Below are 57,671 nucleotides of genomic sequence, written 5' to 3'. Positions count from 1 at the left end.
GGTTCAAAAATTGGTGCTGCAACTGGAAGTTTTCCATTTGGAAGTACATCTAGTGTTTTCCCATTTTCTAATAATGGTTGTAATTTCCCATCTTTGTTTATATAGCCGATGGTTAAATATTCTTCTATATGAACATCAATTTTGTTTGGGAAACGCTTTTTTACATTTACCGCTTTAATTTCTTTTCGTTTCGTTAAGTTTTCTTCTGCTTTATGTGCCGTTACTCGGAAATAACTCGTGTCATATGTCACACCTGATTCCTTCATAACTTGTTCATCTGTCATATAATGATTTCCAAACACACTTATCTTTTTTATATTACTAAGTGGAGACCGAAAGTAAATTAAAAAGAGTACTAATAAAAATAAAATCGATATGTATAAGATTAACCGATGATTAACAGGTTTTTTATTCTTTTTCTTTTGATTCTTTAGCTTTGGTACACGATCTTGTAGTTTAATCACTTTACTATTTTTCATGTACGATCCCCCTATGTAACATAAAAAACGGCATGTTCCTCATGCCGTTCTTATCTTCTTATTATAACACAAATGATAATGAGCGGAACGAATAACCGTTATCTTCCAATTATTTCTACTTCGGTATGCATATCAACACCAAATTTATCCTTAATTGTACGCTTTATCAATGTAATCAAGTCTAATACATCTTGCGCTGAGGCCACACCAGTATTAACAATAAAATTCCCATGCATTTCAGAAATTTGAGCTCCACCAATTGTATAACCACGAAGCCCTGCTTTTTCTATTAAATCTCCTGCAAAATATGGGACTGGATTTCGAAATATACTTCCTGCACAAGGATGATTCCAAGGCTGTGTTTCACGGCGATAATCTTTATTCTTTTGCATGCTTCTTACAATTTCCTTGCGTTCGCCTACCTCCAATTGGAATTCAGCTTCCAAAACAATACCAGGGCGTTTCGTTTGCAATACAGATGTACGATAAGAAAACCCCATTTCGGTATTCGTCAACCAATTAATTGTTCCATTTTCAAACAAAATACGAGCTTTCGTTAGTACACTCGATATGTCGGACTTATGAGCGCCTGCATTCATATACACTGCACCACCGACACTTCCTGGAATACCACTTGCAAATTCCAAGCCAGCTAATCCCTGTCGACTAAGTAAAGTTGACAATTTAATAAGGGGATATCCAGCACCAACTCTTACTTTATGTTTTTCGACTTCTAAGTGGTCTAATCCTTCTCCTAAACGAATAACCACACCTTCTATACCTTGATCAGATACAAGAAGATTTGAACCACGACCAATTACAGTCCACCCTGCCTTGTACTTCTTTACTAACTTTAGCGTTTTCTCAATATCAGCAACATGCTTTGGCACAATTAAAATATCAGCTGGTCCACCTATTTTCATAGTCGTGTAACGCGCTAACGGTTCATTAGCTAACACGCGACCAACATTTGCTTCTAAAAGCTCTTTTACTAATTGTTCCATAGACAATCTCCCCCATATTAAGTCTCCTTATTACAGTAATATGCAGGGCGTTCACCTAATGTTATTTTTTAATAAGCTTGTTCATTACCTCATATAGCTTATTTGCTGCATCTGGAATACCAAGTTGCTTAGCAGCCAGTTTCATATTTTGTAATGTTTGTGTATCCAATAAAATTTCATCAATATCACGAATAAGCGTTTCAGATGTTAAATCTTTTTCAAGTAGCATTTTAGCTGCTCCTTTATCAACAACTGATCGTGCATTTTTTTCTTGATGATTATTTGTTACATACGGACTCGGAATTAATACACTTGGCTTTCCTAATGCCGTTAATTCTGCAAGCGTTGTAGCCCCTGCTCTTGAAACAACAAGATCTACACCAGTCAGTACCTCTGGCATATTATGAATAAAAGGTTTAATAATAACATTATTCGGATTCCCTTTTTGTTTCACAGCTTCCATAACTTTATCATAATGTACTTCGCCTGTTACATATAATACTTCGTAACTTTTATTCCCAAATTGTTCAATCGCTTCTACAAAAGCATCGTTAATTGGTCTAGCCCCACGACTCCCACCAAAAATAAGCACGGATTTTTTAGAAAGGGATAGTCCTACCGAACGTTTTCCTTTCATTCCATTTTGATCCAATACTTCTGATGCACGTGGATTACCTGTCATAACCACTTTTGACTGTGGAAAATGTTCTGCAGCTGCTTCAAAGCAAACTGCAACTTTATCGACATAACGACTTAAAAATTTATTCGTTACACCAGGTACACTATTTTGTTCATGTACAATAGTCGGAATACCTAATTTAGCCGCAGCATATACAACTGGCCCACATACGTATCCACCCGTACCGATAACAATATCAGGATTAAAACGACGAATATATCGTTTACTATCTTGAACACCTTTTAGGAAACGCATCACCGTTTTTACATTATCAAGAGATATTTTCCGTTTAAATCCACTTATAACAATAGATTGGAACGGAATACCCGCTTTTGGTACGATGGTACTTTCTAATCCATTCTCTGTACCAATGTATAAAAACCTTGCTTCCGGATTTAATTTTTTTATTTCTCTAATTAAAGCAAGAGCTGGATAAATATGTCCTCCAGTACCCCCACCACTTACTAATACTCGCACTACTAATTCCTCCACTTCCCTGTTCTTATTCAATCGTATTTATTTCTATATACATATTGTATTTTCCACACATACGAAAAACCCTGTCTTTTAAACAGGGTTTAATAGCGAGAATGGCGACTTATATTCAATAATACACCTACTGCCATTAACATTAAGGTCAAACTTGATCCACCATAACTTAAAAATGGCAAAGTAATACCCGTAACAGGCATCAGTCCTGTTACAACACCAACATTAATCATTACTTGAATCGCAATCATCGCCACAATACCTACTGCTAAAAACGTACCATATAAATCTGGCGCTCCTAATGCTATACGAATCCCGCGCCATAGTAATAGACTAAATAATAATAACACAAATGAACCGCCAATAAAACCTAATTCCTCGGATAAGATTGCAAATATAAAGTCTGTTTGTGGTTCAGGTAAATAAAGAAACTTTTGTCTACTTTGTCCAAGTCCAAGCCCAAATAAACCACCAGGTCCAATTGCGAGTAACGATTGAATAATTTGAAATCCACTTCCGAGCGGATCCGACCACGGATCTAAATATGATGTGATGCGTTTCATTCGATATGGTGCTGATGCAATTAATCCTACAAATCCCGCTGCACCAAGCAAACCAAACATTGCAAAGTGAAAGACCCTTGCTCCCGAGATAAATATCATAATAATACATGTCCCAACCATTACCGTTCCCGTACCAAGATCTGGCTGTAACATAATCATCCCAAAAGCAAGAAATACAAAACTTAGAGCAGGTAGTAATCCACGTTTAAAAGATGTAATTAATTTTTGTCGTTCCGCTAAAAATTTTGCTAAGAAAATAATCATCGCGAATTTCATAAACTCTGACGGTTGAATGGAAAATGCCCCGATTCCAATCCAGCTTCGTGCTCCCCCGCGAACGAGACCCACTCCTGGAATTAAAACGAGAATAAGAAGAACGAAACAAACTAGCAAAATTATTTTTGAATACGTGCGCCACACCCAATAATCAATTTTCATTATAAAAAACATAGCCACTACACCAATACTCGCAAACAACAACTGTCTTTTTGCAAAAAAGAATGAATCCCCCATTTTATAAGAGGCCCAAACTGCACTCGCACTATAAACCATAATCATTCCGATTGTTAACAACGCAAGTGTAACGATGATGAGAATAAAATCAGGCGTTTTCTTCATTATCCATGAACACCACCTCTTTAGGCAGAACCTTTTGCCCTATGTAACAAAACATCAGTAGGTGTTAGCCTACTGATGTTTTGATTTACTTTATATAAGTTTATGCACAGCTTGTATAAAAATGTCTCCTCTTTCTTCAAATGTTTTAAATTGATCCCAGCTTGCACATGCTGGTGAAAGAAGAATTACATCGCCATCCGTAGAATGAGCGTAAGCTTTCACTACTGCCTCACCTAAAGTATCGACACTTTCAATTACATCTAATCCTGCTTTTTCAGCCGCTCTTACTAATTTTGGCGCAGTTTGTCCAAATGTTACAATCGCTTTGACATGTTTAAAGTATGGGATTAAATCGTCAAATTCATTTCCACGATCAAGTCCGCCAGCTAATAAAACAATCGGTTGTGTAAATGCAGACAATGCTTTTTCTGTTGCTAGCATATTCGTCGCTTTTGAATCATTATAAAACTTACGATTATTAATCGTTGTTACATATTCTAAGCGATGCTTTACACCTGTAAAACTTTTTAACACAGCAGTAATTGCTTCATTAGAAACACCTAGTAGCTTCGCAATACTCATCGCTGCTAAAATATTTTCTAAATTGTGCTTACCAGGTAAAACAATATCGCTTACTTCAACCACTTTTTCGCCTTTAAAATAAAGAGCGTTTTCTTTTATATATGCACCATCTTCAATTTCTTTCGTAGTCGAAAATAGTACTTTTTGTCCTTTACTTTGTGCCGATAACGTCATTACATCTGCATCATCCGCATTAATTACACTATAATCTGTTTCAGTTTGGTTTTTGAAAATATTCGCTTTTGCCAAACCATACTCTTCCTTCGTTCCATGGTAATCTAAATGCGCTTCAAATAAATTTAAAAATGCAGCAATTTTAGGTTGGAACGTCTCTACTCCCATCAACTGGAATGATGAAAGTTCTGTAACTACAACTTCATTTTCTTTTGCAGATTGTGCAACTTCACAAGCTACTGTTCCGATATTTCCCGCAATAACAGGGTGCTTTTTGCCTTCTTTTAACATTTCAAACGCAAGCATTGTCGTTGTTGTTTTACCGTTAGATCCCGTAATCCCAACAAATGGAGCTTCTGAAATACGATATGCTAATTCAACTTCAGTGACAATCGGAATTTGCTTTTCTTTCGCCGCCACTAGTAGTGGATTAGAATATGGAATCCCTGGATTTTTTACGATAAGTGAAATGTTTCTTTCCAACAATTCTAACGGATGTCCACCACAAACAACATCCATACCCTTCGCTTGCAATTCAGCTGCAGGCACGTTACCCGCTAATGGTTTCCCATCATTTACAATAACGTTTGCACCTAATTCGTTTAATAAAGCAGCTGCTGCATAACCACTTTTAGCAATACCTAATACAAGAACATTTTTATTTTCAAATTCAGTTATAGTTTTCAATTACATCCACACCCCGATATAAATTCCTAACACAGCTAGTAAAAATCCTACAGACCAAAACGTTACAACAACGCGCCATTCTGACCAACCACATAATTCGTAATGATGATGTAATGGACTCATTTTAAAGACACGCTTTCCTGTTGTTTTGAACGAAATAACTTGGATAATAACAGATAAAGTTTCTGCTACGAATACACCGCCAATAATAACGAGTAACAATTCTTGTTTTAACAAAATCGCTACAGCTGCAATTGCTCCCCCTAAAGCTAGAGATCCTGTATCGCCCATAAATACTTTCGCTGGATTCGCATTGAATACTAAAAAGCCAAGTACAGCTCCTACAACTGCCATACAGAAAATCGCTACACCAAATTGTTCTTGAGCCACAGCAATAATACTAAATGCCCCGAATGCAATAGCAGCTGTTCCTGATAATAAACCATCTAAACCATCTGTTAAGTTAACCGCATTCGATCCACCAATAAGCATAAATAATACAAGAACAAAGTATGCCCAGCCTAATTCGAATTCAACATCCGTTCCTGGAATCATAATATAAGTGTGAAATGCTTGCCCTTTTCCAATTAAAAAGAACGCAATAGCAATTACAAGCTGACCAATCAATTTTTGTTTTGATGTTAAACCAAGATTTCTTTTCTTAACTACTTTTATATAGTCATCTAAAAATCCGATTAATCCATATCCAAATGTAACTAATAATAATAATGATACTTCTGCACCTAAGTTGTTAAATTTAATCGCCATAATGAGCGTAGTTACCATCATGGATACATATATGACAATACCACCCATCGTTGGTGTCCCTGATTTCTTTTGGTGTGACTTCGGTCCTTCGTCACGAATACTCTGTCCGAACTTTAACTTTCTTAAAAATGGAATAAATAATGGCGAAAGGGCAACAGAAATTAAAAATGCTACCCCGGCCGTTACTAATAAACCTTGTTCAAGCACATGTAGTCCTCCTCTCATGCTGTTACTCTTCGTTGTTTAAACGCTCCGTGATTGCTTCTTTAGCGACTTCACGATCGTCAAAATGATGAACTTCCTTACCAATAATTTGATATGTTTCATGCCCTTTACCAGCAATAATAATGATGTCCGCATCTTTTGCTTTAGCAATTGCACAATGTATCGCTTCTTTTCTATCAATAATTACCTCGTAATTATTCCCATTTGCACCATTTACCATATCATCTAAAATAGCCTTCGGATCTTCACTTCTTGGATTATCTGATGTGTAAATTGCATGCGTTGCATATTCTGTTGCGACACTTGCCATTATCGGTCTTTTCGTTCTATCTCTATCACCACCGCAACCAACGATACAATATACATTCCCTTTTGCAAATTGTTTTGCTGTTTTAAGTACGTTCTCTAAGCTATCAGGTGTATGTGCATAGTCAACAATAACTGTGTAATTTTGTCCACCATCAACAACTTCAAAACGTCCAGGAACACCAGCAAGCTCTTTAATTACATCAATAATTGTTTGTAAGCTCACTCCTGAAACCAGACCTGCTGCTGTAGCAGCTAACACGTTGTATACATTAAACTTACCAATTAATTTCATCGTAACATTGACAGTTTCATAAGGTGTTACAAGTGTAAATGTTGTACCGCCACTCGTCATTACGATATCTCGTGCCATAATGTCGCTTGCAACATCTATACCGTATGTTACAACAGTAGCTGCTGTACTTCTCATATACTCCTCTGCTACTGGATCATCACTGTTTAATATAGCGTATTTTTCACGATTATGATGATAACTATTGCCAAGCTGTGCAAAAAGCAACCCTTTCGCATGTTTATATTCTTCCATCGTTTTATGATAGTCTAAATGATCTTGTGTTAAATTCGTAAATACTGCAACATCATAATCACATCCGTGTACACGGCCAAGATCTAAAGCATGAGACGAAACTTCCATTACTGTGCTATCCACACCTTGTTCAACCATTTTTGAAAACGTCTGTTGAAGTGTTAGTGCATCTGGTGTTGTATTTTTCACCTCAAATGTTTCATCACCGATTTTCATATTAATCGTTCCAATTAGCCCTGTTTTATGACCATGTGCGCGCATAATTTCATCCATAATATGCGATGTTGTTGTCTTTCCATTTGTACCTGTAATACCGATTAAATGTAACTTGTGTGTTGGTTGGCCATAAAAATAATCAGCTAAAACCGCTAGCGAACGAAAAGTATTTTTCACAAGTACAACTGGAACGTCAACATCAATTGGTCTTTCCGCAACAATAGCAGCCGCTCCTTGTGCGGCTGCTTGCTTAGCAAAGTCATGGCTATCAACCGTATATCCTTTCATACATATAAATAAGCTTCCCTCTTTCACTTTACGTGAATCCGCTTCAATAGATGTTATTTCTGGATTTTCTTTTGGAACAACTGGAAAATCATGCAAACATGATAAAAGTGTATGCAACTTCATTTCACTAAACCCTCTCTACATTGTTTATTTATCTCTTATTTTAGCAAGTAACACGTTACCTCCTAGTTATATAAAAATAGGAGGTAAGTGCTACTATAGTCTAATCAATAGATTTATTTATTAATGAGACACTTATCGTCTCAAATAAAGCAATTTCCCTATAAAAAACTCACTTCCACCAATTGTACCATAAAACACAATCAGTTACCTTTAATTCCCGAAGTAAATTCTAACTTTTGAACCCTCTTTTACTTTAGCTCCTGCTTCTGGTGATTGTTTAATTACTTTCCCACCATCACCACTTATATCAAGCTTCAAGTCTACAAGTTGCGTTTGTAAATCTTTCTTTTTCATACCAATTAAATTCGGAACTTCCACAGTTGGTGTATCGCCCCATTTATATTCTTTCTCAACTTGCTCTTTTCTCGGTTCCACTCCCATTACAGGAAGTGCGTCACGAAGAATATTCCCAACAATAGGTGCTGCTACAACTCCACCAAATTGAGTGACTCCTTTTGGGTTATCCACAGCTACATAAACAACAATTTGCGGATCGTCGGCTGGAGCAAAACCGATAAATGATACAATATAGTTATTATCTAAATATTTTCCGTCTTTTACCTTTTGAGCAGTTCCAGTTTTTCCACCTACACGATATCCATCAATATAAGCTCCTTTACCAGAACCTTTCGCTACAACATTCTCTAATGCGTAACGAACTTTCTCTGAAGTTTCCTTGGAAATAACTTCCCTTTTCGCAACAGGTGTCTTTTTGCTGACAACTTGATTATTCTTCGGATCAATAAATTCTTTCGCTATATATGGCTGATACAAAGTTCCACCATTTACAGCGGCCGCTACAGCTGCTACTTGTTGAATCGGTGTAACAGAAACACCTTGCCCAAATGAAGTCGTCGCTTGCTCGACTGGACCAACCTTATCTAAATTAAATAAAATCCCGCTACCTTCACCTTGTAAATCAATTCCGGTCTTCTGTCCAAACCCAAAATTGCGAATGTATTTAAACAATCGATCTTTACCAAGACGATCACCGAGTTCAATAAATCCTGGGTTACAAGAGTTTTGAACTACCTCTAAAAACGTTTGGCTACCATGGCCTCCAGCTTTCCAACATCGCAATCTAGCTCCACCAACTTCAGCTGCCCCATCATCATAAAACGTATCTTTCTCTAAGTCTACTAAATTTTCATTCAAGGCTGCAGCTAATGTAATAATCTTAAATGTTGACCCTGGCTCATACGTACTCCATACAGGTAAGTTTCTGTTATATACTTCCGGGGAAACACTTTGAAAATCTGCTGGATCAAAACTTGGCCGACTTGACATACCTAAAATTTCACCATTTTTCGGATTCATTGCAATTGCTATCATACCGTCGGGATTATACGTCGATTCCGCAATATTCATTTCTCTTTCCATAATCCTCGTAATGCGGGCATCAATTGTTAACCCTAAATTCAAGCCGGCTTCTGGTTTTTTGAAATCATCTCCAACGTTAGGCATTCTCTGTCCTTTCGCATCTGCAAAAAATCGCACATGACCTTTATCGCCATTTAACTCTTTATCATAATATTTCTCTAGTCCCATAAGCCCTTGATTATCACTGCCCGCAAATCCTAATACGTGTGATAAAAAATTACCGAATGGATAGTACCGGATAGAATCCTCAGCGATATACACACCCTTTAAACTTAATCCGCGTACTTCTTTCGCTTTGTCATGCGATATTTTCCTTCCGCCTTTATCAAGCCTTACAATCGACTCTTTTTTTGTAATCCGCGTATAAATATCATCTTTTTCCACACCTAATACTGCAGCTAACTTCTCTGCAGTCTCTGCTGGTTTTTCAATTTGCCTCGGCACAACAAAGACGGTCGGTGCACTTTTATTCGTAGCAAGCTCCACACCATTTCGATCTAAAATCTTCCCTCGCTCTGGTTCAAAAGTAATATTACGACTCCATGAATCCTTCGCACGATCTGTTAACATATTTCCAAGAAAAAATTGCACATATCCAAGACGAATATCGATGATGGTGAAAATGAGTATACCCGATATAAGTATAAAAATAAGTCGTTTCCTAACTGTTACATTTGATACACGCATATTGGAACAAGCCTCCCTTACGCCTAGCTTGTTCCAATATATGCTTGTACTTATTTAATTAGAACTTCTTCCCTATTACCATTATGGCTTTTCCGCTTCTTGCTGTGGCTCAAGTGGTGGTACGAGTGTTACACCTAGTTCTGTACCAGGTTGCAACAATGTTCCTTCCGCCACACTTTGTTCCGTTACATATCCTGTACCAGAAGGTTTTAAGTTAAGCTTTAATGTTTTCGCTAAATTCATAACATCACGCAGTGCCCATCCCTGTATATTTGGCATTGTAGGCTTATCTCCTACTAAGAAGACTCGATCACCTTTTAATGTTTGTTCAGTTGCTTTTGGCACTTGCTGCTGTACTTTCCCTTCACCTAATACAATTGGACGAAGTTTTGCTTTATCAATTGCTTTTTTCGCTTCATCCATCGTTTTTCCTGTTACATCCGGAACGACAGTTTGTTGCTCTTTCACATATTTCTTCGGATCCTTTACTTCATTTGGCTTAATCTTTAAATACTCTAAACTATTTTTCGTTACATATTTAAAGATATCAGCTAAAGGTTTAGCCCCGTTTTCATCATCTTTTAATTTCGGCTGTTTAACGGCCACATACACAACAAGTTGTGGATCGTCCATCGGTGCCATACCTAAGAATGAGAATATATAATTCTCTCTTCCTGTCATATAGCCACCTTTCCCGTCAGGAATTTGTGCTGTACCTGTTTTACCACCGACTGAATAGCCATCAATTTTATATGCAGTCCCTGTTCCTTTCGGTGATGTAACAACACGTTCTAGTAATTGTCTTACTTGCGCGGCTGTCTCTTTGGTAACAGGTTTTCCTACTTCTTCTGGTTTATGCTCTAGCTGTACTTTACCTGTTATTGGATCCACAATTTTATCAATCGTATAAGGTTTCATCATTTTACCATCATTTGCAATCGCTGTTGCAGCTTGTACAAGTTGAATTGGTGTAACTGTAGAACCTTGTCCAAATGCCGTTGTTACTTGTTGTATTTGTTGATCAAATAAAATTGTATTTGACCCTTCACCAGGTAAATCAATGTTTGTTTTTTCATCTAATCCAAAACTGTGAATATATTTTCGGAAACGCTCTGGACCAAGTTTTTGATCCCCTAAAATCGCAAACGCTACATTTGAAGATCGCTCTACCCCTTCATCAAAAGTAATAGAACCCCATCCAGCGCCGCCGTTATGATCTTTTATTTTGCGATTACCAACTTGATATGTACCAGACTGATAAAAGTCTTGCCCATTGTATACACCTTCATTAATGGCCGCCGCTAATGTGAAAATCTTCATTGTTGATCCCGGTTCAAACGCATTTGCAATGGCGTCATTGAAGAAATATTTAATTTGACGATCATTAGGGTCATAACTAGGTTTACTAGACATCGCTAATATTTTCCCTGTCTTCGGATCCGCAACAATCCCTATTAAATTTTCTGGTTCATAATGTTTAGTCGCTTCTTTCATTGCGTCTTCTAAATAACTTTGAATACGTTGATCAAGCGTTAAATACACATTATCTCCATTTTTAGGTGCCTTTACATTCACTTTCCCACCGTCAAGAGATACTCCTTTACGGTCACCTGTATAAGCTACCTCACCATTAGAGGCACCTAAATATTTATCCAAACTCTTTTCTAAGCCAAATTGACCGACTGAGATTCCATTTTCATCAGGTTTCGCATGACCTATGACGTAAGATGCGAAATCACCGTTTGGATAAACTCTCGCATTTTCAGTAATAAAAGATATTCCCGGCAATTTCAATGCTTCTATTTGTTCTTTCTTTTCTTTCGTCAAGTCCTTACCCAATGTTCCAAATTCCACTTGACTTTTGCCTTCTTTATTTAAAGTAGCTAAAATTTTATCTTCATCTTTTCCGAGTACTCCTGCAATTTTCTTTGCAGTATCCTCTTTATCCTTAACGGCGTTAGCTCCTTTTAACTCGGCTACAAGTTTATAAGAATTTGCATCTTGCGCTAGGACATGACCATTTTGATCATAAATTGTTCCTCGATTCGCTTCGAGAACTCCCTTTTTACTATGTTTCTGCTCAGCAAGTTTCTTTAAATCATGATTGTCCACTGTTCCTGTTACTTGTATGTAAAAAAATCGGGCTAATAACAGCAAAAAGAGCAGGAGGAAAAATATCATAAAATAACCTGCTCCCTTATTGGTATGAAATTTGGTCATATTTCTCTTCATCTTCTCTTCACACCTATTTGCCTTACTTTAGGCCTTTCACGTTATTCGCATTAATTTCTAGCCCATGTTTTTTTGCAACTTCAGCGATACGTTCATAACGACTTAATTTCTCTACTTCAGCCTGCAATTCTTGATTTTCCTTTTGTTTTTTCACAATTTGTTCTTCTATTGTCGCTGCTTCTACATTCACTTGATAAAGACCCGCTTTATTCCCAATAAAAGCTACACAAGCATATAATAAAAACCCAATAAACGTTACATACAATAGCTTTTCAATTCTTGTAATTTTCGCTTTAACTTTTGGCTTAACCATCTGCTGTGGCGGCGTTTGAATTTTTACCTCTTCTTGCGCCTGTTGTTTATACTTTACAGCTAAATTAGTCATACCTCTCTCTCCTTTTTATCGTTTTTCAGCGATTCTCAACTTCGCAGAACGCGCTCGATTATTTTCTTCTAATTCAATGTCAGAAGGTAAAATCGGTTTTCTTGTAATAAGCTTTAATTTCGGTTTAAATTCATCCGGAATAATAGGTAGCCCCGGTGGTAATTGTGGCGTTGTGCTATTTCGCTTAAACGTCGTTTTACAAATACGATCTTCTAAGGAATGGAACGTTATAACACTAACTCTTCCACCAGGCTTGACCATATCAATTGCAGACTCCAATGCCTCTTCAAATACTTTTAATTCATCATTTACAGCAATACGAATCGCCTGGAATACTCGCTTCGCAGGATGTCCACCTGTTCTACGTGCCGGAGCTGGAATACCTTCTTTAATTAATTCTACTAATTCTCCTGTCGTTTCAATAGCCTTATTCTCGCGATACGCTTCAATTTTCCTTACTATTTGCTTTGAAAATTTTTCTTCGCCGTATTGGAAGAAAATTCTTACGAGTTGTTCATATGACCAGCTGTTTACAACATCATATGCTGTTAATGGGGCATCTTGATCCATCCGCATATCTAACGGTGCATCATGATGATAACTAAAGCCACGCTCTGGTGTATCTAATTGTGGGGATGAAACACCTAAATCGAATAAAATCCCGTCTACTTCTGTGATACCTAATTCATGTAGTTTTTCAGATAAATAACGGAAGTTGCTCTTCACTGTTATAAATTGTTCACCATAAGAAGAAAATTTTTCCTTTGCATTTTGAATCGCTATTTCATCTTGATCAAATGCTATTAATTTTCCACCATCTGTTAGCTGGGATAATAAATAAGAACTATGTCCTCCTCCACCCAGTGTACAATCTACATATGTACCACTCGGCTTTATATCTAAGCCATCTACTGTTTCTTTCAAAAGTACTGTTACGTGTTTGAACATTGCTGCACCTACTCTTTTTCCAATTAATTATGTTAAATACATTTCTCACTCTACAAACATTATTTACTACTAGAGGATGAAATGCTAATAAAGAACGACTCATTTAACTTCCAACAAGGTAGCCTGCTATACAAATCGCTATTTTATTTTATTATATACTAAATTTTATCATTTTTTGCGGGAATTTAAACAAAAACCTGTCGAAAAAGATATTAATCCGTTTACATTTTGTGCTATTTTGTCATATATATATACCTGGTACATAGCGATTCATTACACCAATATAAGATAGATAATTCAGAAATATTTCACTTCACAGTTAATTCAACAGAATAAAAATAAAATCCTGCTCAAAAGAGCAAGATTCTATAGTTTTATTACATGATGTTTTCCATCCCACGAAAATGATTGTTCCATTACCTGGTCCACAAAATCAAGACCGAATTGATTTAAATAATAACAGACATTCCACACACGTTCTTGCGGTGCTCCTAATGGACGAAGCGCAAATTGCACCCGTCGGAATTTATTTAGTTGAACCTCATGCTTCTTCTCAACATTTCTTTTCAACATTTTTTCTAACAGTTCAATTTGTTCATTAATTTTCAGTTCATTTTTCCCTGCAAACTCATTTAATCCTGGATCTATTTTTTTCACGAATAGTTGTAATGATGTATGAATATCCATTATTTCTTTTTTCGCTTCTAGAAATCGTTCGTCTATCGGTTCCTCTATTTGATTAGAAAGCCAATTGTCACGCAAATTATCTACTTTATTTAGAAATGGATCAATTTCTTGCAAATCTAAATCGTATAAATCTGTCGCTATATCTCGCTCCATATAAGTAATCGTAAGCCGAGGAACGACAGGTGGCATTTGGAAACCGACAGTATGAAACACTTGTTGCAATTCACTCCAATAAGCTAACTCCCCCGGACCACCAATAAACGCTAACGTAGGAAACACATACTCTTGCATAAGAGGACGCGTTACAACATTATTACTAAAACGTTCTGGACTTCTTTCCATCTCTTCCATCAATTCTTCATACGAAAATGAATGCACTCCATCTTTCCCAATAAACTTCCCTTGATTCTCTTCAAGTAACACTCGCTCATTATCAATTTCCATAAATATATGTACTGCATTTGCCTTCGTTTCAATAATCGGTTTAAATCCTAATTCCTTAATTACTTCCTGTTGATTATGAAGGCCTACTTGAATTTCTTTATATTTACTTATTATTTGTTGTAAAAACGGTACTTCTAATTTTCTTAATGCAGGGTGATGGGAATCTACAAGAATTAAACCAGAATTTACGAACATTTTTGTAATAAGGTGCGCAAAGAAATCTACATATGTATGCGATTTATCTAAAGCATCCTCAACAAATTGTAATACATCCTTTGTAAAATTCGTTTCCGGATATGTTTTAAAAATCTCTTCAATCCATTTTCTACAGTCTTCAATAGAAAGCTCTGACTCAGAAGCACTCGCTTTTTTCGGATGACGATCATGAAAAATGGTCTTTTTTATTTTTTTATTTTTCGTTACAAATGTATGATTAATTTCATCCATATCATGATCTTCACCAGCAATCCAAAAGACCGGAACAACTCGAACCCCTAAGCTCTCTTCTTTTTCTTTTGCAAGCTGTAAAATCGAAATGACTTTATGCACTGTATAAAGTGGTCCGGTTAACAATCCAGCTTGTTGTCCAGCTATAACTACATATGTATTTTCATCTTCAAGCGCTTTTATATTTTGAATTGTAGATTCTCCCGCTTGCAATTGTGTATTATATTCTAATAAATGCGTTACTAAATCTTGACGGAAAAACTCTCTCTCACGTAAATCATGTAAACGCTGTTTAAAAGCATCTTCTGTTAACAAATAGTCAAAACATGACTCTATCTCTTTTTTACCGTTCACATAGTCCGCTACAACACCTTGTAGTGGAACAGAGATTTCTTTTATCTCCATATAATTCTTCCTTTCGTATCCTGTTCTCTCACCAACCCACATTGTAGTCAATGTTTCCCGTAAAAGCAAAGAAAAACACTTATAATTCCATCCCTTTTATTGCATCATACAAAAATTGAAGTGTCGGAACGGATTGGTGTCGTCCCTTCGCTTCTTCTAATACATATCCGACAATCGCATTAATTTCCGTTTGTCTATTCTCTCTTACATCCGCTAACATAGATGATGTATTACGAGCTGTTTTTTCACATACTTGGCATACCATTTTCCATACCATTCTTTTGTCCTCTTCTTTAATAAGAAATGCGACTTCCTGAAATACTTGCTCCATCATTTGATAAAAAAACGGATTTGAAATTAACTCTCCGTTCTCAACCCGTAATAATGCGGTCAGTGGATTAATACATACATTCACCACTAATTTATTACACATAATCCCATTCCAATCATCTTCCACTTGAATTGGAAAATAATGAGAATGAAAATGATTCAACACCTTTTCAAAACCATTAGATTGACCACGCACTACACCAAACTTTGTAACACCTATTCCAGTATGATGGACTGTATGTTGCCCTTCTTTTTTCGCACCATGCTCCACGATCCCAACCGCTATACGTTCATTCCCTAATCTTTGCATAATGTGAAGGTGAGACATTCCATTTTGCAAAAAGATTAATGACGATTCAGCCTGCACAAAAGGTAATATGTCAGTTATATGATACTGCTTTACAGCAATAAATGTATAATCCAACTTCTCATCTCGCATACTTTCTATCGGTAAAACAGTTGGAAATACCGTTTCACTTTCCCCATTTCTAATACAAGTTACACCTGTTACATTCAATTCCTCAGCCTGCTTAGCCGTCCTTGTAAACAACGTAACATCTTGATTGTTTTTTTGTAAATAAAATGTATATAGGAGACCAATAGCCCCTGGTCCAACAATTCCAATTTTCATCCTCACACAAGGAACTTATATTAAACAAGTGATGTAAGTTCCCTTGCTCTTCCCCCTTTACAGCTTATTAAATTATCTTTTAACAAATGCAACCTCTTCTTTCACTATGTATATACTACTTATATACATAGTTCTACTCTTAGTTTAGCAAATCCTCAAAAAAATAATGAAAGAAATATTCTATCTTCTTCATAAAAATTTAAAAATGAGTTATAATATTATTATAAATATTTTAATTTTTCTGCATTCAACAAGATATGAAAAGGATGTGATGTAATGGGATTCCCAAAAGTTGAGCGCTTGCTCATCAATTATAAAACATTAGATGAATTTAAAAAGTTTAAAGGTTGCGGAGCTCAAGAGCTATCCATGTTGGAAGAATTAGAAGCAAACATTATTGAAAATGATAGCGAATCTCCATTTTACGGTATTTATTACGGAGGATCGCTAATCGCACGTATGAGTCTATACATGAAAAGGAACGGCGGAGAACCATTTGAAATTACAGGACCTTACCTAGAACTTTATAAACTTGAAGTGTTACCGACTTTTCAAAAACAAGGATTCGGACAAATACTTGTTAACTATGCGAAGCAACTGAAATTCCCAATTAAAACGATAGCACGTATCCATTCAGCTGGTTTTTGGGATAAATTAAGTTTCCAACCAGTATCAGTAACTGATGGCGATTTTTATATTTGGCTTCCAGAAACAAATATGAATGCGGTTACAAATGAAGAATCTGCATAAGAAATAAAAAAAACAGCTGCGTAACAGCTGTTTTTTATTTCTTTACCTTCTCTAATTTCCCATTCGAGCAAGCACCATTTCTTTCCGCTACCATTACACTTCTTTTTTGATCGATATAATCAAGTAATGTTCTATATTCTTCCTCATATACTGATAATCGCTCCAGAAGGCGTTCTCGCTCTGTTTGTAACGATTCAATTTGTTGTTGCAACACCATTAAAGAGTTTTCATCTTTATAATTTCGTAAGAAATCAATAACATCATTCAACGTAATAGATTTCGGCTCTAATACCTTTGTCTCTTTCACTTCATAATTTTCTACCTTACGAAGTTGCTTTGCTTCTTCAATACGTTCTTTATACTGCTTTCTAACGTAAGAATTCCACCTAAATCCACAAGCTGCAGGTGTACGAGACAAATGTCTCCCCACTTCTTTAAAAGCGGACAGTTGGGTTCCACCTTCACGAATATGCCGGAGTACTACTTCTGCCAGAAGCAAATCTTCATCATCAGTCCAAGCATCTTGTCTTGTTGTCGCCATCTCTCTAGTCCTCCCTATGCATTTTTTATTAAGCATATGCAGTTACTAGAAAAGATAGAATACAACAAATAAAGAATAAGACAAAAAAAATAAACGCAGAAGATATCTTCTACGTTTATTTTCCCGCAATTACTTGCTGATTACTTCTTTACCTTTGTAAGTACCGCATGCTTTACATACACGGTGAGCTAATTTCGCTTCACCACAGCTTGGGCACTCTACCATACCAGGTACTGATAATTTGAAATGCGTACGACGCTTTCTTTTTACTGTTTTAGAAGTTCTTCTAAAAGGTACAGCCATTCTTCCCACCTCCTTAAAAGAAATAGTTATTTTCATATGAAGGCCTAAACCAGTCTTCCGATTATTTGTCAAAAAACTTTGCAAGTCCTGCTAATCTTGGATCAACAGTCTTTTCTTTGTTTTCTTCCGAAATCACTTGCCAGTCTTGACCTTGCATCGGTGCTCCACCAGAAACATCATCACTGAAAATTTGCATTGGAATCTCCAAAAGTATATTTTCCTTGATTACGGGCAGTAAGTCAAGTACTTCTCCTTCTAAACAATGAATTTCAGCTTCTGTTTCAAATTCTTCTTCTGAAGTTTGGAACACCTCAGTTGTTTTAATGTCAAATGGTAATGTCACATCTACTAAAGAGCGAGAACATGGTAAAACCATGCTTCCAGTTATATGTAGATGAAACGTAAACTTACCGGAGCCAAAATCAACTCTTCCTGTTACATGAACGGGATTAATTTCACGAATATCTTTCTCGACCTCTTTTAGCTCACTTACATCTACCATTTCATTCAATGTCAATCCTTTATTTCTCAATTTATTCAATTGATGGATGGACCATTTCATATCATATCACCTCAAGGCAACAAACAAAATTATAGCTAGCCATTTTATATTTGTCAATGTTTTTTCTTTACACCTCTAAAGAGGCATTGTGTCCATTATGTGTTAAAACGTGCGTTGTTGTCCAGCTATATTTTCTATTTTAGACAAAATGGACATAAAGTAAATAATAAATGTGGTACAAGTTGTGGTCAATGTGGTCTACGTGGTCAAAAGAGAGCGGTCGTTTGCGATCACTCTCTTCTAATATATTCCCATTTATTTTTCCCGTTAATTCCTACAAAATTAAATTTCTTGGATTACATATACTTTTACAAATACATCATATTTTGCTGCCAGTTGCTCCAATTTCTTTTCTCTATATTTTGTTATGGTGAAGAAATGGATAACTGGCACTTTTCCTTTATATTTTTGTTTATATATTTTAGTAAGCTCCTCATAACATTTTAGTTTTTCATCATTGACCACCATCTTTTGGGTACGGTCTATTTCTACTGCATGAAGTATCCTGTCCTCATCACGAAACTTCACATCTGGAACAATCTTCTTTTTCTTATCATCTTTTATATATCTTATTTCCGTTTCAATCTGCCAATCATCTGGACAAAATAAATGCAACCATGCTTCATTACGTAAAATAGCATGCGCTACTCTACTATGATGAACTACTTTCCCTTCACCAAATAACTTATGCCCCGATTGATTTAAATAATAAACATACTCTTTGTTGTGAGTTACTTTACTCGTGTAAGAAGAGAGGTCTTTCATAATCCGATTTGCATTTCTTATTCCACCCATGTCATGAACACTCATTAAATGCCTTCTTGTTGCAAACTGTAGCTTTCTAATCGTCGCAAGTATCGCCATTTGACGGTTGATCTGCATATGTGTTTGCATTCTCATGTTTCTCCACCTCATATTGTTTTAAATGGTCCCACATCATTTCATTACTAATGTAAGGCACCTGAATTTCAGTAAGTCTATCTGTTTTGAAAATCGCACGTCCGGGAATGCTTTTTATCGATTCTAATCCCGGTTCATCTATAACTACACTTGAAGCTGTTTGGGTAGGTAGTCTAAATCCTAATTTCGCATCACTATTCTGTTTTACTTGACGTGGCAATGTATCACCCGTCGGGTATTGTGTACAAAATATTAACCTAAAACCTAGTGCTCCACCTATACGCGCTATATGAGAAAGCATTTGCTGACATGCTCCTAATAATTTTTGTTGCTCTTTTTTCATACTTTTATCAGGACAAAGTTCTGCGCCTTCATCCACAATGATAAAATAACGCTCTTTGATATTTGTTTCTACAACGTTTGTATAATGTCTATCTTTCATGTCTTGCATTTTCTCTTCCATTTTCTCAAGAATATCCTTTAATACCATAAAGGCCTCTGTGGGCTTCTCAGCAATGGAAACTATTTGTTTTAAGTTCTTATACGGTCCGAACTCCAATCCACCTTTCAAATCAATAACGTATAAATGAATAGTCTCTGGTTGCGCTAAAGTAAGTGACGTAACTACATTCTTTAGAAATACCGTCTTACCCATTCGTGTGAGACCACCTAGTGTCATATGTGGTGTTTTATCAAAATCATGATAGATAAGTTTTTCTAAACTTTGGCCCATTGGCACACGCCAATTTCCTTCTGTCACTAAATCAGTAGACCATGACCATTTTTTCGGTATATCCTTATGAAACACACGAATATTTAATTTGTAATTATCGTAATCAATTCGGACAGGTTTATTTAACCCTTCAGAGACAACATCTTCGACCTTCTGAATAATTTTACTCGGCATCCCTACAGGCAACCGATATACATAAGTTGTGCTTCGATCATCCTTTTTTTTCTCAAGAAAAACAGGATACTGCAATCTATCCTCTCTCCGAATTGCAATTCCACTTACTTCGAAAAATACTTGTATCTTTTTACGGTCATCATCTTTATTTTTAAACTTATCACCGAATATAACGTAAATTAATCCAGCGACCGGTACCGATAATAGCTCCAACATAAAATCACTCCCTATATCCCTCTTATAGAGGGTATATATCCCTGTTTCAAGGAATACATGCATACAAGCTAAGCCCCTTATGACATAAAGAATGAAAAGTTTCCACATCGTATTCCTTCATAGAAATGCAACGAGAACATAACGTAGAAGGTATAGAAACGAGCCTATAAGGGTTGTGTACAAGGTGACACGTGGAAGCCAATGTGGAACACTTCTCCCCATTTTTTCTGCTACTTTCATAGCAACTACAGATATTCCTGTTGCCGTCCAAATAATTATCGCTTCCCCTGTAATAGTCATGCTTATTCCTCCTCTTCCTTTTCACGAAACTTAATCCCTGACTTAGTAAGTACAACATCATAACAATCCATTAGAGTTTCCCAATTTAAAATATCTTCTTCCTCACCGTATAGATCCTCTTCGATAATCTGGGATAAACTGAAATATCTTTTATACTCCTTGGTATTAAACACTTCATAATTTTTCATATGATTCATAATTGACTCCGTTTCTGCTCTTGATCTTGATTCATTGTACATATCCCTTAGTTCTTTTGAAGGATGTAAATATGGAGTTGTGTTCAAGTGATTATACTGCCAACGCATGTAACCCTCTCCCTTCTTGATGTCTCTGCTTCCTTGTGGGCTTCTAAGTGGAAGTAATATAGGTATATGAACTAGAAAGAAGGATTTTGCCTGTCCAAGCGAAAAAATAAAAGAAAGAACTAGTACTTTTTTGTTAGGGGGAGAAAATATTATGCGAAGTCGTTTAAAAGAAATTTTAGACAGTAAAGGTTTCAAGTATAGCTTTGTTGCAAAAAAAGCATCAATTTCAAATTCAACTATGACAAACTTAATTAAAGGAGCTACTCCTACATTGCCTGTTGCATATCGCATTTCCAAATTTCTCGAATTACATATAGAAGACATTTGGTTTGAAGAAGATCAAAAAAATATGTAAGTACGGTGTTAATAAATAATCCTTCTAAAATGTTACATTAATTGGTATGATTCACTTAATTTAAGGGGGAGATTTTATGGAGTTACGTAAAACTGCGGACGGGGAAACTTTTATTATTGAATTAGAAAAAGAGAAAATTGCCAAAATTAAACAAGTAAAAAAATCTACATTTCGTTTTTTAGGACTTTTTGGAATCGGGATTTCATTACTTCTTTGTATAACTATTGTTGGTATAATACCTGGTTTTGGTTTGTTTTTAATATCATTGTTATTTTTATACGGAGCAAGACATAAACAAATGGCCGAGTGCCCAAACTGTAATCATGAACAATTTGTCTATCAAAATACAGGGAATTTTATTTGCGATACATGTAAGAAGCGAACTGTCATTGAGTGGAGAAAATAAAAAAGCCGCCCGACAGGACGGCTCTTATTTTTGTTTATAAAACTATTCTTTTGTAGAAAAACCATTCAATATGTTTATCTTTCAAACTTCACATATTCACCTGAAACCCATTGATCGTCACCAACATTATACCAACCGTCTTTACATCCCCACGTTTGATATTTTTCACCTTGGTGTACATTTTTTACGATGCCGTAGCTAGTTCCTGGACCAGTACGAACGCGTAATACATCCGCTGTAATAGTCACTACACCCACACCATCATTTGAAGGTTTCGAAGGTTCTGGTGCATTTCTTCCAGTATAACGAATATATGATTGGTCATTATAAATCCACTGATCGCCACCAAGGTTTAACCAGCCGTTTGATTGTCCCCATACTTCGTAGGACTCACCTTTCCCTAATTGACGAATAACTCCATATCCAGTACCAGGACCTTTACGAAGGTTAATGCCATTCCCCTCAATATATGCAATACCTGTCCCACTAGTTGACGATGGAATAGGCGTCGGAGTTACGTTATTACCACCTCCGTTATATGCATTTTGGACTCTTTCAATAAAGTTATTCCAACGTCCTTCAGCTAACATACGATGAGGACAGTACTTTCCGCTCCATGATTGGTGTGTGCGAACTTTACTAATTGGAATATTGTACTGTTTCATTAGTTGAGCTACCACGATAACTGCATTATCTTCCGCTTTATAATATCTATCTCCACCGCTTAAAGAGTAACAGATTTCTGTGCTAATAGACCTGCGATTACCCGAACCATTTCCATCACCACAAGCCCATGCGTTGCGCTCTAAAGGAATACCTTGCACTGCTTCTTTATCATCTATTGCAATATGAAACGATACTTGGTTATCATTTCGAATCATATAAGCCACTTCGTTTTCTGCTGTAGCATCATTGTACGTATTGTGGACCGTAATAAATTCTGGATTCATTGTATAAGGACACTTTGTACCATATTTACTTGGATCAACTAATTTTTTTCTGATTTCCATTATTGAACATCTCCCTTTTTCTCGTCTTGTTTTTGTTTACCGCCTAAAATTTCAACTGCATTCGTTAGTGCTGAAGGTAGCGGAATCCCCATACGACCAGCATTTTCTAAAAGTGAAAGTAACTCATTACCCATGAAGAAGAAAATAGTCGCTTCACGAATTGCACTGTTACTTCCAAGTGCTGTATCTAATTGAGCGGCTGCGCCGACCAAAAGAAAAAGCACCACCTTTTTGGCGATGCCTTTGAAACCAACTTTACTTTTTAATTCTCCGTTGTATCCTGCTGCAATCATGCCAGTTAAATAATCAATAACTGCCATCGTCACTAAAATTTTCAATGTTGCATCCCATCCTCCCAAGAAATACCCACAGAAGCCACCAAACGTAGCTACAAATGCTTTTAATAATAAGTCAATACGATCCATCTTTTCCTCTCCTTTTTAAGCCGCAAAGTAACTTGGATCCATTCCAAATATCTCTGCAATATCTTCTTCACTTCTATCCTTCAGATAAGATTCTGTTGTAGAAATATCAGAATGATTAGCAAGCGATTTTAATTTTTCGAGTGGTACACCTTGTACCTTTAAATTGTCTAATCTGCTATGACGGAAACAGTGAGGGTTGATTTTAAAATCTTTCCCTTCCTTATCGTTCAGCATCTTAGAAAATATCTTGCACCAATAATTAAATACACTTTTATTTAAAAGTTTTCGCCCGCCATTCTTATAAACTCTTACAAATAAATCTGGAATAGCATCTTTACCTCGTTGATTTATATATAAACGAATGCACTTCTGCACTCGGGGATTGTAATATAATCTAAACTTTTTACCGCGTTTACCTCGGACCACATTTGTATAATATTGTTCTGTCAGTCCTTCTTTTTGAACCTGGTGAACTTCATTTTTTCTTGCTGCACTGTAATAAGAAAGAGCTAAATAGGTTGCTAACATATATTTTTCTTGTTTAAGTAATTCATCGATTAACCAATTAATTTGGTCCTCAGTAACAAATGTTATTTCTCTAATTGGATTTTTAGGTAAACCACGTACCCTTGAGCCCACATTAAATTCATACTCATAGTCATCATCGTCTGCGCAAAACTCCAATGCCGAACGTAACGCACTCATCAATCCATTCACACGAGCATTAGACATTCCCATCTCTTGAAAAATAATAGATAAATTTCGGATGTCTTTTCGCGTTAAAGCAATAAGGTTTTTATTTTCGAAGTGTTCATGTATTAGAAACAAAATAATTCGTAAATCCCAATTGTATTGCTGTAAAGTGCTTGCCGCTTTCCCTTGTGCTTTCTTTTCAATAAGAAAATCTTTGACTAGGCTTTTGTTTTCCTGGCTAACATACTTTTCATAAATTGCTTGGTCTACTATTCGTTTCACACTGATCATCTCCTCAAAATAAAAAACAGCTTATGGCTGCTCTGGTTTCTCATTTATCTTTTGTTTTAGTATGCCAGTTCGTTATATTAGTTGACCACTTCCGTTACATCTTTTAAAACAATTACATAGGTTGCTCTTTGTAATACTTTGTGTTTCGTTTCTAATCCACCAAAAGCTTTTTCTATACACTTCCACTTCATTTCCTTACCGTCAAACACATCATATCCGGATAACATTTGAAATGCATAATTTACTACATCGCTCCCAAAATCCGGTCGCATTTTAAACCATCCTTTCACATTTGAATGTGTAGTATGTGGAATCGCTTGTTTTCCTAATGTAGTTAACTCGTTTATTAAATCTTCCGGAAGTTTAAACAATGGAAATTCAGAAACCATTAATGATTCATCATAATTTAATTGTTCTCGAACTCTATCAGCATTGATATTGATAATCATATGATTCTCCTCTAATAAGATATCCGAACCATGATCGATTGTTAATTCATCAAATACCGGTTTGAAAAATTTAGCCATAATAATTCACTCTCTTTTCGTTTTATTTGTTTAGTAATTGTTGCACTAATACCTTTAATTCATCAATTTCAGCTTTCATTGAAACTTTCTCAAGTTTTTCTGCTTCAAGTTGTTCTTTAAGAGTGTCAACTTCCTGCTTCAACATACCGTGGTCAAATTGAAGATTTTTAACTTTAAAGTCAACTTCTTGTATTGCTTGAATAGAAATTGAAACCGAGCTATAAAGTGTTACAGCGTCTTTCTGTGGTGTGGTGAATACATCGTCAGAGTCCTCCGCAATCATACCGTAATTAATTGGAAGTATAATAGACTCCCCTGACTCGAAGCGTTCAACATCTCTTATAAAGTGATACTGTTTGATGTTTACAGAGTTGATTTTATCTAAAGCAGAAAATGGAAGGTCTTCTATGTCCGTTTTAAGCGTACGAGAAGAATTAGGGATAAATTCTTGCGCCCACATACGCCCTGTAGCAGATATATTTTCTTTAGCTCGCAGTGTTCTTAACTCTATATCTCGCCATGCATTTCCAAGTGTATCTTTAATTTGTAGTCCGGTGTCATAACCTGATGCAAGACTTGACCTTATCATTACTCTACCCATGACTAAATCATGATCATTAACGCCGTTGAGGAAGGTTATTTTGTTACCACTACCTTTCCTTTGGAAATTAAACTCACCATAGTTATTTGTAAAATAATGTGGTTCCGTTGTGGTCACCATGAATTTACCGTATCCTGGAGCCCATCCAACTGAGTTGAAAACGATATCATTCAAGCAATCAAAATACAATCTTCCGTCTGCATATGCATATAGATGACCACCGTCATTACTCATTTGGATGTATGATGACCAAACATTAGTCCCTTCAGCGTTTTCTCCTTTTGATATTCCAAATTTAGCCCAAGCTTTAGAAGGTTGCTCAGTACCGTTAATTCGTGGAATCTTTTGATAAATATAGAATGAACCTGTACCAGTGAATTTTCTGTTATCCGAACCAAGAACAAGTGCAGGTTGAATACTTCCATCATCTGTTTCCATAAATCCCATATAGCCACGTGGTTTATCTAAATCAAAAATCTTCATGTCTTGCTTATTTATTTCAACAAATCTATTTCCACTCGTTTTAAGTGTTACCCCTTCTAAAACTTGTCCTTTGATATGATTTGCTGTAATAAAACCTACTAAGTTAATTCGGCTCGCATTCAATGTAATATTTTCTTTACTCATATTGAATGCTGCAATAACGCCATTTTCTTTTACAGATATACTAACGCCTTTTTCTGTCATCTGAAGACGAGATTCCATATCTCTTACATAGGAATCTGTAGCGAATTGCTCGTTTGCTTGGTCTTTTGTGTATACCTCTGTTTTTTTTGCTGCCGCATTAATACCTTGTTCATTGATGGTAAAACGGTTATCGATCAGAGTCATTTTTTGATTAAATTGTTCTGTCGCAAGCTTGTTCGCTAACTCGCCAAGTAAATCTTTTTTATTCTGATCAACAGTTTGCTTCAACTCAGGTATCTTAAATCCAGCGACATAATTCTCTACTTGTTTAAGCTCAACCTTTGCCCCAATTGCTGTTGCCTGTTGTTCTAGTTTGGTATTTGCTTCAGTAAGTTTCTTACCTTGATCTGATACTACATTATTTAAATTACTAACTTTAGAAGATAGTCCGCTTGCAGTTTGTTCCACATCACTCATACGTTGTTCATATCCAGCCTGGTTATTTTGAACACTTTTTACTGTGGTTTTAACACCCTCCACATTTTGCTCAATTTCAGTTGTTTTTTCGTGAATGTTTCTTTAGAAGTAACTTCATCATTAGCTAGTTGCCATGTAGTTCGTATATTACCTTCTTCAAATTTTGCATGGTGAGAATTTAAATTCCCATCAATATTGCGCCCGGAATAGTAAAATCTAATTTGGGTTACATCCTTGTCTTTGGTCTTGAATGTAGATGATAATGGTTCATCTTTATAATCCACATTAGCCTTTAATTTCGAGTCTGTTCTTATAGACCTATACTCTTGCTCTCCATCCGCATAGGTTATCGCTGTTTCTACACCGAACCAAGGATTTGTATTAAGTTTAGTCATTTTACCAGTGAATAAAAAAGAAATAGTAAACGTCTTATTTCTGTAGTTAATCTTATCAGAAAGAGTCATTTGTTTACTATCTGACCAGGTTCCAGCCATGTTCTGTTTGTTTAATCCTGATTCTGAATCACTTGCTAGATTGATTGAACCTACAGAAAGATTACTCATATCAGTTTGTAATTGTTCAATAGTCTGCTTATTTGAAGTGGCCGTATTCTTTATTTCATTTGTTGTTTTTGTCAGGTTACTTGTAGTTTGCTGTATATCGGAAATAGTCTGTTTAGTACCTTCCACAGTCGATTCAATTGTATTTAATTTATTACTAATGTCAGTATCTTTTTTCGTTAACGATTCAATAGAAATTTTAAATCCATTAGAATCCTGTTCAAACTGAGTTACTTTCTTATTGATCTCACCTTGTTTATTTTCGATATTAGTAATTGTACGGCTGACACCTTGTAAACTTTCCTGCACTTCGTTGAATTGTCCTGTTGCTTGATTTTGTGCTTCTTTAACCTTTTGATTTAACTCTGTTTTAGCGGACTCAATATCTTCATTCACCTGATCAAGTGTTTCTTTCTTAACAGATTCAACATCAGGTACAACGGATTCCCAGGCTGCGCCTGTCCATATTTTTAAAACACCAGGCTTTCCATTGCTAATATCACGCCAAAGTGTTTTATAAGGTTTAAGTCCTGTTGTCGGTGGATTCTTAGCTTCAATGATGTCCACCGTGTTATTTTTAAGATTCTCTTGAACCTTTTCAGCCAGTGTTTTCGCTGCTTCGGATTCTTTCTTAGCATCACTAGCTGTTTCATTTGCATCTTTCACTAATTTATCTAACTGATCTATCAGTTCTTGCTTATTTCCTAATGAACTAAGAATACGATTATAAATCTTTCGTAATTCTTCGTTTGGATCAGTAATTTCGCGATAATCACCAAACACATATTTATCTTGCGTAGGATCCGTAAAAGATTCATCGCCAGCAATAACGCGTGCTTCAAGGTATAACTTAGGCGTGAAGCCTGTATCTTTGATTCGGATCGTATCTCCCTCGTTAATTAGTTCATGTGCTAATCCAAAAATACGTCCAATCGATTGTGCTTCTACTTCATAAGAAACGGAAGTATTGACACGTTTTTTAAATTCTATTTCCATTAACGTCATTAAACGTTTTGGAGTCATGTCTAATTCTTCTGTTTCTGGCGTATAAAAACCGAATTTATGTTTACCACGTTCATTCCATCGTTGAAATGCATCAGTATCAACAATGTACGGAAGTCCCCTGTTGATACTTTCAATAGTAATTACATTATCGCCTTCACCTTTCACAAAGCCGACTAGTGCTGTACAAATATCTCTTGAATGTTCATTACGTGTAATACCTATTAAATCTTTCCCCAGCTCTATTTCTTTCCCCGTGTCTCGACCACGCCTTTGAATCATATCAACATACCATCCAATTATTTGTGAACCTTGAATCTCAACGCGGTACTGGATTTCTAATTTAAATAAAGAAGCTATTTTCTTTAAAAACGTCAACGGATCAAGAAATTCATCAATGGTCATAGTGTGGAATCCTGCATAATCTGTTTTTCCACGTTTCCATTTCATTCCTACTAGGGCCATATCAATAAATTCGTTTACTGTTTTACCTTCTATTCGTTGTGGTTTTATAATGCCTGACTTAGCAATTTGAACCCAAGCTCCTGAAGCATATGTGGTAATGGACCGTTTATCCGAATTTTTCTCAGCTTCTGTAATAACATATGGTACAATTCTTCCGTCGCGAACTTCTTTTAAAACAAGATTTTGTTGTTGTAAAGTAGCCGAATGAGGTGTTCCATCAAAAACAGAAAAATCCAACATATCAACATTGTTTTTGATTTCCCAATGCCTTTTATCATCCCAATAGTCCTGCGGCTGAATAGCTGCAACGATTTGATCTGTTTTAAAATCCACAACATGCAAAATGCCGCTTGGTGTTCTCATCTATATCTCTCCCTATAACTAACAGTAGCTTTCACATCTGGCGGCATTATATTGATACGATTCTCACCACGTATTACAGTTGGGAAATTACTAAAAATGTCTTTTAAATTAATTGCATTCTTGCCGTTAATTGTCACTATACTTTTTTCTGTATCAATAATAATTTTGTCTCCTGCGTCAAAAATGTAAGGCGGATCGTTTTTGGTATTTACATTCACTTTCCAAAATTTCAAATCACTAACTGACATTGCTTCTACTGGCAGAACATCTTGCCATTGCATAATACTAATCTGAATTTGTGCGGCTTTTTCCATATGGTAGTTATTTTCATCTGTCCACCGTGCAAAACGTTCTGAATCATCTTTCTCTGTCCCTGGCAAGAATTTTGAAATATATGCTTCCCATACATTTCCGGTTCTAGCTATCCACAATCGACCAAAATACTGATTCCAGGTATTCGGATAATCACCACTCTCATAAATCAATCCTGTTTTCCCTGGCTTGTTATCATATCCAATAACCATCGTTCCAAAATTTTGCTCAGCTTGCCAAAAAAGATCATTCATAGCGATTTTTGAAAGAACCTTGCTATTTTCATCAAGTATTGCTATCTCAGCTCGGCCCATTTCATTAATCTTTTTACTCTTACATGTAACATAGGCTTGCATAATGAAATCTTGTACTGGTCCCCCAGGTATGTTCTTTTTAACAGCTGCACCATGCCATCCTTTACCTGTACTGTTACCAAAATCAGAACAAAAGAATTGGTATTTATCTGACTTCATTTCACCAATTGGATTGCCATCTTCCATTGAACTGACTTTACTCCACCCTACAGTGGTAGCCATTTCGTCCCATATAAGTCTTTGATTTCTTTCTACGGGTAATTGCTCTGTTTTTAAAGGATAACCAATTCTGAAGTAATCACGATTATACGGATGCTCACCAAACCACACATCTAAAAATGTACTTGGTTTTTGGGCCTCCACTTCAATAATTGGAGGTGCTTCTATATTCCCTTGATTAGTAAAAGAAGTTGCCACTTCAGTAGAACCATTTTGAGAGAACGTATGAGTATTTTGTTTTCCTAATTTATATGGCATCGGACAAACAAAAGTAATTACACCTTTTCCTCTATTGATTATCTCATCCAAGTCTACAGAACCATCAATTAAAGCTAGATATGTCCTGTCTAATTCATCATCAAAAATAAGTTCGGCTGGTTGCTCTGTATATAGCCAATCCGCTAAATCTTCTTTTACCTTTTGTAAATCAGCCATATCTTTTTTCGTTTTAATCACAAGAGGAACATCAATACGACGTTCCTCTGTTTCTGTATTAAGAAAAAGAGCCCCTGCTCGATGAGGGACTCTTACTAATTTTCTTTTAACTGGAGCCCAGGAAGGGCGTTTTCTTCCAACTAGCATTTGAATATAATCTTTTCTGATCTTATTAAAAGTAAAACTGAGTTTCCCCAACGTGCTCACCACCCTTAAAATTCCGCTCTTCTTTTTTGGTCACGATCTTGAAGCTTTGTAGTATATTCATAACTTCCGTTTGCTAGTTCTTTTCCATCTAAAACGTTTGTCATATTTACCGTTAAATTCAGTTCTTGTTCTCTACCTGATCTATCCGAGAACATAGTTTTTGCTGTAGGTGCGTTGTTATAAGGTGATTGTGGTTGCGTATACCCATTGAAATCACCCAGTGCATTATGCGGGATACTATAATGCGAAGTTTGGAATCCAAAATCAAAAACAGATGGCATATTACTCATTTGTTTTTTAACAGTTCCAACTACATTTTTTGCTGCATCCACAACAAAACGTTTCCCTTTATCCATCCCCACGCCAACACCTTCTGGAACCGCACTACCGACTGGAATCATTACTTTTGATGGACTGTTTATTTCAAGCGCTCCAGAAATAGTCTTTTTAATATCGTTTGCTATTCCTGCTGCTTTACTAAATAAACCTCCTGAGGCATCATCTATTCCTTTTCCTAGCCCTTCTATAATTGATTTACCAATGGAGCGTAGGTTTATAGTACTGAAGAATTTTTCAACTGTGTTCCATTTATCTTCAATGTCATGTTTTATTTCTGACATTTTATCTGTAACAGCTTTTTTCTGTTCCTCAAATTTTCTTGAAACAGTATTTTTTATTTCTTCTACTTTATCACTTGCCGATTTTTTCATCTCGTCATATTTGTTGGAAACATCCGAACCCATTTCTTTCATTTTTCGGACAACATCATCTTTCATTACTTCATACTTAGATTTTACCTGTCCAGTTTCCCAATCAACTTGATTTGCATGTTCACCTGCTTGCGCTTTAGCCTCGCTTACGATTTCTTGATGTTTATCTTTTGCCGTGGAAACTGTACTATCATATTGGCGTTTTGCTTCTGCAATAACAGCATCCGCTTCTTGAGCATTCAGCCCACCCATTTCATCACGTTGACGAATAGCTTCAGCTATTTTATCGTCACGCGTTTTTTTAGCATCCGCTATAACTTTATCCCTAGCTTCTGCACTATGCTGAACAACTTCAGCTGCTTGTCTAGCCGATATTTCACTAGCCTTTACACGCATATTCTCAAGAATTACCTTTTGCTCCATTTGATTTTGTGTCATGTGCTGAACAGCTATTCTATCCATTTCGTCTTGTAAAGCTTGAATAGCAACATTCTCACTATGTGTCTTTTCTCGATGTTCTGATGCCGCTAAATCATTAATCTCTTTTATTTTTCGATTTTTTTCTGCTACTTTTATTTTTTCATCTTCATATTTTTGATTTAATAACTCTAGCCTTTTATTTTCCTCTTCACTCGTAAGAACATATGAATCAGCAAACAATTTTCTCAATCGTTCCGTTTCTTTTTGCTTGCGCTCATCAACTTTTGTAATGATTTTCTCAGTTAATTGATCGTATTGTTGACCAAGTTTTTGAGCCTGTTCGGTTGTCATTACTTCATGATTCAGTTTAATTTCAGTTAACTTTTGTCTAATACCATCAGATAACTTGAAATACTCACCAAGAACTTTCTTTGTGGAGGAACTTACTTTACCTTCTGTATTTGTAGTAAAACGATCTACAGAAGCGATACTATCCTCAGTTGCTTTTTGATATCCTTTATATGCTAGAATACCAACACCAACTGCCGCCGCTACCACACCTAAAGCAATCGCTACTGGTCCTAAAACTGCAGTTAATATCCCTAAAGCTGCGCCCGTTACACTAGTAGCTGCTGTAGCTACACCCATTGCTATTGCCAAAGAACCAATCCCTGAAACCACCATTCCAACTGCTGCTAGAACTACTCCAATAACTGTTGCAATAGCCGTTAAAGCAAGAACAATACCACCTGTAATAGCTATTGCCTTTTGTACAGGTCCAGGTAATGCATTGAATCCATCCACAAGTTTCTGCAATCCAGCAACAAAAGCACTAACCACAGGGGCAAGCGCCTCACCAATTGTCTTTTTCATTGTGTCGAATGCTCCACTTAACTGTTCAATACGACCTTTCAAAGTGTTCATTTTCGTTTCAGCTGTCTCTAAAGCGGTAACTTTAGACATCTCGGTATACATTTTATTTACACCTTGTGAACCTTCATTAAACAGAATGTTTGCACCACGAACTGCATCAGAACCAAATAACGTTTCTAAAGCCATACTTCGTTGTTGATCTGTTAAATCTTTCATGGATTCTTTTAAAATTCCAGATATATTTTCTAAACTTTGGATATGACCTTCTTGATCATAAAATTTAGAAGATAGGAAAGCCGAACTTGTTGCTAACTCACGGAATGTAGTATCACACTTATCATTCCATTTTTTTACACCTTCAGTTTTCATTACATATCTTTCTAATGCAACTTCAATATCTCCCACGCTTCTAGATGCTGGTGTGATTCCGTTTTTAACCAAGAAATCAAATCCAGCCTGCGCATTATAAGTGATAAGACCCAAATCTGACATCTTGTTATATGCTTCTTTAGTTGAAGGATTTAATCTCATAAGCATTGTTTTTAGTGAAGTACCTGCATCAGAACCTTTTAATCCATTCTGTGCAAATACCGCTAAAGCTGTGGCTGTATCTTTAAATGTCATTCCTGCTCCTGCTGCAACCGCTGCGGAAGCTGACAGACCATATTTTAATTCATGTACATCAGTAGCTGAAGCGTTAGCGGCTCCTGCAAGTAAATTAGCGGCATCTGTAACACTTAAATTATCCTTTTTAAATGCATTTAAGGCGGTCGAAGCGATTTCTGCTGCTTCGCCCAATTCTAATCCTCCAGCTGCAGCTAAATTAAGTGCTCCTTCTAATCCACCATTAATAATGTCCGTTAAACCAACACCAGCTTTTATTAGTTCTTCAATCCCTTTACCTGCTTCTACAGAAGAATATTTTGTGTCTTCCCCATATTTAACAGCTAATTCGGAGAGTTTACTCATTTCTTGTCCTGTCGCACCGGATACTGCTTTTATGTTAGCCATCTGTTGTTCGAAATTCATTGATTCTTCCACAGCTGATTTTAAACCTCGACCTATCGCATAAGTCATGCCACCAAATACCATACCGATTTGCATACCAGCATTTTGCAAATGGTTTCCCATTGCCTCCATACGATTCCCGAAATTTAGAAGTCGATTTCCCTGCTGATCCAATTCCCGATTTGCCTGCTGTAATTGTGTTTCGAATCGATTTAGTTCACCTGTTGCTCGATGAATTTGTTCAGCATACCGTTGCGCTGACTGACTTGCTTCCCCTTCTTCTGTTTTAGCACGATTATAGGCTTGTTGAAGTTCTCTAATTTTTTCTTTTTGTTTATCTACCGTACGAGATAAAACATCAACTTTAGCTCGTGTTTGTTCAGTTGCATTAGAAAAACCACCCATACCTGTTGTAATAGACTGAAATTCAGCCTGTAGGGCTTTTAAAGAATTATTTAACTTATCCATCCCTTTTTGTTCAGCTTGCTTATTTACTTGCTTTAATTCATTTTCAAATCTATTTAAATCAGCAACAGCTTTATTAACTTGTGAAGCGTATCGCTGAGTTGCTGCATCATTCTCACCTAATTTAGCCTTATTTTGATCATATGCTTGCCGTAACGCTTTAACTTTCTCTTTTTGTGCGTCAATGAGCCTACTTAAAGTATCCATTTTCGCTTGTGTTTGTTGGCTAGCACTAGCGAAACCGCCCATCCCTGTACTTACAGATTTCAATTCGCTCTGTAGTGTCCTTACCGCACGTCCTGAATTTGCTATACCTTGACGGAAATTTACATTATCAAGGGAAAGCCTAACTACTAAATTATTCATTTCATTTGCCAATGTCTCACCCCCTCGTTAGATAATGTTTTCAGCTGGAACTTCTATTTCATTTGAATTTTGATTTTCATTATTTGAATTACCTTTTTCACGATGCTTTCGATTTAGCCTTAAATAATGCCAAATATCCATTTCGTTATCGATATGATGATGTTTATATCCTTGACGTAATAAAGAGAGGTAGAGCTCGTCCATAAACTCACTGAACATTATCCCTCCCCCCTCTACGCGTTTGGGTTTTCTTCTTCTCCAGTTCCAGGTGTACCACTAGCTGCTTCCACAGTTTCATTGACAATAACGTTAATTACCTCTGAAGTTGTCGATAAAAACTCACGAGCATCCACACCATCCCAATATTGATCTAAGGTAAATTGTTCATCGTAAACCTTTACTACAAATTGAACCATTTTATCCATATCCTCTGGACCAGGATTATTTGGAATATCAGCAAGCTCAGGTGCTTGACGGATTAAACGAGCTGGAATGAACCCCGGTAAATTAAAAGTTTTCTTTTCCTTATTGATTCGTAATGTTAGTTTCATAGTTTATTCCTCCTTAGTTAATAAAAAAGAGAGAGCTTTTGCTCCCTCTTACTTTGTTTGTTTGCTATATACCGCTGTAAACCATCCATCACCAACAGCCTTTGTGAATGTAGGTTCGTCTGCATCTGCTGTGAATTTTGGTCTATCATCAAAATCACGCTCAATGAATGAACCTTTAAGTTTTGTTGTTTGGAAATTCGGCTTATCTTTTTTCGTTTCAGCTTCTTCTTCCTCTTGAGAAAGTTTCCCTTTAAGTAACCAAACATATCGATACTTTCCGTTAGCCTTTAAGAATCTCCAACCGATCGCTAAATATGGCTTTTCTCCCACACGTTTTTCGTCTAAAACACCATCCTGAATTTCTGGATACCCTTCAATATCTGCTTTATTTGACAATGAAAGACCTCGAACTTCAATTTCCACTTCAACTTCACCGTCTGATTCAGCAATTTCCGATTTTTTATTGTCACTCCACATTATTTCTGACGCTACCTTTTTTGACGTTTTAACCTTTACTGCACCTTCCAATTTCTTTACCGTTGAATATGCAACACCTGTTGTATCATCTTTTGTTAATTTTGCATAAACAAGACTATCTACACCGACAGTCGAACTAATTGTAATAACCTCTCCAGCCATCTATAACTCCACTCCTTTCGCGAATCGCATCGCGTAATGAAAAATTTGTGTATCATCTTCATATAAATCAGCAACCGCATAACGTGAGAAACCAATATTTTTCATGACTTCATTCACTTTTTTATGAATTGTTGTTGTACTACCTTTTGACCAAATATCGATTTGGAATAAGATTTCACTTTCAATTTCTTCATTATCCGCAAAGCCATCTGGCCTATTGTCTAATTCGAAAAATGTAATCCGTGGAAACTCTTCTGCATTTTTGGCTTTACGATAATAAACACGCTTGCCACCCAATAAAGAAACAAGCTCCTGATTATTCTCAAGAACTTGTAAAATATCCGGACGTAAATTTATCACAGGTTTAGCCTCATTTCATTTTTTTAAAATATCTGTCATAGCACGAACTGCGGCTTCCTTTGAAGAATTGAATCCAGGTTCTATAAATGGTTCAGCTGGCATTTTTGACGTTCCCCATTCATGAAACTTTAAATAGAACCATGGGGAACGATCTGCTTTATCGATTCCGATTTTAACTGTTTTAATACCACCTTCAAGTTTAGCTTTCGTAACTTTTATATGATCAGCACCATGTTGGCCAGTACGCCACGGTTCACTTTTAGACGGTTTCTTAGGACTATCACTTCTTGGTGCTCGTTCGGCAATCGCTTTTCGAATAGGTTCGCCACCTGCTGCAAGAGCTTTATCTTCAATCTTTTCTCCACGTAATCCCATTTGTTCTAATTCGGAGACTAAACGGTCAAATCCTAAGAAATCAACACCATTAGCCATTCATTCCACCACGCTTCCACATGATTGATAACGTGTGTTTTTCAGTTGGAATAACTGAAACAATGTCATAAATCGTGTTCTTATATTTGATTTTCATATCAGCATTCATACCGTCACGGTATCGAATTTCTGTTTCACCTTGCACTTCACTGTTGGCTGCGGCTGCTTCAAAGTACTTTCTTCCCTTTAAAAAAATGAAGGAGCCCCATACAGTGAAAGAGTCTTTATAACCATCTATTGGTTCACCATCCGGGCCCTTCGCATCCTCATCTTTCATTTGAAATACAAGACGTTTATCTAATTTACCTGGATTCATGTGGAATCACCTACGCAATATTGCAATTGAACTAATATTGACTGTAAACTAAATGCCAGCTGTTCAGCTTTTCCAACCGCTTCACGGTTTTCATGCCAATGAGAAATTAAAATACGAGCTGCTAATTTAGCAAGCTCGTCATCTAAATCTACATCTTTACTTGTTGCATTCTTAATGTATCTTTCAGCCGCTTTTATAAAGGATGTAATGAGCATGTCCTCCTCATTCCCATCCACACGAAGATACTCTTTTGCTTCCTCTAATTTCAGCACCAAGAATGACACCTCCTACATCATTAAGCTCCAGGTTTCGCCACAACTGTAATTTGTCCATATACAACTGCTTCTGTATCCCATGGTGTAACGTCCTCACGCTCAATTGCACGGAATTCTGTTGTATTTCCTCTCCAAGCACTTCCTCCTTCTTTCGTCATATCAAGGGATAACTGCTGTCTATCCCATAAAACAATTGCTTCTTTAAGGTCCCCAACAATAAATGGTGCTTTACCATCTTTATCTGTAGCAATTGTCTTATTGGATAAAACAATAACTGGCTTTCCTGATAATAACTTACGAGTTGGATTTGTTGGATCTGGTTGAAGAAGCGGACGGCCATCCTTATCTTCTAATTGATCTAAGTAATTGAATCCATCTTGATTTGTAAAAATGTTTGCTACAGAAGAAAAAGCTGGATCTAATGTGACATTTAATGCGGTTTTAATGCCCTTATAATCCTTAAAATCAACTTTTGTTAACTTGTTGATTTCTTGTAAAATTAAATAGTTACGAGTTGCGATAGATTTCTTCGCAATCCACTGACGCAAATAAGCTTCTAGCGCTTGATCCGTATCATTTAATAAATCATTTGGTACAGGTAGGAATCCTGCATAATCCTCAATAACATACGGTACACGATCAAATTGTGGTGAAGCAATTTCCTGCATCGCATTTGGGTTTCCATACTCAGATAATGGAGCGAAAGGTGTAGATGCTGCACGTTTTTCTAATGTACGAGAGCCTTTATTTGTTGAAACAGGTTGTACATTTACATATTGTTCTAAGTTATCGACCGTTTGTTTTAACTGATTTATCGTAGTTGTGATATCTTCCGGGACAATGTATCCACCATCCCCACCTTTATTTTCAGACAACGCCGCTTTATATTCATCCATAATACTTGCTTCTTCATGACTTAAATTTTGACCGCGTATAGCTTTCATAAACACTTCTTTATACGATGTATCTTCATTTTGAACTGATGCTGGAGGTAACGCTCCTGCTCCAATTTGTGAATTTACAGGTTCAGGAACTTGAATTTGCTTCATTGCTAGATAGTTATCTAGTTCATTTTTTGCGTTCTTCGCTTCCTCAATTTTTGCTTTTGCATCTTCATATTTACCGCTGTTATTAAATTCTTCTGCCTTCGCTTTTAAATCAGCAACTCTTTGACGTAATTCTTGTTCATGTTTATCCATTCGGTATTTCCTCCTTGTTTTGGCACAAAAAATAGACCTATAGTTCTAACAGGTCTAGTGCATTTTGAATTTTTAATTGTTCATTAAGATCCTTCCTAGGAATAGAAGGATACTTTGCTACTATCTTGCTTGGTGTCTTTTGATATTTATCAAAGTAATCACTCATACATGCTGCAACTTCTTTTGCTTCCACAACTTCGATATTGAAGTATTTCTCAGCTTCTTCACCACTTAACCAAGTCTCAGCATCTACTAATTGCTGAATTTCTTCAATTCCAATGCCTTCTTTCAAATTTTCCTTATATACATTCATAATTCCAGACTCGATGTTATCTAAGTCTTCCGCTGCTTTTCGGAAATCAATTGCATTTCCAGCTGCATACGTCCAAGGTTTATGAATCATTAAGAACGCATTAGAAGGGACAACAACACGATCACCAGCTAAGGCAATTACCGAAGCAATGGAAGCTGCAACACCATCCACATAAACAGTTTTTTGGGCCTTATTTCGCTTTAACATATTATAAATAGCTAAACCAGCAAATACAGAACCACCGCCACTATTTACATAGATATTAAGGCTACTTTTATCATCCAATTGCCCCAGAATGTTTTTCACATCATCAGGCATAATATCTGAATCATCCCATTTCCAACCTGTATTATTTATGATGTCACCATAGATAAATAGGTCTGCGGACAATTCCGTTTGATTTTTAATAGTAAACACGTCTTTAATTGTCCTCACCTCCTTTCAGCGACAAACCTCCACTAGCTTTTGCTAATTGGTATTCATCCGCAATCTCAATAGATACATGGTTTAGATCGACTCGGCTCTTATCACCTATTTCACCGATACCATCCATATCTTCAAGTTCTAAAACTTTATTAATAGAAAATACACCCCTATCTAACATAATGTTATAGAACTCGGCTCTTGATTTTTGATCTGCTCTTAATAAGCTTGCTAAATTGAATTTCAGATAATAACGCTTTTGCTCATTAAATGAGAATGTTTTATAAGAAAACTCTTCTTCATACTGAATAAGTATCGGGCTCAATGTATTTTGAATGAAATCCAGTGCCTGTTGCTCGATGTTTGAGAAAGTAGCACGATCTAACTCATTAATCATGTGCAATGGAATATTAAAGATGTTTGCAATCTCAGCCTTATCGAACTTCATACCTTCAATAAATTGAGCATCCTTTAAAGGCATCCCGACTTTCTCAAATTCTAGACCAGCATCTAAAATCGCTATCCTTTGAGCGTTATTTAAGCCTGTATTTGCTTCTTCCCAAGCATCACGGAGTACATTTTTCGCTTCTTTATTTAATGGTTGTTGAGTTTTTAAGATCCCGCTATGAGCTGCACCATTTGTAAAGAATTTCCCTTTGAATTTTTGGGCCGCTTGTGAGCTACCTATAGACTCTCTTGCAATTTGAATAGGTGGTTTTCCTTTCAGACCATCAGTGGACAACGTAGTAAGATGAATAATGTCATCATCAGGTATTTTTACAGGCGTACCATCTGGCAAACTAGTAAAATACCATAGTTTATTCGTCTTTAAGTCCACAGTTGGAGTTGTAACAGCCGGATTCAATGCCCATAATTCTTTCGGTCTGCCATCCACACCCCAATGGATATTGATGTAAGCATTTCCCCATGTATTACGATGCGTTTCGATTAAATGTTTGAACTTAAACGGGCTTTGGTAAGGATTTGGTCGTTTTTCCAAAACAAACGACACTTGATGCATCTTATCTCGTTCTCTTCCTTTGGATGTCTTTCTAAAAACCTGAAAAGGAAGCATTGCAACACTGTTTGCAAGGATGTTAATGCATCGGTATACTGTCGGGACCCCTAAAGATGATTCAACCGTAACCTTTTCACCACTTGCGGCTTGATAACCAAATAGACTTTTAAACCAGGGAGAAGGATTTTTTAAATCTGTCACATCCTGATTTCTAAATAATTGCCGAAAAATCAAAAGTTTCACCTCCTTTCTACTTTCTTATCATTACCACCCCCAACATTGTGAGAATAAGTCCTAATAGATACCATCCGGAAATTGGATTAATAAAAAAAGTTGTCCCGACAATAATGGACAACCCCGAAATAAGTAAAATATCTTCTAAAATACTGATAAAGAACAATAAAAACCGCATGTAATTCCTCCTAGAATGAGAAATCTTGACTTAAGATATATGAATTTAAGTCCATCTCACCAGAATTGAGCATACAACGAACATGTGAGTTTATTACAGCCGCAATCGGATCAATTCTTTCTGTTGCTTTTGACTTGTCCAACATAATGTTTTCGTTAGCATCCTGCCTCGTTATAGCATTACTAACAGCCCAATTCAGTACAGGATTGTTATTGTGGATGACCTTCTTTTGATACACTTGTTCACGAAAATCCTTTGTAGGTCCTGATAAAGTTGCCATACCTTGGCGTATCTCTATCATCGTATAACCCTCAGCTTCCATGTCTTGCATAAATTGTGTTGCATTCCAAGGATCGGCACAAATCTCTTTGATTTTGAACTTATTCTCTTTTTCCATATTTTTGATATGTTTTTTTATAAATTCATAATCAACTACCGCACCAGGTGTTGTTGTAATCCACCCTTGCTGTACCCACAGATCGTATGGAACTTTATCTGTCTTCCTTTTCTCATGTAGAGTATCTTCTGGCATAAAACTGTGACTAATCACTATATATGTATCGTCCTTTTTAAACTCGAAATCTACACTTGTTAAATCGATTTTCGCTGATAAATCGATTCCTACTGTACATTCCATACCTTTTAATTCAGATAACTCTATAGCCCCGTCACAATCTTTCCACTTTTGCATGCCCATGTAGCCGTTTTCCTTCATATCGACCCATCTATTCATGTTTTTTGTGAGATAATTACGCATTTTTTCTGGAACATCAAGAGCTGATTGAAGTTCTCCTTTTAAGAAAGAACGTCCTTCTTCATAGCTACATAGGATGGGATTTGCTTTTTCCCACACTTCTGGATTTGTAATCTCATCATCTTTATCTAATTCATTAACCATGACAAAGTATTCTTCGTTTTCAATATCAATATTAGGGTCCAAAATCTTAGAAACATATTGATATTCCACACGATAACAAGGATTACTCAAATTGAATCCTGCTGTCGTAATAATCATCATTAATGGATTAGGACGAGCTCCCGACCCAGATACAAGAACATCATATATTTCAGAAGTAGGATGTGCATGGTATTCATCGATAATACCGCACTGAACATTCAAGCCATCACCAGATTTACCAGCATCTTTTGAAAGTGCGGAAATAAAAGAGTTTGTCTTTAAGTGTTCAATTTTCCCATAAGCAATATTAAATTTACCTTTTAGATCGTCACACCCATTCATTTGGGCCTTAATCTCATTCCAAACAATTTTACTTTGTTCGGTTTTCGTTGCTCCAACATATACTTCTGACATATTTTCACCAAAAGCCATTGTTTCATAAGAACCAACACACGCTAGAGATTGAGACTTTGCGTTTTTGCGTCCTACTTGCCAATACGCTTTTTTGAATCTTCGTAACCCTGTATTTCGATGCATCCAGCCATAAATATTACTGAATACAAAGATTTGTATCGAATGCGGCTCAATTTTTTCCCCAGCTAACTTCCCTTTTGTATGTTTAAAAAGAGACATCCATTTTAAAAAACGAAGTGCTTTTTCTTCATTAAAAACATAAGGGAAATCTTCTGTTCCTTCACGCTCAATGTCTCTTAAAAATCGTTCACAAGATTGTTTATGCTTTTGACAAGCAATGACTTCGCCATTTAAAATATCATCACAATAATCAAGCATCCATTTCCTTATCATTCTATACGTCAAACTCCTTTTCTACAGTGGATTTCGTTCCTTTCTTTGCACTTGGTATCACTATTTTCGCCCTTGCGCTTGGAGTAAGACCGAATTCCACAGCTAGAGCCTTCATTTGTTCATGTAATTGCTTCTTCTTTGTAAGTAGTGGATGTGGCACTTTATTGGTTTCAGCCGCCTTATTGGTATATTCGACAAGTAGTCCTTCTTCTCGAATAATCTTGGTGCATTCAATATAGTCAGAAAAAGCATCACAATAAGTTGCTAGTGCATTTACATCTATGTTTGTAATAACATCCAACTCCAATAATTCACCTGCAATTCGTTTGAACTCTCTCTTAGCAACTGAATCTAACCATATTGGTGGTTTTACTTTATCCTTTTTTGCTTGTAACTTCTTTTCAGCTGCTAACCTTTGATCTATTTCTTCTTTTGTCAATCGACTTGTATTTCCTTCTAATAGATGTAAATGAATTGGCTTCGCCTTTCTTCCTATGAGAACCACCTCCTTCAGCCGAACCCCCTTTTATGGAATAAAACGAACTTTTTACACGGAAAGCTAAGCGGCGGTCTCCAGGGAGTCGCCTTTTGCTTTTTCATGGTGGGGGGTATGTTTTTTGTCCACTCTTAAGCCAAATCCATCCGTATCTTTACAGAGATACCATGTTATAGTGATAATTGAAGTTTAATCTTTTTTTAATTCCCTGAAGCCCTAGACCCAAACTAGGGCTTCGTCCTATTTAGTTAGCGTAATATACTTGTGTGCTTCCTCAACCTTATCCACACTGTTATGTACTCCCCTTTCTTTCGAATCATTTTCTGTTTTTCTTCTCATCTTCTTTTGTTTTCTTATTATGACAAGCATGACAAAGTGTTTGTAAATTAGATGGCTCTAATCGTTTTGACCAATCCACACGAATAGGTATGATGTGATCGACTACCTCACCTATCTTAATGATGTCCTTGCTTCTACATTGAACACATAAGCCATGATCTCTACGATAAATAAACTCACGCATATCCTTCCACAATCTTGAGTTGTAAAATGAACGTGAGCTTTTGTTTCGTATGTGTTTGTCATAGTATCTTGTGGTCTCCTGTACTTTATCTTGATGCTTACTACAATACTTATCCCGTGTTAGTTCATTGCAACCTAACGACTTACAAGGCTTGAATGGTTTACTTGGCATGTGTACCACCCGACGCTTTAGGTATTGTTCTACCATTGCATTTAGAACAACGTTTACCAGCACCTGTTACTATATCTATTGTCGATTCATAACCGCAATTAAAACATTCGCACTTCATTTGGTTTCTATTCTTCCATTTATAAAATAGCTTTGCTAAATCAAACCCAACAAGAATAATCCAGAAAGGAGAGAGACAAATTGTGAATGCAATTGAAATAATAAATGTACTTACTATATATACACCATCATGTTTCTTTCTTTGCCCAACGTCTCTTGCAACTGGATACATTTTAATGGAACTATAAAGTAAACCAATAATAAGATAGATCAATATCATCATTTACTTCCCCCCATCCTCTTCCTCAACCATTTCATTTCATCCTCGATATCAAGATTCTTTTTATGAATCCGTTCATGATACTTTGCTGTATCTGATTGATGCTTACGAATCTTATCGTTCACATACGCAGCAACATGTTCATGATTACAATGAGGACAAATATAGAAACACTTCTCAATTCTTTTTGGAAGCTGCATTACTTGCGGTTGCATATCGTAATCTTTATTACAGTTAGAACAATAGATTTGCACTCTCATTCCCCCATCAATCTATTGGTTATTATGTAATGAATGAATTAATATCTCACGTGTTAATTCAAATGACTGTTCTTCATTGAATCCAGCATCTTTAAACTGTGTAAAAGCAACAAACATCATTTTAGCGGCTAAAGCAAAATCTATCATAGAATTATTTACTTTTTCATTTTGCATCTCATTTACCATCTTGTTAAATGCATCCATTTACCTACACTCCCCTTTTAAAAAATACTCCGATTTTGCATTTACAAATAAATACAAATTGTTATAATAAAGTTAACATTGCCATTTGGAAAAGTGACTTGCCCCCAGCAGGTTGCTTTTCCTTTTTATAGCTATTGTTTTAAGAATTCATCCACTGTCTTTCCAAGTAAGCTAATCATCGCGTCTCTCTTTTGCTTTGGTGTTGTGTTATCTTCCATCTCATTAAAGATTGGAATAACACTTTCTAAGTTCTGTTTATCGATATGTTCGTTTACAAGATCTTGTCCTAACATTGAAATGAATGTACCAATCACAACAGCTTGCTCTTGTTTAGTTAGTTCCACCCTTTATCCCCCTTCCAAATTAAAAAGGTAGCCATTCGGCTACTCAATCACAACTTGACGAACAATCAAATAAACTTCCTGAATCATATGAAGAATGCGAAGTACAAGAAGATGAATGACTATCACTGTCATAGCTTCCATAATCTGAATTCGAACTAATTGTATTTGATGTCAATGTTTGATGAAACAACATATCGTTTGTCGTACGATCTTTATTTCTTTTTACATGTCCTTGCTTCACTTTCTGTTCCTTCTTTTTCTTTCTTTTGAAAAACATATTTCTTCGCCTCCTCATAAAATAAGAAAAGCATCCGTTATGGATGCTTGAACGTTTATATATTAAAAATAATCTCTTCCTATCCCTCTTCATCCTTCGAATGTTTCTTTAACCAACCCACTAATCCTCCTACCGATTTCACCTTTCCCTTCAATATCCATACATCCAACTTTCTTTTTAATCGAACAAAAAAGAAGAATTATATTGTTTGTATTTTTCTTTATCCCTCTTCAATAAATCTTTCATTGTTGAACTGATTAAATACTCTTTTGAGTACGGGACAAAACGTTTTCCATACCACTTATAATATTTAAGGTGAGTTACATCAACTCCAACTTTCTCATATACTTTGAGATGTTCCGTGTAAACTACATCATCCACAACATAAAGACCGAGCGCATCAACCTTCCGTTGTAAGTCTGTTTCGATGTGTCCCATCTTCTCCACTCCTTATCTGTTCCCATTCAAACACCATTTGGGCATTTACTAATTTATATTCATTCGTTTGGTATACAAAACCAAAATTAGTAAATAATACAAAGGGATGAAGAACATACGTTATGATTTGTACATTGAATGACCCCAATTGGCTATTCTACATCTTTGAAATGTATGAATATGTGTATGGTTCATCCTTTCAGCCACTTCATGAAGGATAACGAACGTTCTGTATAATTCATAGTAGAAATAAACCATCATTTTCTTTTGTTACAGTTATGCAGCCGTTCTTTATTCCTTCACTCCTATATGATTTCCCCATTCATTGCATATATTTCACTTTACATCCCCTGACAATATATAACTCTCTAACCATCTTGACGCTTACCCTTTCATTGAACTTTTGAAAAAAATCATCTTTATGCTTCTATTTTCATATCCTTCCTAATTATAGTAAAAATCTCCCAAACACTTAAATAAACCAATGTCCATACAAAAAGAGAGCAACCAAAGAAACGGCTGCTCTTAAACGAACTCTATTTATTATAGAAAGGAGTTCTATGAGTGAATAGGTACCAACTAAGCGGTTGTCCTATGCTTCAATGTATGTTTGTCTTACAAAAAAGGTTCCGCATTTTTGGTAAATAAAACAAAAACAAGCACATAATCAACGTGCTATCAGAAGTTGTATTTATGCTCCCCAACACTATAGTATATACATTTTTAATAAAAACGGGACAATTACCCAGAATGGTTTTGGTTTAAAAAACCAATGATGTGTATATACTAAAAATGGCTACACAACTGATACACACACATCTCATATTTATTTACCTTCCCGTTCTTAAACATGATCTATCTGCAACTGTTGTGGCTTTCAGAAGGTTGAAGAATGCACACCGATGCCTTATACCCGAACTAACCTACCACACTTATATATTCTTTGCATTCTTCATTCCTTCACCTGTCTATACTTTTACAATGCAACAATCGGTCCTCGGAATTATTTCCTCTTTTTCTTCCATACCCCATTCTTTTTGTAAAAAATATCTTTATCATTCATAAAATCTACTGTTTTACCTGGAATATTATATTTTTTATTTTCATTCTTTTTCTTCTCTCTTTTCTTGCTTCTCTTTTCTTCTTGAATAAATTGAAAATCTGCTTTCCATTTCTTTAACATATCCTTTTTCGCTCGCATCAGATTCTGTCTCTCCTATACACGCATACATCCGATTACTCTAACTGAAAAAAGAACAAACAAGAATCATATATATTACCTGTATCAAGAGACAAATTCAGATGTACTAAAAAGAGTAACTAAACATCCGTTACTCTTTCATCGAAAACTTATACCACTACTAGATAAGGAAAATGACATTTCATCCTCCTTCCAATTACCTAAATATTGTTACAACAAATCTGTTTACAAATTATTAAGTAACTGGAAGAAGAGCAAAAGCTCTCCCTAATAACGGTAACATTCAATCTTTACCATCTGCTGGTTTCGGATTTTAGTATGCCACCAATATGGGGCGTTTAGATATCGAATTATAAAGTTCTTCTTGTGAGCCATGTTTTCCGCCACCTCTCACAATACAAATATAACACGATCATTCCAAAACAACCCGCACTTTTTCTGCCAAAAAGCGGTCAAGACTCTGCCACCTTTTTATTCTCTTATTTCAAATGTCTTAATTTCATTTGTTAGCTCTACTGGAACCCCTAAAAATGTTTGTTCCAGATTCACCATTTTCCTGTAAATTAACCACTCCGGGTATGCCAATTGTTCGAGTATCATTCTATAATAATCTGGGTTTAACCTTAATGTGTTAGGGTTTCCTCTCTGCTGCATTTGAAATTGAACCAATGCTTGTAACAGTTTTTCACACACCATTCGCTTCACCTCTCCTTTATTATATATAACTTGTATACGCAAGAGGACAATTTTATGTGTTTAAATTACCCATATCTTATATTGTGTGTCATTCACTGAAACGCTACATCCCTTGTCCTCTCTCATTTTATCAAACTTTCATTTTCCAATGAGACAGTCCGAAATTTATGGTTCATTGCTACACATACAAAAAGAAAAAACAATGATTAGATTTTGAATCTGCTCATTGCTTTATCCATTGCGTCTTGATTTACACCTATATAACGTAGCGTGACTTTCTCTGACGAATGATTGAATATCTCCATGAGTAAGGCTATATTCTTCGTCTGTAAGTACATATGATAGCCGTAAGTCTTTCGGAGAGTATGTGTACCAATTTCATCCAAACCAAATTCTTCAGCCGTACGTTTTAATATTTTATATGCCATACTCCGACCAATTGGTCGATTCTTTCCTTTTCTACTCGGCAGTAAATGCTCTTCGTCCGCCCTTCCTTCGTTGTACCATTTCAGCTCTCTTTTTAAAGAAGATGTCATTTGAATCCGCTTTTGCTTCCCTGTCTTCATTTCACGCATAGAAATATGACTTCCTTGTACATCTCCTACTTTCAATTTTAAAATATCACTTATACGTAATCCTGTATTGATTCCCATTACAAACAAAATATAATTACGTTCGTTCTTTTCCCTTAAATACTCTTTAATCTGTTGTATTTGCTCTGGATCACGTATTGGTTGAACAAAGTTCATAGGTCATCTCCCCCATAATTCTTCTTTATCTCATATACTTCTAATCCGAGTGCAAACGCTAATTTATAAAACACTCTCGCTTTCCAACGTCCATATGTACGTTCTGCCATACCAATTTCGTTATAAACCATATAATCATATACACATTCTTCTTCTAAATAGCGCTTGTTAATAATATCCCTTTGAATTTTCCCAGCATATCCATTTCCTAATCGGCTTAGAAACTGATCAATACGAAAAGACATCTTTTTCAACCATTCTTCTCTTTCCTGTTGCTTTATATTTGCTAGAGCAACATCTTCTAACGGTTTCCCTACATCATTTGTTGGACCATGATATCTTACTTCACAAGAAGGAGTGACTTTCATTTCTTGACGAATCATTCCAAACTGTCTATAAATACGGACTTCTTCAAGAACACCTTCCAATTCCTTTTGCGTTGCCGCTCTATCGATTTTTGGTAAGAAAGATAATTGTTTAGTCATGTAAGACCACTCCTCGTATTTTTTAATTACTTTTGTCTTAAAGCTCCACGTCTACGTTCATAACGTGGCCCATGCATCCCCATTAAATCTTCAATTTCACGAGTGCTTAATTCCTCTTTTCGTTTTTTCTTCTTTTCTTGTTTTGATTGCTTTTTCCACTCACGTAATTGATCTCTTAGCACCTTCATCTCCCCATTTCCCTTCGCAAAATAAAAAGGACACCTATTCCTAAAACAGCTTTAATTGCTGCTTTAATGAATTGGTGTCCTCTAGTTTTCTAGCCGGACTATATTCTATTTTCATTTATTTGATGATACCAGTCCGAACAAAGATATTTCTCCAAACTTTGTTGACTTGTTGTTTATCAAGGGCTGTTGCACGACGAGCGATAGCTTTTCTTATTTTCTTTTTCTTTGCATTTGCCATTCTTCTCTCATCCCTTTCATACAAACGTATCTCATTTCCATTTTTGAGCGTTTTACTCCTTTTGATACCTATTACATTCAAAAATAATCTAGACGTGAATTGTACCTATTTTATAAATTCCTTTTTCCCCACCAAAGGATTATTTTATTCGGATTTCAAATTATTAAATCCCTGTGCAACTCATTCAGTAGCCCACCAATGTCTTCCTGAAACAGGTTTGTTTTTCATTCTCAACTTCTTAATTTCTACCCATCTATATTTTTATAACCAATCCGCAAAATCACCGTTCAATATTTGGCATTCATAACCACAACCTCCATGACTCCCCGGTATAAAAAGCTGATTCATGTACATACTGTAAATACCTCCTTTAATCGATCTTTTTGTTATTTCGGTCACCCTTTTGTTTAAGCAGTTAGCTTTTGCTATCTGTATTTTTTTGGTTTAATTAACCATTTCGTTGAACGTACATATACTATCTTGAATCCTTACTTGCCCAACTATTTCATGTTCATGACTCACACACATAAACATAGATAAATGGTTTAAGGTTTCATAAGCGGGCACTCTGGCACAAGTGCTCGTTTTATTTTTGCGATTTCCTACCAAGTTATTTTTCTACCGCTAATATATAGAGTTCCAATTTCCATAATGGTTATATAGAATATTCATAAGGCTATTTCCCTTTTATTCCTCTTAAACATAATACCAACGCTCTTTTATTACCCTGTAATTTTATCCAAGTAGCTTTCACCAGTTCACTTTATGGTTTTTAAAGCTTGCTCAACTTTGATTGAAATAGCCCATATTTATTTAGCTGGCATAAGAAATACAATCCCCTTCGAAAAAGGAGCTATCAATAATGAACGGCTTTAAACAACAAAAGATTTTCACTAACAATACTGATTTTTACATGTTGGTTGGAAATTATACTTCTATACTCAGTTATCATGAAACATTAGAAGCTGCCACAGTAGCTTTAAAGTCTCTTCCTGGATCTGATAATACATGGCCTTCAGTTTGGATTATGGCACCTGGTGAAACTTTTTTAGAACCTTATATAAATATAATCCCCGAGGAAAATGGTAATACTTCATACGCCTCTTTTACTTCGCTTAAAAACATCATAGGTGTGGAGGAAGCTGCTAAATTTTTAGGACGTTCCTCTCAAACAGTAAAAAATATGTGCGTTGCTGGCAAATTACCTGCTAAAAAAATTGAAGGAAAGTGGATTCTTGATAAAACTATGCTCAAGTTCTTAAAATGAAGATCCTTGTCTTTCTACAAAATGAAATTTTTATACTAATCTTCCTCAAGAACTGCAACCGTTAAGTAATTTCTAGCTCTCTTCCGCTTTGCTAACTTCCTCTGATAAGCTGGCGTTGTATAATAGCGAACCGTTTCAGGAAGTACGCCCATATAATCAGCGCATTCCTGTATAGTTCCGATGCATAGCAATGATTCACCTTTATAAACGACGTACTCCTTTAAGTTCATTTTTCATTCCCCTTTTCTATTCAAATAACACTTTTGTCAAAATTTGATTAAAATTAGCCTTAACCACTTTTGGTTTTAATAACCTTTTTCTCGTTTTATCCATGTATAAGATAATTGTGCTTGCGCATACTATAAACAACGGTATCAACACTCACTCAATTTATTATGTTGCAACCTCTTTTTGACGGTTAGCTTTGCTATCCGTCTCTTTTTTGGTTTTAAGAACCATTTAATAAACTAAACATAAACTATTAGTGCATTGGGGCGTTTTTCACTCAAGATCATTTCCTTCTTACAAACAAGAGTGCTATATTTAGTGCTCTTGTTTTTCTGTGTAAACATACTTATCAAATAAAGCTTTTATATAATTTTGATTTTTAACGAATATTCTTCAAGGTGATAATTAAGTTAAGAAAAAAGATAACTATGCATCCAATTGAAAAGAATGTTTCCAACTTTTCACCCCATTTCTTAACAAAATTCAAATTTGGTCTTACTTCACGTCAACACGTTTTTGACTAGCCTCCCTGCTAAACCCATCTGGATACCTTTTTGCTAGTTTAGAAATGTTCATTTGCGCAATATCTTCTAAGGTATATCCCATTTCGTGAGACATGATGGAAATGTAATATAAGATATCCCCTAACTCTAAAGCCAACTTGTGAGTATTCCCGTTCTCTTCTCCTGGGCAATGTGCTGGATCAAATCCATGACCGTGAAAAATAGCTTTTTTTACAATGTCTGCAACCTCACCAGCTTCTCCCGTAAGCCCTAATGCAGCATTTAAAACACGTCCACCGAAATCATTATTTGCATTCCATGTACGTAATGTTGCTTCCTGATATTGATCGAATTCACAAATTTGATTGATATTCATTACAGCATGGCCTCCTTTTGATTCACTAACTAATTTAGTTTTTACATATACACCGTTTTCTATTGCTTTCATTTTGATTTTCCCTCTCTTTAGCAAATTCCCAATCCTATCGGACGGTTTTCAATCATATATTTATCAGCTTGATCTATAACAAGAAGCGCAACTTCCGATTGATGCCTCCTTAATGCTTTTGCCATTTCTGGTAAACTCATATCTTGTTTCCACATTTCACGAAAACGTATAATATCTCTTTCATCCCAAATGAAGTTAACTTCTTCTAAAGCGATGTATATTTTCAACCGTGACTCCTTCATCGCTTCATGATTACTTGCTACGCTCATAAGCGAACCTACCTTCTAAAAATTAATTATTTTATCTTTTCAGTAAATTTAGTATCCACGCGATCAACTTTACCGTTTACCCACACTGCGACTTGCTCACCAAATCCGCTCATTGGTGGATTTACTGCAGTTACATTTCCGTCCTTCACTATTAAAAGTTTGTTACTGCTAACATCAATTTCTATTTTTTTCATATGTCCATCTCCCTTTTACTACCGCATGTACTCGACAACATCAGGTTTAAAGCCACTTCCTAAATAGATTCGTACTGGAATTGCTTCTTTTTTATCCCTTGCTGCCTTACACAATTCTTCAGCTGTATCCCAATTAAAAAACTTATCTAAAGCACGTTGAAATCTCCATATTGCGATTACGTATTGTTCAAAGATGTCATAACGATCATCTTGTTTAGTAGTGCGAGGTAATTCATCCGTACCCTTTGCACTCTTTGGAACCTGGACACGTACATCAGCATATGTAACGCGCCCAGTTCCTTTCTTCACATTGGCTTTCATTACATCGAACTCACAAATTGCTGGCTCTACATCGAAAATATTTAATTGCTTAGGCATGTGCCATCCCACTCTTCTGAAGAAGGTCCAGTAATTCACTTGCGCCTTCCTTGCTCAAAAACATTCTACCACCCAACAATTCCAAGTTTGATTCAGAAACTTCACCTGTTACAAAGCATGACTTTTCATGTTTTCTTAAAACGATGTTTTCCCCATCAACATGAATGTCTAATGCTGTTCCTTCAGCAATTCCCAAAGTTCTGCGTAACTCAACCGGAATTACTACACGCCCTAACTCATCAACTTTTCTTGCAACACCTGTGTTTTTCATCATTACTCCCCCTTGTTAGCTAACTTTTTGTTGTCGATTCCGTTTTAAATCTTGCTTCATTGACTCGAATTTTATTAACCATGCTTCCCAACGCTTATCATTTTCTTGTTGCTGTTGCTTTGCTACTTCACAGTTACAACCGTTCGTTTCAATCACACCCGGATAAGTTTCTTTACGAATAATTCCTGTATCATGACATAATGCACACTTTGTTATTCCCCCTTTTTAAAATTGTGTAATCTATAATTGTCACCATGCATTTCTAACATTTCAGCGTTTTCCATCATCCGGCTAAAATCACGTTCTCCATACATTCCTGCCAATTCACCAATATTAAAGTTGGTTGTAAATAAAGTGCTTTTACCTATACGGCTATCTACGATTTCATTTGTCTTCGTTTGCTTCCATGTAACGCCTTCTTTATCTTTCTCTGTGAATTCCGCTCCAAAGTCATCGATAATCAAGACATCGACTTTTGCTAGAAGGGACATAAGCTTGTCCTCTGTCATTTCACTGTTTTTATTCCAAGTTGATTTAATTTTTGTAAATAGCTTATTCATTTGAATAAACATTGCACTGTGACCCTTTTTCATAAGTTCTTTAGTGGCTGCCACACACAAATGACTTTTTCCTACTCCGTAATCACCTGTAATAATCATGCTTGTTGGTTCTTCTTTATTGAATGAAGTAACAAAATTCATAATCATTTCTTTCGCATCAGCCAATTCCTTTTTAGGCGGTACATAATTTTCAAATGTGGCTTTTTTGAGTTTGTCATTTATTAAACTGTTATCAGCAAATGAATCATATAAATGAATGATTTCGTTTTTCTTTTTTATAGCTAGTGTTTCTATAGCTAATTTCTGATCTTCTTTTTCTACCGATCTACATTGAGGACAAAATTCCTCATTTGTTTCTATATCTATCAACATGCGTTTACTGCAAACGTCTTTAAATTTTTCTTTCCCTACTAAAAAGACATTCGTGCATCTATGAGGAGACAATATATATCTTTGACTAGCGTTTCTTGAAGTCGTATTTGTCGATGAAGCTACTATCTTTTTGATTGCTTGCATTAGTTGGTCCTCCTTTAAATGTTCCTTTTCGCTGTACAGGTTTTTCATTTAAATAACTTTCAAATTTAGTTCCAAATAATGTGATAGGTCTTAAATAACCACTCATTTCCGTATTATCAATCCATTGTGAAACCTTGATGTCAATTACCTGTTGAAAATGAGTTAATCGGAATCCTTCTTTCCATCTTGCTTTGATTAGGTCCTGTGTTTTTTTAGATGTATGTTTATAATTGGTTTTTGCTTTCATGTTGAAATAATTAACAATCTCTTGATACGGAATAGATTGAGCGTTGTCCTGAGATTTTTCAGGACTATATTCTTTTTTTATTTCTTTATCTAAATCTTTATCTAAATCTTTATCTATGTCCGTTACGCCATCGTTACATGTAACGTTACAACTAAGTGTATGTTGTTTTTTCTTTCTCGGTGTGCCGCTACGCGTTTTCTAGTGTCTTCCTTAATCTTTTCTAAACGATCTAGATTCTGGTGGTTTCCCCAATTAATTACATTAATGTAATGATTTTCGTCAATATCAATCATCCCGAATTTTTGAAATACACTTAGTGCCATCCGAACCGTATTTAGGGGGCGATTAAAAAGTGTTGCTAGCATATCTTCCGTATATGGGATATTCTCGTTTAAAAAAAATATACCCACTTGCATTTGTTTTACCAGCTTGAGCTAACAACTTAATCCAAATGATTAATAATGTATCAGCTTCAGGCATGCTCTCAATTAGACGTATTTTTTCATCCTCAAACATCGTTGTTGAAAGTTTAATCCATTTCACTTTTACTTCAGACATACTACTTACCTCCTAATGCAAATTGCTAAATGAGCTTGTCCACTTTCAATGACTTGTAAAATTTCATAATGTGGATAGCCAACACTGAAATATTGCTCAATCATCAGTTTTAATTCTTCTTTGCTGTTTGCTAATTCCCAGAATTTATTAGGTAACAGCACTTGATAACGACCTAAGTGCATGTACTAATTCCCTACTTTCCGTGATATACTTATAACAAGTTATTTTTTTCAAGGGACCCATTGCCGTGGGTCTTTTTATTTTCCACTACATCACTCCAAGCCCATTGTTTAATTGGCTCGTATGTTTTGTAAAATAACCATGCAATCAAAACCATAATTAGAATAAATATTTCTCCTAAGAACGTATCTTCCACAAGATCACCTCCTTATTTATCCAATGGTCATTTTATTAAAAAGATTAAGCGTACCTTTAACCAACGTTAGATTCTTCTTTTTGTGCTTCGAACCATTTAAGAAAATCTTCTGCCTTTACACGTCTACTTTTACCGATTGTGATTGTTGGGAAATCTTTTCGCTTCATCAACGCGTATGCCGATGAACGAGAAATGTTTAAGAATTTTTGTACGTCCTCTGCTTTTAATGAGAACGGAAGCTGCGGAATTTGATACATGATTTTCACTCCAATTCATTTATTATTTAAATTTCGGGAATGCTGTTATTTGGCGTCGCCTTAACGAAGTAGCCAACAAGGCTACAAGATAAGTAAAAAAATTCTCTTCACTTTATTAATTCGTCAATCGACACATCATAAAGTTCAGAAAGCTTTTTTAATTTTTCTACCGATAATCCTGAATTACCTTTTTCAACATTGTGATACGAACGCTTATACTTCAGACCTAAAACATTTGATACAAATTCTAAAGAGTGCCCGTTTTCTTGCCTTAAAGATTTAATTCGTTGTGTATTTATCATTTTAAGTCACCACCTTTAACTTCTAAATTTAGTATAACCAAAAGTAGCCAACAAGGCAACAAATTATTTTTAAAATTTATTTTTTATTTTTGCGTTGCCATAAAGGCTACTGGTTGTTACATTTAGACTAGATACTTTTTTATATGTAGAACGGAAAGGATGTTGTAGATGAATGTCATCGGGGACAAAATATTTGAGTTAAGAAAAGAGAAAAAGCTAACTCAAGAAAAGTTAGGTGAAAAAATAGGTGTCGGCAAACAAATAATATCTAAATATGAAAAAGGTACCAGAATGCCATCTAGAGAAACAATAGAAAAATTGGCTGGATTTTTCGCAGTTCCTGTTGATTACTTATTAGGCAATAGTGAATTGCAAAATAAAAGTAGCAATAACATAAAAGAAATTTTCGAAAGTGATGAATTGCATTGGGATGGAAGAAAGTTATCTCCGGATGAAATCGAAAGCGTCAAAGCACTTTTAGAAATAGCTATCCAAAGAATGTTAAAGCAAGAAAAAAAGGATTAGCATGAGGCTAGCCCTTTTTTTATATTCATAAGATAATTTATTTCTCTTAATTCATTATCAGTAATGAGTCCTCGTTTATGTAACTCTTCCAATGCATGTCGAGTGTCATGTTGTGCGACTGTATCTCCTAATAAATATGTAACCATGGATTTTATTTTATCTTCGCTTCCTTTTAACAATACTAACTCCTCCATCCCAATAACTATGTGATTCAATTAACATACTGTGCATTTTTGTAATAGATTTTAAAAATGCATATCCCCTAAAAAGCACTCAAGACGCTACTTTTTAGTAGCGTCTTGAAAAAAAATATATTTTTAATGAGTTCCTGGATCAACCATATAATATATTATTTCTGATTTACTCGAATGTGCTTGTGAAGTATCTTTATTTTGTCCAACCGCCCCTAGCAATCCTAAAACACATATCATAGTAAGAATAAATTTCTTCACCCTACTTCACTCCCTCTTTAATTAAAACACGTGTAATTAGATTTGAATAGAATACATTTCCATTATTTGCAAATTTTTCTAATGCTTCTTTAAGAATCATTATATCATTACCATCCACATAAAATAAATAATATAATTTAAATGCAGTCAAAGTTTTACCTTGTTTTTTTAAATTATCGAAATAGGATCTAGCTTTCATTCCTGTTCCATATTTTGCATCATAGAAAGCTTTTTCTGCTTCACCTACATATTCCCATTCTATTTCATCTAAATTCATTCCATATTCAATTCGTAAAAATGCTAACGTGCCGTGTACCGCACGATATAACTTACTATAAGCAGTAATGCCTAATTTTTTAATTAGCTTTAAACTTTCTAAAAAGTGCATTTCTGCCTGCAAAGGATTTTCGAATATAAAAGACTCCGCTAAACAACTCAATGCTTTTGCTTTTATAACTGAATTTTCTGGAGCATCCTTTATAATGTTATTACATGTTTCCCTACATTCTTTTATATTATTGCTAAACAAACTTATGTGAGATTTACGATCCTCATGTTGTAAATCTAAATGTTTTCTTATAAATGAATTTTCTACAAAAGGTAAGTTTTGATCAATTTTTTTAGAATACGGAACCATTGCCATAAAATTGCTACTATCATACAATGCAAATCCATGTAACATATCTACCGCTATTTGGTAATCAGCATTTTTCGAATAAGATAATTCATTTAATTCCCCCTGTAACTTTTCCCCTTCTAACTTACATAAATTTCTTTTATTATATAAATAATACAATTGGAGGTACTTGTTTATTTTCCCCTTTTTTCACTATTAATATGTTTTCTTATTAAATTCTTCATTAATTGATATTCACCTACTGTTTGACAATACGAAAGTGCTTTTTTTATATTTAAGTCACTTTCGCAGACCATTATAAAATCTTTAACTTTCCCTCTACGTTCTGTCCAATTCGGATACAGGTCTGGAGTAATTAATAAAAATGAATCTAACTTCATTTCTTTAACTTTCCCATTTAATATCCTATTAAGGTTTGTCCTATCTATCTCTGCCTTTTTTGCTAATGTACCGACATCCAACTTGGCATAATTGATATGTTCTTGTAAGTTCTTTATAAAGTTCTTCATTCTAAAATTCCCTCCTAGATAAGAACCCAAAACACATCCCTTTTTTCTCAATAGGAAAATGAACCATAATTCTCTTTTTCACATACGAAGTATGATATACTATGTACTGACTCATGGAAATTTTTCCCTATCAGGCTAGGGTAAAATGCTATAGGTGTGTGGCCTCACATCTATAACACCGTGGGTCTTTTTCGATTCCTTTTTTTATTAAATTCAGTTTATCATAAGATTAAGAAACTTAATTCTATTAAAAGGCATATCATATTGAGAAAGTTTTTTAGAAAACTCTCATCTATTATCAAAAATATAAGACATATTATTAATCTTAAATATTAATCTCGCCAAATTATTTGGTATATATAGTCTTAAAATAATGCCTTATTTATAATAAAGACATGCGCAAGGGTAAAAAATAACAAATTTTTATCAACAAAAAAAAGAGAGCACTTAGCTCTCTTTTTTATATTCCCTTTCCCGGGTCTTTCGTTTATCCTCCACCAGGTCCTGGGTCAAAAATCTCTATTCCTATCCCTAAATCAGAAATCACCTTTGAACCACCTGGATCTTTTATGTACCTATTCATTTCGTTAACCCCTTTTTTATATACCTGTCCCTGGGCCAGAAA

Annotated in this window: 72 protein-coding genes and 3 pseudogenes (2 of these 75 cut by a window edge); 5 read left to right on the top strand and 70 right to left on the bottom strand. The window is 35.6% G+C overall.

Translation table 11 applies throughout. The annotated features are described in order from the left end of the window. The 13 genes from divIB to panE all read right to left on the bottom strand — a co-directional run. Positions 1-479: the 5' portion of a cell division protein DivIB gene (gene divIB / locus CDB3_RS04950; protein ID WP_128853658.1), read on the bottom strand. It extends 292 nt beyond the left edge of the window; only the first 479 of its 771 coding nucleotides appear in the window; it begins with the start codon at positions 477-479; its stop codon lies beyond the left edge, outside the window. 98 nt (positions 480-577) lie between these two features. Further along, complete coding sequence (murB, locus tag CDB3_RS04945) at positions 578-1,483, bottom strand: UDP-N-acetylmuramate dehydrogenase (RefSeq protein WP_128853657.1); 906 nt, start codon at positions 1,481-1,483, stop codon at positions 578-580. Positions 1,484-1,544: 61 nt separating this feature from the next. After that, positions 1,545-2,639, bottom strand: a complete 1,095-nt coding sequence (gene murG / locus CDB3_RS04940) for an undecaprenyldiphospho-muramoylpentapeptide beta-N-acetylglucosaminyltransferase (RefSeq protein WP_128853656.1) — start codon at positions 2,637-2,639, stop codon at positions 1,545-1,547. Positions 2,640-2,740: 101 nt separating this feature from the next. Next, positions 2,741-3,832 (bottom strand): stage V sporulation protein E, encoded by a 1,092-nt coding sequence (gene spoVE, locus CDB3_RS04935; protein ID WP_128853655.1) that lies wholly within the window; start codon positions 3,830-3,832, stop codon positions 2,741-2,743. 90 nt (positions 3,833-3,922) lie between these two features. Next, positions 3,923-5,275, bottom strand: coding sequence for a UDP-N-acetylmuramoyl-L-alanine--D-glutamate ligase (gene murD, locus CDB3_RS04930; protein ID WP_128853654.1), 1,353 nt, complete (start codon positions 5,273-5,275; stop codon positions 3,923-3,925). Then, positions 5,276-6,250: a phospho-N-acetylmuramoyl-pentapeptide-transferase gene (gene mraY, locus CDB3_RS04925; protein WP_000893066.1), complete on the bottom strand. Its 975-nt coding sequence runs from the start codon at positions 6,248-6,250 to the stop codon at positions 5,276-5,278. Between the two features lie 22 nt (positions 6,251-6,272). Continuing rightward, positions 6,273-7,748 carry a UDP-N-acetylmuramoyl-L-alanyl-D-glutamate--2,6-diaminopimelate ligase gene (gene murE / locus CDB3_RS04920; protein WP_128853653.1) on the bottom strand — a complete coding sequence of 492 codons (1,476 nt, stop codon included), beginning with the start codon at positions 7,746-7,748 and terminating at the stop codon, positions 6,273-6,275. A 210-nt stretch (positions 7,749-7,958) separates the two neighbouring features. Continuing rightward, a complete protein-coding gene (locus CDB3_RS04915; protein ID WP_002121911.1) occupies positions 7,959-9,875 on the bottom strand; it encodes a stage V sporulation protein D in 1,917 nt (638 codons plus the stop codon). A gap of 81 nt (positions 9,876-9,956) precedes the next feature. Continuing rightward, positions 9,957-12,107 carry a penicillin-binding protein gene (locus CDB3_RS04910; protein WP_483861144.1) on the bottom strand — a complete coding sequence of 717 codons (2,151 nt, stop codon included), beginning with the start codon at positions 12,105-12,107 and terminating at the stop codon, positions 9,957-9,959. Positions 12,108-12,129: 22 nt separating this feature from the next. Then, positions 12,130-12,492, bottom strand: a complete 363-nt coding sequence (gene ftsL, locus CDB3_RS04905) for a cell division protein FtsL (protein ID WP_128853651.1) — start codon at positions 12,490-12,492, stop codon at positions 12,130-12,132. 15 nt (positions 12,493-12,507) lie between these two features. After that, complete coding sequence (rsmH, locus tag CDB3_RS04900) at positions 12,508-13,440, bottom strand: 16S rRNA (cytosine(1402)-N(4))-methyltransferase RsmH (protein WP_097830905.1); 933 nt, start codon at positions 13,438-13,440, stop codon at positions 12,508-12,510. Positions 13,441-13,806: 366 nt separating this feature from the next. Beyond that, entirely contained in the window at positions 13,807-15,423 is a 1,617-nt protein-coding gene (bshC, locus tag CDB3_RS04895) for a bacillithiol biosynthesis cysteine-adding enzyme BshC (protein ID WP_128853650.1), read from the bottom strand. 79 nt (positions 15,424-15,502) lie between these two features. Then, positions 15,503-16,390 (bottom strand): 2-dehydropantoate 2-reductase, encoded by an 888-nt coding sequence (panE, locus tag CDB3_RS04890; protein ID WP_128853649.1) that lies wholly within the window; start codon positions 16,388-16,390, stop codon positions 15,503-15,505. 270 nt (positions 16,391-16,660) lie between these two features. Between panE and CDB3_RS04885 the strand changes: the two genes are divergently transcribed. Next, positions 16,661-17,134 carry an N-acetyltransferase gene (locus tag CDB3_RS04885; protein ID WP_128853648.1) on the top strand — a complete coding sequence of 158 codons (474 nt, stop codon included), beginning with the start codon at positions 16,661-16,663 and terminating at the stop codon, positions 17,132-17,134. Positions 17,135-17,168: 34 nt separating this feature from the next. On the opposite strand, the gene CDB3_RS04880 is transcribed toward CDB3_RS04885, so the two are convergent. From CDB3_RS04880 to CDB3_RS04850, 7 genes are all read right to left on the bottom strand, one after another. Next, positions 17,169-17,675, bottom strand: coding sequence for an RsfA family transcriptional regulator (locus CDB3_RS04880; RefSeq protein ID WP_097830901.1), 507 nt, complete (start codon positions 17,673-17,675; stop codon positions 17,169-17,171). Between the two features lie 129 nt (positions 17,676-17,804). Then, positions 17,805-17,978, bottom strand: a complete 174-nt coding sequence (rpmF, locus tag CDB3_RS04875) for a 50S ribosomal protein L32 (protein ID WP_001984764.1) — start codon at positions 17,976-17,978, stop codon at positions 17,805-17,807. Positions 17,979-18,039: 61 nt separating this feature from the next. Next, entirely contained in the window at positions 18,040-18,540 is a 501-nt protein-coding gene (locus CDB3_RS04870) for a YceD family protein (protein WP_000872151.1), read from the bottom strand. 282 nt (positions 18,541-18,822) lie between these two features. Beyond that, positions 18,823-19,440, bottom strand: a complete 618-nt coding sequence (locus tag CDB3_RS04865) for a replication-relaxation family protein (RefSeq protein WP_128853647.1) — start codon at positions 19,438-19,440, stop codon at positions 18,823-18,825. Beyond that, positions 19,382-20,563 carry an FtsK/SpoIIIE domain-containing protein gene (locus tag CDB3_RS04860; RefSeq protein ID WP_128853646.1) on the bottom strand — a complete coding sequence of 394 codons (1,182 nt, stop codon included), beginning with the start codon at positions 20,561-20,563 and terminating at the stop codon, positions 19,382-19,384. The genes CDB3_RS04865 and CDB3_RS04860 overlap by 59 nt, the downstream gene beginning before the upstream one ends. Positions 20,564-20,680: 117 nt before the next feature. Continuing rightward, the gene (locus CDB3_RS04855; RefSeq protein WP_128853645.1) at positions 20,681-20,863 is read right to left on the bottom strand and encodes a hypothetical protein; all 183 of its coding nucleotides are present in this window, start codon (positions 20,861-20,863) and stop codon (positions 20,681-20,683) included. 2 nt (positions 20,864-20,865) lie between these two features. After that, on the bottom strand, positions 20,866-21,168 hold the full coding sequence (locus tag CDB3_RS04850; protein WP_128853644.1) for a hypothetical protein: 303 nt from the start codon (positions 21,166-21,168) through the stop codon (positions 20,866-20,868). A gap of 151 nt (positions 21,169-21,319) precedes the next feature. Between CDB3_RS04850 and CDB3_RS04845 the strand changes: the two genes are divergently transcribed. Beyond that, positions 21,320-21,523: a helix-turn-helix transcriptional regulator gene (locus CDB3_RS04845; RefSeq protein WP_128853643.1), complete on the top strand. Its 204-nt coding sequence runs from the start codon at positions 21,320-21,322 to the stop codon at positions 21,521-21,523. A 76-nt stretch (positions 21,524-21,599) separates the two neighbouring features. Next, positions 21,600-21,929, top strand: a complete 330-nt coding sequence (locus tag CDB3_RS04840) for a hypothetical protein (RefSeq protein ID WP_128853642.1) — start codon at positions 21,600-21,602, stop codon at positions 21,927-21,929. A 74-nt stretch (positions 21,930-22,003) separates the two neighbouring features. On the opposite strand, the gene CDB3_RS04835 is transcribed toward CDB3_RS04840, so the two are convergent. From CDB3_RS04835 to CDB3_RS04685, 32 genes and pseudogenes are all read right to left on the bottom strand, one after another. Beyond that, complete coding sequence (locus CDB3_RS04835) at positions 22,004-22,939, bottom strand: N-acetylmuramoyl-L-alanine amidase (protein ID WP_128853641.1); 936 nt, start codon at positions 22,937-22,939, stop codon at positions 22,004-22,006. Next, a complete protein-coding gene (locus CDB3_RS04830; RefSeq protein ID WP_128853640.1) occupies positions 22,939-23,364 on the bottom strand; it encodes a phage holin family protein in 426 nt (141 codons plus the stop codon). Before CDB3_RS04830 ends, CDB3_RS04835 begins: the two co-directional genes overlap by 1 nt. Positions 23,365-23,379: 15 nt before the next feature. Beyond that, entirely contained in the window at positions 23,380-24,339 is a 960-nt protein-coding gene (locus tag CDB3_RS04825) for a tyrosine-type recombinase/integrase (RefSeq protein WP_128853639.1), read from the bottom strand. Between the two features lie 86 nt (positions 24,340-24,425). Continuing rightward, complete coding sequence (locus tag CDB3_RS04820) at positions 24,426-24,875, bottom strand: hypothetical protein (RefSeq protein ID WP_128853638.1); 450 nt, start codon at positions 24,873-24,875, stop codon at positions 24,426-24,428. A 22-nt stretch (positions 24,876-24,897) separates the two neighbouring features. Next, positions 24,898-28,970, bottom strand: a pseudogene (locus CDB3_RS04815) (phage tail spike protein). Next, positions 28,967-30,448 (bottom strand): distal tail protein Dit, encoded by a 1,482-nt coding sequence (locus tag CDB3_RS04810; protein WP_128853637.1) that lies wholly within the window; start codon positions 30,446-30,448, stop codon positions 28,967-28,969. Before CDB3_RS04810 ends, CDB3_RS04815 begins: the two are co-directional and overlap by 4 nt. Before the next feature lie 14 nt (positions 30,449-30,462). Next, a complete protein-coding gene (locus CDB3_RS04805) occupies positions 30,463-34,311 on the bottom strand; it encodes a phage tail tape measure protein (protein ID WP_128853636.1) in 3,849 nt (1,282 codons plus the stop codon). Positions 34,312-34,326: 15 nt separating this feature from the next. Next, the gene (locus tag CDB3_RS04800; RefSeq protein ID WP_128853635.1) at positions 34,327-34,518 is read right to left on the bottom strand and encodes a hypothetical protein; all 192 of its coding nucleotides are present in this window, start codon (positions 34,516-34,518) and stop codon (positions 34,327-34,329) included. A gap of 14 nt (positions 34,519-34,532) precedes the next feature. Beyond that, positions 34,533-34,850, bottom strand: coding sequence for a phage tail assembly chaperone G (gene gpG, locus CDB3_RS04795; protein ID WP_128853634.1), 318 nt, complete (start codon positions 34,848-34,850; stop codon positions 34,533-34,535). Between the two features lie 48 nt (positions 34,851-34,898). Beyond that, complete coding sequence (locus CDB3_RS04790; RefSeq protein ID WP_128853633.1) at positions 34,899-35,489, bottom strand: major tail protein; 591 nt, start codon at positions 35,487-35,489, stop codon at positions 34,899-34,901. After that, entirely contained in the window at positions 35,490-35,849 is a 360-nt protein-coding gene (gene gp17 / locus CDB3_RS04785; RefSeq protein WP_128853632.1) for a tail completion protein gp17, read from the bottom strand. Then, positions 35,846-36,281 (bottom strand): annotated as a pseudogene (locus tag CDB3_RS04780) (HK97-gp10 family putative phage morphogenesis protein). Before CDB3_RS04780 ends, gp17 begins: the two are co-directional and overlap by 4 nt. Next, positions 36,274-36,597 (bottom strand): phage head closure protein, encoded by a 324-nt coding sequence (locus CDB3_RS04775; protein WP_128853630.1) that lies wholly within the window; start codon positions 36,595-36,597, stop codon positions 36,274-36,276. Before CDB3_RS04775 ends, CDB3_RS04780 begins: the two are co-directional and overlap by 8 nt. After that, positions 36,594-36,872: a head-tail connector protein gene (locus tag CDB3_RS04770; protein WP_050000545.1), complete on the bottom strand. Its 279-nt coding sequence runs from the start codon at positions 36,870-36,872 to the stop codon at positions 36,594-36,596. The genes CDB3_RS04775 and CDB3_RS04770 overlap by 4 nt, the downstream gene beginning before the upstream one ends. Before the next feature lie 20 nt (positions 36,873-36,892). Next, positions 36,893-38,071: a phage major capsid protein gene (locus CDB3_RS04765; protein ID WP_128853629.1), complete on the bottom strand. Its 1,179-nt coding sequence runs from the start codon at positions 38,069-38,071 to the stop codon at positions 36,893-36,895. Positions 38,072-38,108: 37 nt separating this feature from the next. Further along, positions 38,109-38,819 carry a head maturation protease, ClpP-related gene (locus CDB3_RS04760; RefSeq protein ID WP_128853628.1) on the bottom strand — a complete coding sequence of 237 codons (711 nt, stop codon included), beginning with the start codon at positions 38,817-38,819 and terminating at the stop codon, positions 38,109-38,111. Next, entirely contained in the window at positions 38,806-40,059 is a 1,254-nt protein-coding gene (locus CDB3_RS04755) for a phage portal protein (RefSeq protein ID WP_128853627.1), read from the bottom strand. The genes CDB3_RS04760 and CDB3_RS04755 overlap by 14 nt, the downstream gene beginning before the upstream one ends. A 188-nt stretch (positions 40,060-40,247) precedes the next feature. Further along, positions 40,248-41,942, bottom strand: coding sequence for a terminase large subunit (locus CDB3_RS04750; RefSeq protein ID WP_128853626.1), 1,695 nt, complete (start codon positions 41,940-41,942; stop codon positions 40,248-40,250). A 1-nt stretch (position 41,943) separates the two neighbouring features. After that, positions 41,944-42,447, bottom strand: a complete 504-nt coding sequence (locus CDB3_RS04745) for a phage terminase small subunit P27 family (RefSeq protein WP_179139668.1) — start codon at positions 42,445-42,447, stop codon at positions 41,944-41,946. Between the two features lie 307 nt (positions 42,448-42,754). Then, positions 42,755-43,132, bottom strand: a complete 378-nt coding sequence (locus CDB3_RS04740) for an HNH endonuclease (protein WP_128853625.1) — start codon at positions 43,130-43,132, stop codon at positions 42,755-42,757. After that, a complete protein-coding gene (locus CDB3_RS31570) occupies positions 43,122-43,472 on the bottom strand; it encodes a hypothetical protein (protein WP_179139667.1) in 351 nt (116 codons plus the stop codon). Before CDB3_RS31570 ends, CDB3_RS04740 begins: the two co-directional genes overlap by 11 nt. Further along, positions 43,469-43,723 carry a hypothetical protein gene (locus CDB3_RS04730; RefSeq protein WP_128853624.1) on the bottom strand — a complete coding sequence of 85 codons (255 nt, stop codon included), beginning with the start codon at positions 43,721-43,723 and terminating at the stop codon, positions 43,469-43,471. Before CDB3_RS04730 ends, CDB3_RS31570 begins: the two co-directional genes overlap by 4 nt. 18 nt (positions 43,724-43,741) lie before the next feature. Next, positions 43,742-43,933: a hypothetical protein gene (locus tag CDB3_RS04725; protein ID WP_128853623.1), complete on the bottom strand. Its 192-nt coding sequence runs from the start codon at positions 43,931-43,933 to the stop codon at positions 43,742-43,744. Positions 43,934-44,064: 131 nt separating this feature from the next. Next, on the bottom strand, positions 44,065-44,277 hold the full coding sequence (locus CDB3_RS04720; protein WP_128853622.1) for a hypothetical protein: 213 nt from the start codon (positions 44,275-44,277) through the stop codon (positions 44,065-44,067). A gap of 43 nt (positions 44,278-44,320) precedes the next feature. Continuing rightward, on the bottom strand, positions 44,321-44,554 hold the full coding sequence (locus tag CDB3_RS04715; protein ID WP_128853621.1) for a hypothetical protein: 234 nt from the start codon (positions 44,552-44,554) through the stop codon (positions 44,321-44,323). A gap of 177 nt (positions 44,555-44,731) precedes the next feature. Further along, on the bottom strand, positions 44,732-44,992 hold the full coding sequence (locus CDB3_RS04710; protein ID WP_128853620.1) for a hydrolase: 261 nt from the start codon (positions 44,990-44,992) through the stop codon (positions 44,732-44,734). A gap of 1,003 nt (positions 44,993-45,995) precedes the next feature. Beyond that, complete coding sequence (locus tag CDB3_RS04705; RefSeq protein ID WP_128853619.1) at positions 45,996-46,193, bottom strand: hypothetical protein; 198 nt, start codon at positions 46,191-46,193, stop codon at positions 45,996-45,998. 471 nt (positions 46,194-46,664) lie between these two features. Continuing rightward, entirely contained in the window at positions 46,665-46,889 is a 225-nt protein-coding gene (locus CDB3_RS04700) for a hypothetical protein (protein WP_128853618.1), read from the bottom strand. Between the two features lie 206 nt (positions 46,890-47,095). Beyond that, positions 47,096-47,638, bottom strand: coding sequence for a site-specific integrase (locus tag CDB3_RS04695; protein WP_128853617.1), 543 nt, complete (start codon positions 47,636-47,638; stop codon positions 47,096-47,098). Continuing rightward, positions 47,635-48,123 carry an ArpU family phage packaging/lysis transcriptional regulator gene (locus CDB3_RS04690; protein WP_128853616.1) on the bottom strand — a complete coding sequence of 163 codons (489 nt, stop codon included), beginning with the start codon at positions 48,121-48,123 and terminating at the stop codon, positions 47,635-47,637. Before CDB3_RS04690 ends, CDB3_RS04695 begins: the two co-directional genes overlap by 4 nt. 26 nt (positions 48,124-48,149) lie before the next feature. Then, on the bottom strand, positions 48,150-48,305 hold the full coding sequence (locus CDB3_RS31565) for a hypothetical protein (protein ID WP_179139663.1): 156 nt from the start codon (positions 48,303-48,305) through the stop codon (positions 48,150-48,152). Between the two features lie 121 nt (positions 48,306-48,426). Further along, positions 48,427-48,549, bottom strand: coding sequence for a DUF3983 domain-containing protein (locus CDB3_RS04685; RefSeq protein WP_128853671.1), 123 nt, complete (start codon positions 48,547-48,549; stop codon positions 48,427-48,429). A gap of 862 nt (positions 48,550-49,411) precedes the next feature. Here CDB3_RS04685 and CDB3_RS04680 point away from each other — a divergent pair. Continuing rightward, positions 49,412-49,816: a helix-turn-helix domain-containing protein gene (locus tag CDB3_RS04680; protein ID WP_128853615.1), complete on the top strand. Its 405-nt coding sequence runs from the start codon at positions 49,412-49,414 to the stop codon at positions 49,814-49,816. A 35-nt stretch (positions 49,817-49,851) separates the two neighbouring features. On the opposite strand, the gene CDB3_RS04675 is transcribed toward CDB3_RS04680, so the two are convergent. The 13 genes and pseudogenes from CDB3_RS04675 to CDB3_RS04625 form a co-directional block, all read right to left on the bottom strand. Then, positions 49,852-50,046 (bottom strand): hypothetical protein, encoded by a 195-nt coding sequence (locus tag CDB3_RS04675; RefSeq protein ID WP_128853614.1) that lies wholly within the window; start codon positions 50,044-50,046, stop codon positions 49,852-49,854. 493 nt (positions 50,047-50,539) lie between these two features. Then, positions 50,540-50,995, bottom strand: coding sequence for a nucleoside triphosphate pyrophosphohydrolase family protein (locus tag CDB3_RS04670; RefSeq protein WP_128853613.1), 456 nt, complete (start codon positions 50,993-50,995; stop codon positions 50,540-50,542). A gap of 17 nt (positions 50,996-51,012) precedes the next feature. Next, the gene (locus CDB3_RS04665; protein ID WP_128853612.1) at positions 51,013-51,264 is read right to left on the bottom strand and encodes a helix-turn-helix domain containing protein; all 252 of its coding nucleotides are present in this window, start codon (positions 51,262-51,264) and stop codon (positions 51,013-51,015) included. 26 nt (positions 51,265-51,290) lie between these two features. After that, positions 51,291-51,458, bottom strand: coding sequence for a DUF3954 domain-containing protein (locus CDB3_RS04660; RefSeq protein WP_000717826.1), 168 nt, complete (start codon positions 51,456-51,458; stop codon positions 51,291-51,293). An 18-nt stretch (positions 51,459-51,476) separates the two neighbouring features. After that, on the bottom strand, positions 51,477-51,836 hold the full coding sequence (locus tag CDB3_RS04655) for a cell division protein SepF (protein WP_128853611.1): 360 nt from the start codon (positions 51,834-51,836) through the stop codon (positions 51,477-51,479). After that, positions 51,829-52,107: an AbrB/MazE/SpoVT family DNA-binding domain-containing protein gene (locus CDB3_RS04650; RefSeq protein WP_128853670.1), complete on the bottom strand. Its 279-nt coding sequence runs from the start codon at positions 52,105-52,107 to the stop codon at positions 51,829-51,831. Before CDB3_RS04650 ends, CDB3_RS04655 begins: the two co-directional genes overlap by 8 nt. A 15-nt stretch (positions 52,108-52,122) precedes the next feature. Beyond that, a complete protein-coding gene (locus CDB3_RS04645; protein ID WP_128853610.1) occupies positions 52,123-52,323 on the bottom strand; it encodes a hypothetical protein in 201 nt (66 codons plus the stop codon). Next, positions 52,320-53,183 carry an ATP-binding protein gene (locus CDB3_RS04640; protein WP_128853609.1) on the bottom strand — a complete coding sequence of 288 codons (864 nt, stop codon included), beginning with the start codon at positions 53,181-53,183 and terminating at the stop codon, positions 52,320-52,322. Before CDB3_RS04640 ends, CDB3_RS04645 begins: the two co-directional genes overlap by 4 nt. After that, positions 53,125-53,988, bottom strand: a pseudogene (locus CDB3_RS04635) (phage replisome organizer N-terminal domain-containing protein). Before CDB3_RS04635 ends, CDB3_RS04640 begins: the two are co-directional and overlap by 59 nt. Positions 53,989-53,993: 5 nt before the next feature. Further along, positions 53,994-54,170 carry a hypothetical protein gene (locus CDB3_RS31560; RefSeq protein ID WP_179139666.1) on the bottom strand — a complete coding sequence of 59 codons (177 nt, stop codon included), beginning with the start codon at positions 54,168-54,170 and terminating at the stop codon, positions 53,994-53,996. Positions 54,171-54,199: 29 nt separating this feature from the next. Next, a complete protein-coding gene (locus tag CDB3_RS31555; protein ID WP_179139665.1) occupies positions 54,200-54,364 on the bottom strand; it encodes a hypothetical protein in 165 nt (54 codons plus the stop codon). 56 nt (positions 54,365-54,420) lie between these two features. Next, positions 54,421-54,621: a helix-turn-helix domain-containing protein gene (locus CDB3_RS04630; RefSeq protein WP_002138080.1), complete on the bottom strand. Its 201-nt coding sequence runs from the start codon at positions 54,619-54,621 to the stop codon at positions 54,421-54,423. Positions 54,622-54,728: 107 nt separating this feature from the next. Beyond that, positions 54,729-54,923 carry a helix-turn-helix domain-containing protein gene (locus CDB3_RS04625; RefSeq protein ID WP_128853608.1) on the bottom strand — a complete coding sequence of 65 codons (195 nt, stop codon included), beginning with the start codon at positions 54,921-54,923 and terminating at the stop codon, positions 54,729-54,731. A gap of 168 nt (positions 54,924-55,091) precedes the next feature. Here CDB3_RS04625 and CDB3_RS04620 point away from each other — a divergent pair, with 168 nt between their 5' ends. Beyond that, the gene (locus tag CDB3_RS04620) at positions 55,092-55,448 is read left to right on the top strand and encodes a helix-turn-helix domain-containing protein (protein WP_002138085.1); all 357 of its coding nucleotides are present in this window, start codon (positions 55,092-55,094) and stop codon (positions 55,446-55,448) included. On the opposite strand, the gene CDB3_RS04615 is transcribed toward CDB3_RS04620, so the two are convergent. The 5 genes from CDB3_RS04615 to CDB3_RS31550 all read right to left on the bottom strand — a co-directional run. Continuing rightward, positions 55,445-55,642, bottom strand: coding sequence for a hypothetical protein (locus CDB3_RS04615; protein WP_372708524.1), 198 nt, complete (start codon positions 55,640-55,642; stop codon positions 55,445-55,447). The genes CDB3_RS04620 and CDB3_RS04615 overlap by 4 nt on opposite strands. A gap of 123 nt (positions 55,643-55,765) precedes the next feature. Then, the gene (locus CDB3_RS04610) at positions 55,766-55,900 is read right to left on the bottom strand and encodes an ABC transporter ATP-binding protein (protein ID WP_128853606.1); all 135 of its coding nucleotides are present in this window, start codon (positions 55,898-55,900) and stop codon (positions 55,766-55,768) included. 1 nt (position 55,901) lies between these two features. Further along, the gene (locus CDB3_RS04605; protein WP_256869607.1) at positions 55,902-56,696 is read right to left on the bottom strand and encodes an AimR family lysis-lysogeny pheromone receptor; all 795 of its coding nucleotides are present in this window, start codon (positions 56,694-56,696) and stop codon (positions 55,902-55,904) included. A 14-nt stretch (positions 56,697-56,710) separates the two neighbouring features. Continuing rightward, the gene (locus CDB3_RS32150) at positions 56,711-57,046 is read right to left on the bottom strand and encodes an AimR family lysis-lysogeny pheromone receptor (protein ID WP_256869605.1); all 336 of its coding nucleotides are present in this window, start codon (positions 57,044-57,046) and stop codon (positions 56,711-56,713) included. Positions 57,047-57,645: 599 nt separating this feature from the next. After that, positions 57,646-57,671, bottom strand: the 3' end of a protein-coding gene (locus CDB3_RS31550) for a hypothetical protein (RefSeq protein ID WP_179139664.1). Its footprint extends 124 nt past the window's final position; the window shows 26 of its 150 coding nt (coding positions 125-150); the start codon falls outside the window, past its right edge; its stop codon occupies positions 57,646-57,648.

The organism is Bacillus sp. CDB3 (assembly GCF_002081505.1).
GTDB lineage: Bacteria > Bacillota > Bacilli > Bacillales > Bacillaceae_G > Bacillus_A > Bacillus_A cereus_AT.
This window is presented reverse-complemented; position numbering and strand designations above follow the sequence as displayed.

Coding starts and splice junctions, on each gene's coding strand:
- murB (WP_128853657.1), bottom strand. CDS start 1,483: ATGGAACAATTAGTAAAAGAGCTTTTAGAAGCAAATGTTGGTCGCGTG.
- spoVE (WP_128853655.1), bottom strand. CDS start 3,832: ATGAAGAAAACGCCTGATTTTATTCTCATCATCGTTACACTTGCGTTG.
- murE (WP_128853653.1), bottom strand. CDS start 7,748: ATGAAGTTGCATACACTTTTATCATGTTTGCATGATTTTCCAGTTGTT.
- CDB3_RS04915 (WP_002121911.1), bottom strand. CDS start 9,875: ATGCGTGTATCAAATGTAACAGTTAGGAAACGACTTATTTTTATACTT.
- CDB3_RS04910 (WP_483861144.1), bottom strand. CDS start 12,107: ATGAAGAGAAATATGACCAAATTTCATACCAATAAGGGAGCAGGTTAT.
- ftsL (WP_128853651.1), bottom strand. CDS start 12,492: ATGACTAATTTAGCTGTAAAGTATAAACAACAGGCGCAAGAAGAGGTA.
- rsmH (WP_097830905.1), bottom strand. CDS start 13,440: ATGTTCAAACACGTAACAGTACTTTTGAAAGAAACAGTAGATGGCTTA.
- bshC (WP_128853650.1), bottom strand. CDS start 15,423: ATGGAGATAAAAGAAATCTCTGTTCCACTACAAGGTGTTGTAGCGGAC.
- CDB3_RS04885 (WP_128853648.1), top strand. CDS start 16,661: ATGGGATTCCCAAAAGTTGAGCGCTTGCTCATCAATTATAAAACATTA.
- CDB3_RS04880 (WP_097830901.1), bottom strand. CDS start 17,675: ATGGCGACAACAAGACAAGATGCTTGGACTGATGATGAAGATTTGCTT.
- rpmF (WP_001984764.1), bottom strand. CDS start 17,978: ATGGCTGTACCTTTTAGAAGAACTTCTAAAACAGTAAAAAGAAAGCGT.
- CDB3_RS04870 (WP_000872151.1), bottom strand. CDS start 18,540: ATGAAATGGTCCATCCATCAATTGAATAAATTGAGAAATAAAGGATTG.
- CDB3_RS04865 (WP_128853647.1), bottom strand. CDS start 19,440: ATGAGAATGCAAACACATATGCAGATCAACCGTCAAATGGCGATACTT.
- CDB3_RS04860 (WP_128853646.1), bottom strand. CDS start 20,563: ATGTTGGAGCTATTATCGGTACCGGTCGCTGGATTAATTTACGTTATA.
- CDB3_RS04855 (WP_128853645.1), bottom strand. CDS start 20,863: ATGACTATTACAGGGGAAGCGATAATTATTTGGACGGCAACAGGAATA.
- CDB3_RS04850 (WP_128853644.1), bottom strand. CDS start 21,168: ATGCGTTGGCAGTATAATCACTTGAACACAACTCCATATTTACATCCT.
- CDB3_RS04845 (WP_128853643.1), top strand. CDS start 21,320: ATGCGAAGTCGTTTAAAAGAAATTTTAGACAGTAAAGGTTTCAAGTAT.
- CDB3_RS04840 (WP_128853642.1), top strand. CDS start 21,600: ATGGAGTTACGTAAAACTGCGGACGGGGAAACTTTTATTATTGAATTA.
- CDB3_RS04835 (WP_128853641.1), bottom strand. CDS start 22,939: ATGGAAATCAGAAAAAAATTAGTTGATCCAAGTAAATATGGTACAAAG.
- CDB3_RS04830 (WP_128853640.1), bottom strand. CDS start 23,364: ATGGATCGTATTGACTTATTATTAAAAGCATTTGTAGCTACGTTTGGT.
- CDB3_RS04820 (WP_128853638.1), bottom strand. CDS start 24,875: ATGGCTAAATTTTTCAAACCGGTATTTGATGAATTAACAATCGATCAT.
- CDB3_RS04800 (WP_128853635.1), bottom strand. CDS start 34,518: ATGTTCAGTGAGTTTATGGACGAGCTCTACCTCTCTTTATTACGTCAA.
- gpG (WP_128853634.1), bottom strand. CDS start 34,850: ATGAAACTAACATTACGAATCAATAAGGAAAAGAAAACTTTTAATTTA.
- CDB3_RS04790 (WP_128853633.1), bottom strand. CDS start 35,489: ATGGCTGGAGAGGTTATTACAATTAGTTCGACTGTCGGTGTAGATAGT.
- CDB3_RS04775 (WP_128853630.1), bottom strand. CDS start 36,597: ATGAATCCAGGTAAATTAGATAAACGTCTTGTATTTCAAATGAAAGAT.
- CDB3_RS04765 (WP_128853629.1), bottom strand. CDS start 38,071: ATGGATAAACATGAACAAGAATTACGTCAAAGAGTTGCTGATTTAAAA.
- CDB3_RS04750 (WP_128853626.1), bottom strand. CDS start 41,942: ATGATAAGGAAATGGATGCTTGATTATTGTGATGATATTTTAAATGGC.
- CDB3_RS04740 (WP_128853625.1), bottom strand. CDS start 43,132: ATGCCAAGTAAACCATTCAAGCCTTGTAAGTCGTTAGGTTGCAATGAA.
- CDB3_RS31570 (WP_179139667.1), bottom strand. CDS start 43,472: ATGATGATATTGATCTATCTTATTATTGGTTTACTTTATAGTTCCATT.
- CDB3_RS04725 (WP_128853623.1), bottom strand. CDS start 43,933: ATGGATGCATTTAACAAGATGGTAAATGAGATGCAAAATGAAAAAGTA.
- CDB3_RS04715 (WP_128853621.1), bottom strand. CDS start 44,554: ATGTTTTTCAAAAGAAAGAAAAAGAAGGAACAGAAAGTGAAGCAAGGA.
- CDB3_RS04710 (WP_128853620.1), bottom strand. CDS start 44,992: ATGGGACACATCGAAACAGACTTACAACGGAAGGTTGATGCGCTCGGT.
- CDB3_RS04705 (WP_128853619.1), bottom strand. CDS start 46,193: ATGCGAGCGAAAAAGGATATGTTAAAGAAATGGAAAGCAGATTTTCAA.
- CDB3_RS04700 (WP_128853618.1), bottom strand. CDS start 46,889: ATGGTGTGTGAAAAACTGTTACAAGCATTGGTTCAATTTCAAATGCAG.
- CDB3_RS04695 (WP_128853617.1), bottom strand. CDS start 47,638: ATGAACTTTGTTCAACCAATACGTGATCCAGAGCAAATACAACAGATT.
- CDB3_RS04690 (WP_128853616.1), bottom strand. CDS start 48,123: ATGACTAAACAATTATCTTTCTTACCAAAAATCGATAGAGCGGCAACG.
- CDB3_RS04685 (WP_128853671.1), bottom strand. CDS start 48,549: ATGGCAAATGCAAAGAAAAAGAAAATAAGAAAAGCTATCGCTCGTCGT.
- CDB3_RS04680 (WP_128853615.1), top strand. CDS start 49,412: ATGAACGGCTTTAAACAACAAAAGATTTTCACTAACAATACTGATTTT.
- CDB3_RS04675 (WP_128853614.1), bottom strand. CDS start 50,046: ATGAACTTAAAGGAGTACGTCGTTTATAAAGGTGAATCATTGCTATGC.
- CDB3_RS04670 (WP_128853613.1), bottom strand. CDS start 50,995: ATGAAAGCAATAGAAAACGGTGTATATGTAAAAACTAAATTAGTTAGT.
- CDB3_RS04665 (WP_128853612.1), bottom strand. CDS start 51,264: ATGAGCGTAGCAAGTAATCATGAAGCGATGAAGGAGTCACGGTTGAAA.
- CDB3_RS04660 (WP_000717826.1), bottom strand. CDS start 51,458: ATGAAAAAAATAGAAATTGATGTTAGCAGTAACAAACTTTTAATAGTG.
- CDB3_RS04655 (WP_128853611.1), bottom strand. CDS start 51,836: ATGCCTAAGCAATTAAATATTTTCGATGTAGAGCCAGCAATTTGTGAG.
- CDB3_RS04650 (WP_128853670.1), bottom strand. CDS start 52,107: ATGAAAAACACAGGTGTTGCAAGAAAAGTTGATGAGTTAGGGCGTGTA.
- CDB3_RS04640 (WP_128853609.1), bottom strand. CDS start 53,183: ATGCAAGCAATCAAAAAGATAGTAGCTTCATCGACAAATACGACTTCA.
- CDB3_RS31560 (WP_179139666.1), bottom strand. CDS start 54,170: ATGCACTTAGGTCGTTATCAAGTGCTGTTACCTAATAAATTCTGGGAA.
- CDB3_RS04630 (WP_002138080.1), bottom strand. CDS start 54,621: ATGTATCAAATTCCGCAGCTTCCGTTCTCATTAAAAGCAGAGGACGTA.
- CDB3_RS04625 (WP_128853608.1), bottom strand. CDS start 54,923: ATGATAAATACACAACGAATTAAATCTTTAAGGCAAGAAAACGGGCAC.
- CDB3_RS04620 (WP_002138085.1), top strand. CDS start 55,092: ATGAATGTCATCGGGGACAAAATATTTGAGTTAAGAAAAGAGAAAAAG.
- CDB3_RS04615 (WP_372708524.1), bottom strand. CDS start 55,642: ATGGAGGAGTTAGTATTGTTAAAAGGAAGCGAAGATAAAATAAAATCC.
- CDB3_RS32150 (WP_256869605.1), bottom strand. CDS start 57,046: ATGAAGAACTTTATAAAGAACTTACAAGAACATATCAATTATGCCAAG.